The sequence below is a fragment of the Bifidobacterium myosotis genome, from assembly GCF_002259745.1.
Classification (GTDB): domain Bacteria; phylum Actinomycetota; class Actinomycetes; order Actinomycetales; family Bifidobacteriaceae; genus Bifidobacterium; species Bifidobacterium myosotis.
The window spans coordinates 1-57,671 of record NZ_MWWW01000004.1 but is presented as its reverse complement, the minus strand read 5'-3'; the positions used below and the strand labels follow the sequence as shown (position 1 = coordinate 57,671).

41 protein-coding genes and 1 pseudogene (1 of these 42 running past the window's edge) are annotated in these 57,671 nt (G+C 62.2%); 26 read left to right on the top strand and 16 right to left on the bottom strand.

The genetic code is table 11. From position 1 onward, the window contains the following. A protein-coding gene (locus tag BMYO_RS01855; RefSeq protein WP_233428009.1) for an acyl-CoA dehydratase activase-related protein crosses the window boundary here: on the top strand, positions 1-535 show its 3' portion. It extends 4,715 nt beyond the left edge of the window; the window shows 535 of its 5,250 coding nt (coding positions 4,716-5,250); its start codon lies off the left edge, out of view; the stop codon is at positions 533-535. Positions 536-1,065: 530 nt separating this feature from the next. Next, complete coding sequence (locus BMYO_RS01850; protein ID WP_094666894.1) at positions 1,066-2,343, top strand: glutamate-cysteine ligase family protein; 1,278 nt, start codon at positions 1,066-1,068, stop codon at positions 2,341-2,343. 244 nt (positions 2,344-2,587) lie between these two features. Here BMYO_RS01850 and BMYO_RS01845 read toward each other — a convergent pair whose 3' ends face one another. Beyond that, entirely contained in the window at positions 2,588-3,604 is a 1,017-nt protein-coding gene (locus tag BMYO_RS01845) for a MerR family transcriptional regulator (RefSeq protein WP_094666893.1), read from the bottom strand. 267 nt (positions 3,605-3,871) lie between these two features. Between BMYO_RS01845 and BMYO_RS01840 the strand changes: the two genes are divergently transcribed. The 6 genes from BMYO_RS01840 to BMYO_RS01815 all read left to right on the top strand — a co-directional run bounded on the left by BMYO_RS01840 (position 3,872) and on the right by BMYO_RS01815 (position 12,379). After that, positions 3,872-4,729, top strand: coding sequence for an SDR family NAD(P)-dependent oxidoreductase (locus tag BMYO_RS01840; protein WP_094666892.1), 858 nt, complete (start codon positions 3,872-3,874; stop codon positions 4,727-4,729). A 117-nt stretch (positions 4,730-4,846) separates the two neighbouring features. Beyond that, positions 4,847-6,136: an L-lactate MFS transporter gene (locus BMYO_RS01835; RefSeq protein ID WP_094666891.1), complete on the top strand. Its 1,290-nt coding sequence runs from the start codon at positions 4,847-4,849 to the stop codon at positions 6,134-6,136. A gap of 113 nt (positions 6,137-6,249) precedes the next feature. Next, positions 6,250-7,287, top strand: a complete 1,038-nt coding sequence (locus BMYO_RS01830) for a Gfo/Idh/MocA family protein (protein ID WP_094666890.1) — start codon at positions 6,250-6,252, stop codon at positions 7,285-7,287. Positions 7,288-7,456: 169 nt separating this feature from the next. After that, a complete protein-coding gene (locus tag BMYO_RS01825; RefSeq protein ID WP_094666889.1) occupies positions 7,457-8,089 on the top strand; it encodes a TetR/AcrR family transcriptional regulator in 633 nt (210 codons plus the stop codon). A gap of 294 nt (positions 8,090-8,383) precedes the next feature. Beyond that, a complete protein-coding gene (locus BMYO_RS01820; RefSeq protein ID WP_094666888.1) occupies positions 8,384-9,712 on the top strand; it encodes an MFS transporter in 1,329 nt (442 codons plus the stop codon). A 339-nt stretch (positions 9,713-10,051) separates the two neighbouring features. Continuing rightward, the gene (locus tag BMYO_RS01815; RefSeq protein ID WP_094666887.1) at positions 10,052-12,379 is read left to right on the top strand and encodes a beta-galactosidase; all 2,328 of its coding nucleotides are present in this window, start codon (positions 10,052-10,054) and stop codon (positions 12,377-12,379) included. Between the two features lie 240 nt (positions 12,380-12,619). Here the strand turns inward: BMYO_RS01815 and BMYO_RS01810 are convergent, their stop codons facing one another. Beyond that, complete coding sequence (locus tag BMYO_RS01810) at positions 12,620-13,249, bottom strand: TetR/AcrR family transcriptional regulator (protein WP_094666886.1); 630 nt, start codon at positions 13,247-13,249, stop codon at positions 12,620-12,622. A gap of 254 nt (positions 13,250-13,503) precedes the next feature. On the opposite strand from BMYO_RS01810, the gene BMYO_RS01805 reads away from it, so the two are divergent. From BMYO_RS01805 to BMYO_RS01795, 3 genes are all read left to right on the top strand, one after another. Further along, a complete protein-coding gene (locus BMYO_RS01805) occupies positions 13,504-14,778 on the top strand; it encodes an MFS transporter (protein ID WP_094666885.1) in 1,275 nt (424 codons plus the stop codon). 104 nt (positions 14,779-14,882) lie between these two features. Next, positions 14,883-16,439 carry an alpha-N-arabinofuranosidase gene (locus tag BMYO_RS01800; protein WP_094666884.1) on the top strand — a complete coding sequence of 519 codons (1,557 nt, stop codon included), beginning with the start codon at positions 14,883-14,885 and terminating at the stop codon, positions 16,437-16,439. Between the two features lie 328 nt (positions 16,440-16,767). After that, positions 16,768-18,114, top strand: coding sequence for a glycoside hydrolase family 30 protein (locus BMYO_RS01795; protein WP_094666883.1), 1,347 nt, complete (start codon positions 16,768-16,770; stop codon positions 18,112-18,114). 258 nt (positions 18,115-18,372) lie between these two features. On the opposite strand, the gene BMYO_RS01790 is transcribed toward BMYO_RS01795, so the two are convergent. Together BMYO_RS01790 and BMYO_RS01785 are read right to left on the bottom strand one after the other, a co-directional pair. After that, the gene (locus BMYO_RS01790) at positions 18,373-18,960 is read right to left on the bottom strand and encodes a hypothetical protein (RefSeq protein WP_094666882.1); all 588 of its coding nucleotides are present in this window, start codon (positions 18,958-18,960) and stop codon (positions 18,373-18,375) included. Between the two features lie 126 nt (positions 18,961-19,086). Beyond that, a complete protein-coding gene (locus BMYO_RS01785) occupies positions 19,087-20,730 on the bottom strand; it encodes an ATP-binding protein (RefSeq protein WP_094666881.1) in 1,644 nt (547 codons plus the stop codon). 250 nt (positions 20,731-20,980) lie between these two features. Here BMYO_RS01785 and BMYO_RS01780 point away from each other — a divergent pair, with 250 nt between their 5' ends. The 3 genes from BMYO_RS01780 (at position 20,981) to BMYO_RS01770 (ending at position 27,103) form a co-directional block, all read left to right on the top strand. Further along, complete coding sequence (locus BMYO_RS01780) at positions 20,981-23,656, top strand: glycoside hydrolase family 31 protein (RefSeq protein WP_094666880.1); 2,676 nt, start codon at positions 20,981-20,983, stop codon at positions 23,654-23,656. Between the two features lie 213 nt (positions 23,657-23,869). After that, positions 23,870-24,508: a TetR/AcrR family transcriptional regulator gene (locus tag BMYO_RS01775; protein WP_094666879.1), complete on the top strand. Its 639-nt coding sequence runs from the start codon at positions 23,870-23,872 to the stop codon at positions 24,506-24,508. A 237-nt stretch (positions 24,509-24,745) separates the two neighbouring features. Then, on the top strand, positions 24,746-27,103 hold the full coding sequence (locus BMYO_RS01770; protein ID WP_094667053.1) for a glycoside hydrolase family 3 N-terminal domain-containing protein: 2,358 nt from the start codon (positions 24,746-24,748) through the stop codon (positions 27,101-27,103). 352 nt (positions 27,104-27,455) lie between these two features. On the opposite strand, the gene BMYO_RS01765 is transcribed toward BMYO_RS01770, so the two are convergent. Next, on the bottom strand, positions 27,456-28,409 hold the full coding sequence (locus BMYO_RS01765) for a TDT family transporter (RefSeq protein ID WP_158216929.1): 954 nt from the start codon (positions 28,407-28,409) through the stop codon (positions 27,456-27,458). 154 nt (positions 28,410-28,563) lie between these two features. Between BMYO_RS01765 and BMYO_RS01760 the strand changes: the two genes are divergently transcribed. Further along, a complete protein-coding gene (locus tag BMYO_RS01760) occupies positions 28,564-29,208 on the top strand; it encodes a GDSL-type esterase/lipase family protein (protein ID WP_094666877.1) in 645 nt (214 codons plus the stop codon). A gap of 26 nt (positions 29,209-29,234) precedes the next feature. Here the strand turns inward: BMYO_RS01760 and BMYO_RS01755 are convergent, their stop codons facing one another. Then, complete coding sequence (locus BMYO_RS01755) at positions 29,235-29,852, bottom strand: TetR/AcrR family transcriptional regulator (protein WP_094666876.1); 618 nt, start codon at positions 29,850-29,852, stop codon at positions 29,235-29,237. A gap of 291 nt (positions 29,853-30,143) precedes the next feature. Between BMYO_RS01755 and BMYO_RS01750 the strand changes: the two genes are divergently transcribed. The 3 genes from BMYO_RS01750 (at position 30,144) to BMYO_RS01740 (ending at position 34,261) form a co-directional block, all read left to right on the top strand. Next, positions 30,144-31,403, top strand: coding sequence for an MFS transporter (locus BMYO_RS01750; protein ID WP_094666875.1), 1,260 nt, complete (start codon positions 30,144-30,146; stop codon positions 31,401-31,403). Positions 31,404-31,510: 107 nt separating this feature from the next. Further along, entirely contained in the window at positions 31,511-33,190 is a 1,680-nt protein-coding gene (locus tag BMYO_RS01745; RefSeq protein ID WP_094666874.1) for a CocE/NonD family hydrolase, read from the top strand. 144 nt (positions 33,191-33,334) lie between these two features. Then, positions 33,335-34,261, top strand: a complete 927-nt coding sequence (locus BMYO_RS01740) for an alpha/beta hydrolase (protein WP_094666873.1) — start codon at positions 33,335-33,337, stop codon at positions 34,259-34,261. A 324-nt stretch (positions 34,262-34,585) separates the two neighbouring features. Here BMYO_RS01740 and BMYO_RS01735 read toward each other — a convergent pair whose 3' ends face one another. Then, a complete protein-coding gene (locus tag BMYO_RS01735) occupies positions 34,586-35,185 on the bottom strand; it encodes a TetR/AcrR family transcriptional regulator (RefSeq protein ID WP_094666872.1) in 600 nt (199 codons plus the stop codon). Positions 35,186-35,570: 385 nt separating this feature from the next. Between BMYO_RS01735 and BMYO_RS01730 the strand changes: the two genes are divergently transcribed. The 4 genes from BMYO_RS01730 (at position 35,571) to BMYO_RS01710 (ending at position 42,713) form a co-directional block, all read left to right on the top strand. After that, a complete protein-coding gene (locus BMYO_RS01730; protein WP_143249089.1) occupies positions 35,571-37,853 on the top strand; it encodes an exo-alpha-(1->6)-L-arabinopyranosidase in 2,283 nt (760 codons plus the stop codon). Between the two features lie 240 nt (positions 37,854-38,093). Then, on the top strand, positions 38,094-38,663 hold the full coding sequence (locus BMYO_RS01720; RefSeq protein ID WP_169834014.1) for a MarR family winged helix-turn-helix transcriptional regulator: 570 nt from the start codon (positions 38,094-38,096) through the stop codon (positions 38,661-38,663). 136 nt (positions 38,664-38,799) lie between these two features. Further along, entirely contained in the window at positions 38,800-40,692 is a 1,893-nt protein-coding gene (locus BMYO_RS01715; RefSeq protein ID WP_233428065.1) for an ABC transporter ATP-binding protein, read from the top strand. Continuing rightward, positions 40,689-42,713 carry an ABC transporter ATP-binding protein gene (locus tag BMYO_RS01710; RefSeq protein ID WP_094666869.1) on the top strand — a complete coding sequence of 675 codons (2,025 nt, stop codon included), beginning with the start codon at positions 40,689-40,691 and terminating at the stop codon, positions 42,711-42,713. Before BMYO_RS01715 ends, BMYO_RS01710 begins: the two co-directional genes overlap by 4 nt. Before the next feature lie 456 nt (positions 42,714-43,169). Here the strand turns inward: BMYO_RS01710 and BMYO_RS01705 are convergent, their stop codons facing one another. Together BMYO_RS01705 and BMYO_RS01700 are read right to left on the bottom strand one after the other, a co-directional pair. Next, positions 43,170-43,748 carry a DnaB-like helicase C-terminal domain-containing protein gene (locus BMYO_RS01705; RefSeq protein WP_233428006.1) on the bottom strand — a complete coding sequence of 193 codons (579 nt, stop codon included), beginning with the start codon at positions 43,746-43,748 and terminating at the stop codon, positions 43,170-43,172. A gap of 172 nt (positions 43,749-43,920) precedes the next feature. Continuing rightward, positions 43,921-44,754, bottom strand: a complete 834-nt coding sequence (locus BMYO_RS01700) for an alpha/beta fold hydrolase (protein WP_158216928.1) — start codon at positions 44,752-44,754, stop codon at positions 43,921-43,923. A gap of 248 nt (positions 44,755-45,002) precedes the next feature. On the opposite strand from BMYO_RS01700, the gene BMYO_RS01695 reads away from it, so the two are divergent. Further along, on the top strand, positions 45,003-46,016 hold the full coding sequence (locus BMYO_RS01695; RefSeq protein ID WP_094667051.1) for an alpha/beta hydrolase: 1,014 nt from the start codon (positions 45,003-45,005) through the stop codon (positions 46,014-46,016). A 78-nt stretch (positions 46,017-46,094) separates the two neighbouring features. Here BMYO_RS01695 and BMYO_RS01690 read toward each other — a convergent pair whose 3' ends face one another. The 4 genes and pseudogenes from BMYO_RS01690 to BMYO_RS01675 form a co-directional block, all read right to left on the bottom strand. Beyond that, positions 46,095-48,590 carry a glycoside hydrolase family 31 protein gene (locus tag BMYO_RS01690; protein WP_233428005.1) on the bottom strand — a complete coding sequence of 832 codons (2,496 nt, stop codon included), beginning with the start codon at positions 48,588-48,590 and terminating at the stop codon, positions 46,095-46,097. A gap of 115 nt (positions 48,591-48,705) precedes the next feature. Further along, positions 48,706-49,530, bottom strand: a complete 825-nt coding sequence (locus BMYO_RS01685) for a carbohydrate ABC transporter permease (protein ID WP_094666865.1) — start codon at positions 49,528-49,530, stop codon at positions 48,706-48,708. Then, positions 49,527-50,411 (bottom strand): carbohydrate ABC transporter permease, encoded by an 885-nt coding sequence (locus BMYO_RS01680; protein ID WP_094666864.1) that lies wholly within the window; start codon positions 50,409-50,411, stop codon positions 49,527-49,529. The genes BMYO_RS01685 and BMYO_RS01680 overlap by 4 nt, the downstream gene beginning before the upstream one ends. A gap of 221 nt (positions 50,412-50,632) precedes the next feature. Beyond that, a pseudogene (locus BMYO_RS01675) lies at positions 50,633-51,940 on the bottom strand (extracellular solute-binding protein); the annotation flags it as partial. 281 nt (positions 51,941-52,221) lie between these two features. Between BMYO_RS01675 and BMYO_RS01670 the strand changes: the two are divergent. The 3 genes from BMYO_RS01670 to BMYO_RS01660 all read left to right on the top strand — a co-directional run bounded on the left by BMYO_RS01670 (position 52,222) and on the right by BMYO_RS01660 (position 55,170). Beyond that, positions 52,222-53,421 (top strand): IS110 family RNA-guided transposase, encoded by a 1,200-nt coding sequence (locus BMYO_RS01670; protein ID WP_094666862.1) that lies wholly within the window; start codon positions 52,222-52,224, stop codon positions 53,419-53,421. A gap of 484 nt (positions 53,422-53,905) precedes the next feature. Next, positions 53,906-54,940 carry a LacI family DNA-binding transcriptional regulator gene (locus BMYO_RS01665; RefSeq protein ID WP_094666861.1) on the top strand — a complete coding sequence of 345 codons (1,035 nt, stop codon included), beginning with the start codon at positions 53,906-53,908 and terminating at the stop codon, positions 54,938-54,940. 80 nt (positions 54,941-55,020) lie between these two features. Further along, positions 55,021-55,170: a hypothetical protein gene (locus BMYO_RS01660; RefSeq protein WP_233428004.1), complete on the top strand. Its 150-nt coding sequence runs from the start codon at positions 55,021-55,023 to the stop codon at positions 55,168-55,170. A 127-nt stretch (positions 55,171-55,297) separates the two neighbouring features. Here BMYO_RS01660 and BMYO_RS01655 read toward each other — a convergent pair whose 3' ends face one another. The 3 genes from BMYO_RS01655 to BMYO_RS11415 form a co-directional block, all read right to left on the bottom strand. Further along, on the bottom strand, positions 55,298-55,642 hold the full coding sequence (locus BMYO_RS01655; protein ID WP_094666860.1) for a type II toxin-antitoxin system PemK/MazF family toxin: 345 nt from the start codon (positions 55,640-55,642) through the stop codon (positions 55,298-55,300). Then, complete coding sequence (locus BMYO_RS01650; protein WP_158216927.1) at positions 55,639-55,908, bottom strand: AbrB/MazE/SpoVT family DNA-binding domain-containing protein; 270 nt, start codon at positions 55,906-55,908, stop codon at positions 55,639-55,641. The genes BMYO_RS01655 and BMYO_RS01650 overlap by 4 nt, the downstream gene beginning before the upstream one ends. Before the next feature lie 923 nt (positions 55,909-56,831). Further along, on the bottom strand, positions 56,832-57,404 hold the full coding sequence (locus BMYO_RS11415) for a transposase (RefSeq protein ID WP_158216926.1): 573 nt from the start codon (positions 57,402-57,404) through the stop codon (positions 56,832-56,834). Positions 57,405-57,671: the final 267 nt, after the last annotated feature.

The following is a 57,671-nucleotide window of genomic DNA, read 5'->3' as shown; positions in this document are numbered from 1 at the left end:
GGTGCCCGGCATCATGGAGTTCATGACCACCAAGCCGTACATCACCGACTGGAACGAGCACAACCTCGGCATGGGCGGCAACCAGTTCGCCTACGCCGTCATGCGGTGGGGCCTTGACCGTTACTTCGCGCCGATCAACGCGGCTCTGGACCTCTCGCACGGCAAGTTCCACCGCGACGAGCCGATGCCGGAGCTCGTCAAGAAGGCCGCGGAGGTCACCTCAATCGGTGTGCAGGCCGGCGAGGGCTGGCTGCTCACGGCCGAGATTCTCGAGCTCATCGAGCAGGGATGCCCGAACGTGATCTGCGCGCAGCCGTTCGCATGCCTGCCCAACCATGTGACCGGCCGTGGCATGTTCGGTAAGATTCGCCGTCTGCACCCGCAGGCCAACATCGTCTCCATCGACTACGATCCGGGCGCCTCCGAAGCCAACCAGCTCAACCGCATCAAGCTCATGATCGCGGCGGCCAAGAAGGCCCACAACGCCAAGTTCGCCGATGCCGGCGAACCGCAGGGTTTCACCGCCGCCGACTGATTCAGGCTCCGAGGTCTGTCCCGATGCTACCGGCTATAGTCGGCTGAGATTAGGTACTGCCGCTGTTGGATTGGTGGGTGGTGTCTCCCGACACACTCAAGGCCGTTCGGCCGAGCTTACGGTCGGGAGACACCACCCACCAATCCAACAGCTTCCTTATGAAGCGGTATCACCCCTTGACTCCCCTCTCTGGGGAAGCTGTCGCGCAGCGACTGAGGAGACGTACCCCTCCTTCCGGGGGCAAAGTTGTATTTATCATCAAGTTTGCCCCCCCGGAACGGACTATTGTCACCGTCCTGGGCGGCATCGCTCTTTCTGGCTTCCCTCTCTGAGGGGAGCTGTCGCGCAGCGACTGAGGGGAGTCGTCGCCGTCTCATCCGCGAGCGGTTGCCGCGCATGAACTCTCGGTGCGTCAGAGGGGACACCAAACCCACTCCCAACCCCGAGCGGAGCCTGCTATCGGTTTTTCGTATAGCGGATTCGTGGGCGTTCGGGCGCGGCCGTAAGCCTGCTCGCATACGATACCAATCATGGTTACCCCGAGAATTAGTTATGCGCACCTGCTGGCCAAGCCGAACCCCAAGCATGTGGACAGTCTGCTGAAGTTCTTCGAGAACGGCCGCTCCCAGCGCGGCACTGGCGGATTCGGCGTGGAGATCGAGCATCTGCCCGTGCACAACGGCACCGATACCGCCGTGAGCTACTACGAGCCGAATGGTATCGAGGCGTTGCTCAAGAGGCTCGCCCCCTACTACGACGAGGAGAAGGAGTACTGGGAGAACGGGCATCTGGTCGGATTGGGCCGCCCCGGCGTGGCCGTCTCACTCGAGCCCGGCGGCCAGGTGGAGACCTCGATTGGCATCCTCAAGCAGCCGAGCGACCTCGTGGCCCTGTACTCGAAGTTCCGCCGTGAGGCCGATCCGATCCTGAAGGACCTCGGCTTCCGTCTCGTCAACTACGGCTACCAGCCCAAGTCCAGCTTCGTGGACGTGCCCGTGAACCCCAAGGACCGCTATGACGCGATGACCGATTATCTGGGCCGCGTGGGCGAATTCGGACCGTGCATGATGCGTTGCTCCGCCTCCACCCAGGTGAGCATCGACTACGTGGACGAGCGCGACGCCATCGACAAGCTGCGCCTCGGCACGGTGATCGGCCCGATTCTGGCGTACTATTTCCGCAACACCCCGTACTTCGAGGGTGAGATCAACCCATACCCGCTGCTGCGCCAGCGCATGTGGGACTTCCTCGATTTCCAGCGCACCAACGTGATCCCCGGACTGTTCGACCCGCGCTTCGGCTGGGAGGACTACGCCATCGACGTGCTTTCCACGCCGCTTATGTTCGCCGACCTGACCCACACGCCCGAGGCGGTGGCCTCCGGCGCCAGCCCCAAGGAGCTGCATCGCCCGGCCTTCCGCGAGAATGCCGGCGAGGTGTACCCGGACCGCGAGCTCAATCCGTACGAGATCAACCACATCATCTCCACGCACTTCAACGACGTGCGCCTCAAGAACTTCATCGAGCTGCGCCATTGGGATTCGCTGCCCATCGAGCGCGCCGAGCGCCTGACGGAGATCATCTCCTCGCTGTTCTACATTCCCGAGAACCGCGACCGTCTCGAAAGCTACTTCGACGGCATTCGCGAGGAGGACGTGTTCGAGGCCAAGGCCAATATCCAGGCCCACGGCCGCGAGTCGTCGCCGTACGGTCAGCCGCTCGAGTTCTGGAAGGAGTTCCTCGGCCTCGAGGGTCTGCTTGCCGACATCCCCGGCGACCCGAACCATCCGGACGTGTTCCAGGAGTAAGACGGTCCCGGAAGCACAGATAACGCGGCGCTCCCGCCCGGAGCTTCCGGATATCGCCCGGGCTTGTCCGGAGCGGCGGCCCCGGCAATAGGGTGCGCTATCGAATCGGCCTGCGGAGTTGGTCAATCCAATCGCCGCAGGCCGATGGCTTATTTTGGGAGCCATGAGAGGCCGGTGTGAACCTGTAAACGCGCAGATTGCGCTGTATTGCGCTGTATTGCGTTGGATTGCGCACTCACCGGGCCTATGCCGTTCGACCCACGCCGCAGCGGTGACGGGTGTAGCGCACGCGGACCCGTCCGTCGGCGGTATGGCTGCCCCAGATCTCACAGACTGTGGCATGCGGCCATTTGTTCGGATCGTTGCGGGCGACCATCGCCAGCGCGTCATCGAAACAGGCCGTCAATGATTCGCGTTCGATGACCTGTCCCTCGGCGGGGCCTCCGGTGGGGTGGAAGACGGTCAATGAGGGGTCGAATCCGAAGTCGGGTGAATCGACGGAATCATCGCCGGCATGTGACGCGTCGTTGATTGGTACGGTGCGGTTGTCGGTTGGGCTGATGTCCTGATCTGGCGCCTTTCCGGTTCCCGCCGCGCCGGGTATTGCCATGTCAATCCCCGTTGCGTCAATCCCCGTCATAGCGCTTTCCGCCGCGTCGCTTCGTGGCTTCGCAATCCCCGGCTCGAACTGCTGATAGGCATAGGCCCGCCCTTCACGGCAATCGATGATGATGCCGCGCCGCAGCAGTCTCGGCAATCCCGCCTCGCGCACCGCCGTGCGCAGCAACGTCATCGCGCGCAGATACGGCTTGAGCACGAACGGCCCGCCGTAGTACGGCCACGGCCGGCCCACCATCCATGTGGGCGGCAGATCGGAGCGCACCACGCCGTCCGCCGGCGTGCGGGCCTTGCGCGTCATTTCGCCCAGATAGTCATTGAGACTGGTCTCCAACGTGCGCAGCCGTGCGATCTCCCGCGCCACACGATCGCGGCCGGTCTCCATCAACGCCCGCCAGTCGAGTGAGCCGTCGGTCTGGTGGAAAGCCTCGATGGAGTCCAGCGGCACACCCGCCTCAAGACATAACCGGATCACATCCATCTCCAGCAGCTGGTCCGGCGCGTAATAGCGGTATCCGGTGCGCGGGTCGGTTTCGATCGGCGCCAGAATGCCGTGTGCATCGTAGTAGCGCAGCGCCTTCGTACTCACGCCATCCAGTTTGGCCACCTCGCCGATGGTCAGCAGATCGTCGTCGTCCCGCATCGAAAACCTCCTTGATGGCCGTGCCATGCAAATCCCCGGTGGTCCCGTATCCTACGGTATCCCGTATCCCGTATTCCGTATCCCATATCCCGGCACTGCCGTCTTTGGCAGAATCGCCGGCGCGGCCGTCTCGGATTTGACCTTGCCCTCGGGGCAATGTTTAGCATCGCAGCTGTCGAAAACCGAACGTCATCACGGTTGATGACGAGGCAAATCGGGCGCACGGCGCGCGTGGACGCACGCCGGACATACCACAGGAGGTTCGTAATGACGGATGAACGAACGGATGGCGGCTGGCTGGGGATCGCCGGCGACGTATGCGTCGTGACCGGCGCGGTGGGCGGCATGGGCACGGCCATCGCAGCCGAACTCGCGCACGCCGGAGCCAGACTGGCGCTGGTGGACATCAGCGAGGAGCACACGGCGGCGTATGCGGCGCAGCTGGCGGCCGAGTACGGCGTGGACGCGCACGGCTACGGCTGTGACGTCTCGGATGCGGACGACGTGGAGATCCTCAAGAACAGGATCGTCGAGGATTTCGGCACGGTGGATGTACTCGTCAACACGGTCGGCATCCTGCGCTTCGCCCCGCTCGAGGACCTGCCGCTCGCCGACTGGAAGGACGTCATCAACGTGAACTTGACCGGCGCGTTCATCCTCTCGCAGGCGTTCGGCAAGGTGATGCTCGAGCACAAGTCCGGCCGCATCGTGCACATCTCCACGGTCGCGTCCCACTCGCCCGAAACCTTCTCCGGCGCGTATTCATGCGCCAAGGCGGGCCTTGGCATGCTCTCCAAGATGATCGCCGCCGAATGGGGGCCGTTCGGCATCCGCTCCAACTGCGTGTGCCCGTGCTTCGTGAAGACGCCGATGAGCGCCTCGTTCTACGCCGACCCGAAGGTGACCGAGGAGCGCGAACGGCTTATCGCCTCCCGCCGTATCGGCGAGGTGCAGGACATCGCCAATGCCGTAGCGTTCCTGGCGAGCCCGCGGTCCGACTTCGTCAACGGTGACGAAATCAGCGTGGACGGCGGATTCCATCTCATGATGGGTGATCTGACGCCCAAGCCGGGCGGCCGCCGACAGTTCGCCATCAACTCCCTCAAGCAGCGCGGTCTGCTGTAAGGCCACCGAATCCACGACGCCGGCGCAGCGATTCGCCATGATTCGCACGATTTTCCGCGATGCCGCGACGCCGGACGTCGTAATCCCATGACATCACAACCGCAGAAAGCAGCAACCATGACTTCCACCAAAACCACTACACGCGAGCCGAACCGATACGGCATCCTGACCGCGGCATTCGTGGTCATGTTCTTCGTGGCCTCGATCGCGCTGTTCAGCGTGTTCCTGAACCCGCTGTCCGAACAGCACGGCTGGAGCACCGCCGAGGTGAGCCTGTCCTACTCCATCTTCCAGACGGTCATGGCCGTCACCGGCATCTTCTCCGGGCGCATCTGCGACAAGTTCGGCCCGCGCACCGTGATGCTCGTCGGCGGCTTCGTGTTCGGTCTGGGCTGGTTCCTCACCGGCATGGCCGACAGCCTGCCGATGCTCTACATCTGCCACGGCCTGATCGCCGCCATCGGCAACGGTCTCGTGTACAACCCGGCCCTGACCACCGCGCAGCGCTGGTTCCCGGACATCCGAGGCAAGGCCTCCGGCATCCTGCTGGCCGCCGCCGCGATCGGCCCGGCCACGCTCGCCCCGGTGGCCAACGCCCTGTCCGGCGCGTTCGGGGTGTCCAATGCGCTGAAGATCCTCGGCGTGATTTTCTGGGTGACCATCACGTTGGGCGCGCTGTTCGTGCAGCCGGCGCCGGCCGACTACCGTCCGAAGGGTTGGAATCCGCCCGTCGTGGATAAGCCCGCGCCGGTTGCCGAGGCCACGAAGTCCGACGACGACGGCAGTTTCGACGTCAAGGCCATGCTCTCCTCGCCGCGTTTCTATGTGCTGCTCGCCGTCTACGCGATGGCCGCCTCCTCCGGCACGATGCTCGTGGGCGCCGTCTCCTCGATCTCTCAGGAGCACGTCGGTGCGGTGGGCACCATGACCGCCGCGGCGTTCGGCGCGATGGCCGTGTCCATCTCCACCATCTCCAACTTCCTCGGCCGCCTGACGTTCGGCGCGCTGTACGACAAGTTCGGCGCGTTCAAGTGCCTGTCCATCATGCTTGTGGTCACTGCGCTCGCCATGATCGCCATGTCCTTCGCATACAACGCCGTGTTCTTCGTGGCGTGCGTGATCGTGCTCGGCTTCGCGTTCGGCGCGCTGCTGGTGATCTACCCGCCGCTGACCGGCGAGACCTTCGGCACCAAGCATCTGGGCGTCAACTACGGCATCATGTTCCTCGGCTACGCGCTCGGCGCGTGGATCGGGCCTCGCCTCGCCACCGGACTGCATTCGGAGGCGTACGGCTACCGCATGGCGTTCTACGCGGCCGCCGGCATCACGCTCGCCGGACTGGTGATCGTACTGCTGCTCGCCGCCCGGGTCCGGAAGGCCGGCACGATGATGCCGGTCCGCAAGTAGACGGGTGCGCTCCCGCGCCGTGGGGAGATCATCGGAACACGTCAATCACGCATAATCACGCGTCAAATCACCCATCAATCACACATCCAAGAACGATCAAGGAGACTCCAATCATGACCGACCAACTTCGACTGGCCGTCATCGGCGCAGGCGCCATGGGCCGCGACCATATCCGTTACATCCAGGACGATCCGGACGCCCGGCTCGTGGCCATCGCCGATCCGATGCCCGCCGCCGAGCAGACGGCCAAGGACGCCGGCGTGCCGTGGTTCGCCGATTACCGAGAGATGCTCGACTGCACCGCGCTCGACGGCGTGGTGATCGCATCCCCGAACAACCTGCATGTGCCGATGGCCCGCGACACGGTGGCGCACGGCATCCCGACGCTTGTGGAGAAGCCGATCAGCGACGATCTGGATGACGCCCGCGCCTTCGCCGACGAGGCCCGCGCCTCCGGCGTGCCCGTGTTGGTGGGCCAGCACCGCCGGCACAACCCCAAGGTGCGCCGTGCCAAGGAGATCATCGAATCGGGCGCGTTGGGACGAATCGTCACCGTCGCCGTGCTGTACAACCTGTACAAGCCGGACACCTATTACGACATCCCGTGGCGCCGGGCCAAAGGCGCCGGCCCGATTCTGGTGAACATGGTGCATGACGTGGATCTCATGCGCTACCTCATCGGCGAACCGGTGGAGATCCAAGGCATGTCCGCCAATGCCGCGCGTGGCTTCGAGGTGGAGGACTCCGCCGTGGCCACCGTGCGGTTCGAGTCCGGAACGCTCGGCACCATCACCCTCTCCGATTCCGCGGCAAGCCCGTGGAACTGGGAATCCACCGCACGCGAGAACCCGTTCTTCGCCCCGTACGATACGGACGCCTACTACATCATGGGCACCAAGGCGTCGCTGTCGTTGCCGCGGCTGCACTTGTTCTCCCACGCGGGAGGCGTGAGCGACTGGACCAAGCCGTTCACCTGCGAGGTGCAGGGCGTGCGCGAAGGACTGCCGCACCGCCTGCAGCTCAGGCATTTCGAGCGGATGATCCGTGGTGAGGAGGCGCCGCTGGTCACGCCGGAGGACGCCATCAAGACCCTCGAGGTGCTTGCCGCCGTCAAGCAGGCCGCGGACGGCGGTGGCCTCGTGCGGCTGTAGCCGGTCGGCACCCGGTGCATGGACTTCCCCGTCCGCTGCGACGCGGTCGGGGAACAGGGGCGTGGGATGGGCCGTCCGAGCGAGGTTCTGCCGGGCGTAGCTGTTCGCCCTATCCAACACCCTGTATGAAAGCCAGTATATCGAGCGGTTATTCGATATACTGGCTTTCATGGTAGCAACGAAGCAGAGACGAGTGCGTAAGAGTCCGGAGGAGCGGCGCGCGGAGATCGCGCAGGCCGCAGTGCGTCTGGTAGGGGAGAAGGGCTACTACGGCACGTCCCTGAAGGATGTGGCCGACGCCGTGGGTATGAGCCAGCCCGGACTGCTCCATTACATCGGCAACAAGGAAGGCCTGCTGTCGATGCTCATCACCGATAACTATGACGTATTCGGTACGCCGGACGATTTCATGGCGTCCGGTCTGCCCGGCAGCGACCCCGACCGGCTGCTGTTCCCCGCCTATCTGCGTTATCTGGTGCGCTACAACGCGCAACGGCGCGAGCTGGTGGCGCTGTACATCGCGCTGGAGGCTGAGGCGCTGGGCCCCGACCATCCGTTGCACGAGTATTTCGACGGCCGCCCGCAGGAGGTCTGGGACCATTACTCCCGCTATCCATGGTGCATTCCGCCTCAGATGGGTTCGTGGGAGGATTCCATGAAACCGCTGGTGCGCCGGTGCATCGAGGCCATGGACGGCGTGCAGCTGCGCTGGATGCGCAATCCGCCGGTGGACCTGTATGACGAATGGCTGGCGTTCGAGGAGCTGCTCTTCCCCTCGCCGATGTGGGACAACTATCGGTGATCCGAGTGTGGGCCGGATTTGGGTCGTAGTCGATTCGAGGCCGGCCTCGGGCCTTGGCCGAGACTGATTCGGGGAACTGCGGCTAACTCCGGTCTAACAAATCGTAGATATCGTGATTGCGACACGCCGATGTGCCGTATGTGAGCGAAGAAACGTTGATTTTTCGCTGGTTTCTATAACGAATAACCGTTAGATAATGATTTGACAGAGAGGTGTGGGCGGGGGTATTGTCAAAGCTATCTAACGGACGTTAGGTATGTCAGGGAAGACAAATTAATAAGGTAAGGTTCAAAGATGAGTGATGCAATGACCGCCTCCGCCGAAGAGCGTTTTGCGGCATACAATGCGAACATCGCCGCGGCCGGCAAGGACCCGTCGCTGTCCCCCGAGACCGGCAGGCAGATGGACAAGGCCACGCTGTTCCGCTTCGGCGCTGGCTTCCTGGTCTTCGGTCTGCTGTGGATGAGCGGCCTGGCCATCGTGTCGGCCGTGCTGCTCACCAAGCACCTGCAGAACATCTTCGGCCCGGACGTGGAGGGCCTGACCGGCGTGATCAACGCCTGCACCGCCGTGGCCTCGCTGGTCTCCAACCTGCTGTTCGGCACCCTGTCCGATCGCTCCCGCTCCAAGTGGGGACGTCGCACGCCGTTCATCGTGCTGGGCGCGGTCCTCGGCGGCGTCACCCTGTTCCTCACCGGCATGGTGTCGAACGCCGTGGCCATCACCATCATCTACTGCCTGTGCATGTTCGGCCTCAACGCCATGATCGCGCCGCTGGTGGCCATGATCTCCGACCGCATCCCGATGAACGTGCGCGGCACGATGTCCGCCTTCTTCGGCGCCGGCCAGACCTGCGGCGCCCCGATCGGCACCCTCATCGGCTCCGCCTTCATCCTGAAGCCGTTCCCGGGCTTCATCCTCGCCGGCGTGCTCATGTTCCTCGGCGGCATCGTCGCCGTGCTCATCGTGCCGAAGGAATCCTCCGCCGACTTCCTGCCCAAGGACGAAGGCAAGGCCACCGATGTGCTCCGCAGCTTCATCCCGCCGAAGTTCTCCACCGCCCACGACTTCTACAAGGCATTCGCCGGCCGTCTGTGCATGCTGCTGAGCTACCAGATGATCACCGTCTACCAGCTGCTCATCTTCCAGAAGTACATCGGCCTCGACGATACGGCCGCCGGCGCCGCCATGGCCACCATGTCCGTGATCACCATGGTCGTCTCGCTGGGTGGTTCCGTGGTCGCCGGCCCGATTTCCGACGTTATCGGCCGCCGCAAGCTGCCCGTCATCGCCGCCTCCGTGCTGTTCGCTATCGGTATGGCCATGCCGTGGCTCATGCCGACCACCATGGGCATGTTCCTGTACGCCGGCATCGCCGGCCTCGGCTACGGTGTCTACTCCTCCGTGGACCAGGCCCTCAACGTGGACGTGCTGCCGAACAAGGAGGAGGCCGGCAAGGACCTTGGCGTGCTCAACCTCGCCACCACGCTCGGCCAGATGCTCGGCCCGGTGCTCATGTCCGTGATCACCGTGACCCTCGGCTACGCCGCCGCGTTCCCGATCTCCATCGTGTTCGCGCTGCTCGGCTGCGTGTTCATCATGATGATCAAGGGCGTCAAGTAAGCGATTCCTACGCACGCCGATTACGCGCCGGCCGGGCGGCTGCCAGCAGTCGTCCGCCAGCCATAGCCGTACAGTCGTACGCCACAGTCGTGCGGGCCGTCTTCCTCTTCTTCGCGGCCCGCGCGACACCTTCCTCTTCCTCCCCCTATCAGTTACGATGTGCCGGGCCGGTCCGATTCAGGCCAGTCCGGCATCATCGTTTCCAAAGCATTCGCTTCAGGCCGTCGCGTGACTTATCGACGGCCTGACAACGCCCCCGACATTCGACCTACGATAGGCGTATCCAACCAGCCCCCAACCAGCCTCCCCCAACCAGCCCATAGCGCAAAGGAGCCTTTGATGACCAAGACCAGCGTGGACCGCATCCTGTTCGGCGCGGCCTATTATGACGAATACATGCCTGCAGGCGCCGACCGCATCGAAACCGATATGCGGATGATGGATGCGGCCGGCATCAACGTGATCCGCATCGCCGAATCGACCTGGAGCACATGCGAGCCGCAGCCCGGCGTCTTCGACTTCACCCATGTGGACCACGCGCTGGACGCCGCCGCCCGTCACGGCATCGCGGTGATTGTGGGCACTCCCACCTACGCCGTGCCCGCCTGGCTCGTGCGCCTGCATCCGGACGTGCTCGCCGTGACGTCGAACGGCCCGGGCAAGTACGGCCCGCGCCAGATCATGGACATCGTCAACCCCGCCTACCGTTTCTACGGCGAGCGCGTGATCCGCCGGCTCATCGAGCATGTGGCCAGCCATCCGGCCGTCATCGGCTATCAGGTGGACAACGAGACCAAGTACTACGATTCCGTGAGCCCGGACATGCAGGCGCTGTTCGTCAAATACCTGCGCGAGAAGTTCCACGATGATCTGGACCAGCTCAACGCCCACTTCGGTCTCGACTACTGGTCCAACCGCGTGGACGCATGGGAGGACTTCCCGGACGTCACCAACTCCATCAACCAGTCGCTGCGTGGCGAGTTCGACCGGTTCCGCCGTGCGCAGGTCGCCGAATTCCTGGCCTGGCAGACGGGTATCGTGCGCGAATACGCCCGCGAGGACCAGTTCGTCACCCAGAACTTCGATTTCGAATGGCGCGGGTACTCGTACGGCATCCAGCCGGCCGTCGACCACTTCAAGGCGTCGGCCGCCGTGGACATCACCGGCGTGGACATCTACCATCCCACCGAGGACGACCTGACCGGCAAGGAGATCGCGTTCGGCGGCGACATGACCCGCTCCACCAAGAACGGCGCCAACTATCTGGTGCTCGAGACCGAGGCGCAGGGCCAGCACGGATGGGTGCCGTTCCCCGGTCAGCTGCGCCTGCAGGCCTACTCGCATCTGGCTTCCGGTGCGGATATGGTCGAATACTGGCACTGGCATTCCATCCACAACTCGTTCGAGACCTACTGGAAGGGCCTGCTCTCGCACGACATGGAGCCGAACCCCACCTACGAGGAGGCCGGCGTGTTCGGCCGCGAGGTGGCCCGACCGGAGGTCGGCGAGCGTCTCGTGCACCTCAGGAAGCGCAACAAGGTGGCCATCATGGTGTCCAACGAGGCGCTGTCCGCGCTTGACTGGTCGCGCGTGGAGACCGGTTTCCCGGATGGCGTCGGCGTGAACTACAACGACATCGTGCGCCGCGTGTACGACGCGCTGTTCGAGCTCAACGTGGAATGCGACTTCCTGCCCGTGGATGCGCCCGGCGAACGGCTTGCGCAGTACGCGATGATCGTGACGCCGGCGCTGTACTGCGCGCCGGAGGAGACCATCGCACGCCTGCGCGGCTTCGTGGCCGGTGGTGGCCATCTGGTCTCCACGATGCGCTCGTTCGTCACCGATGACGAGGTGACCGTCTGGCATGACCGCGCGCCGCACGGCCTGACCGACGTGTTCGGCATGACCTACAACCAGTTCACCCGCCCGAAGGGCCGCGTGGGTGTGGCGTTTGCGGACGATGCCGCGCTCGCTGGCACGCCGGACGCGCAGGCCGAGGCGCTGATCGAGCTGCTCAAGGTCGGAGTGCCGGGTGCTGGCGCTGATGTGGCTGGCGGTGCTGCGGGCAGTGTCGCGGGCGATGCCGGTGGCGTGGGCGTGGGCGCTGGCGCTGGCGACGCCGAAACGGCCGGGATTTCGGACGATTCTGGTGCGGTGGGGTCGTCCGGCGTTGGTGCGGCGGCCGTGACCGATTCCGGTGCCGGCCTTGCGGTTACATCTGATTCCGTCACTGAAGTGCTGGCCCGCTACGGCCATTACGCATGGGAATCCTATGCGGCCGTGACCCGCCACGCATTCGGCAAGGGCAGTGCCGAATGGATCGGCACGCTGCTCGACGCCGATACGATGCGTGCCGTGATGCGCGAGGCCGTCGAGCATGCTGGGGTCGAGGGTGCTGGATCGGCGCTCGCCGGCAAAGTTGTGGTCCGTCAGGGCGTGAACTCGGCGGGGGAGACGGTCACCTACCTGCTGAACTACTCCGCCGAGTCGGTCACCTTCGACAGCCCGGTCGCCGGTTCGGTGGTCGTCGCCCCGCAGGTCATTGGCCATGACGGGCTGATCGACGAGGCCGCCTCCGCCTCGCTGGCCGTCCGCCCCGGTCTGCCCGTCGCGGTGGGCGACGAGCTCACCATCCCGCGCTGGAACCTCATCGTCATCGTCGGCTGAGCGCGCGTGGTACGCGGCCATGCGGCGTGGCCCCCGCGGCGTCGTCCCACGGTGCAGCTCCACGGCATAGCCCACGCTGTAGGGATTGCCCCACCGTGTAGGGAAATCCCCATGATGTAGTAAACGGCCCACGCTGTAGGGATGCAAAACGGCGGAATTCCGCCAAAACACAAAAACCGCTCCCTACACCGTGGGCCATTTACTACATGGTGGGCGAGCATATAGTGTGCGAGCCGCACATTAGCGATACCCGTCCCAAGTGGGGGAGGGGAAGAGCGTGCGTTCGGCGCGCGCCCAGAGCTGGACCATATCTTCACCCGGATTGGTCATAGCCTGTACCTGTACGCCGTCCATGGCGAAGAATGCGGTGACGATGAGGTCATGCAGATGTTCGGGGTTGCGGTAATAGGGTGGCAGATTCCAGTCAATGGCCATCATATCCTTGAGAATCGTGGCGTGACGGTCCCTATAGAATTCATGTGCTGGATGATGCGGATTGGCCGATTCGATGGCCAGTTGCATGAACAGCGCCACCATTTCCGGGCGGCTGGCATTGGATTTCACTAGTTTGCGCAGATAGGCGGGCATGCTTACGTTATGGCCGTCGTTGGTATCGGGCAGGGGGGTGTAGGTGCCGGTGTCCGTGTCGTAGTATGTCTCGATGACCAGGGCGAGTACCTCTTCGCGGCTGGAGACATAGTGGTTCAGACCGGGCACGGTCATGTGCACCGCGTCGGCCAGTCTCTGCATGGAGAAGCCGTATGAGCCGTACTGCGCGATGATCGTCACGGCCGCTTGCGCGATTTGCTCACGTCGCTGTTCCGGGGTGAGCCTTGTCCTGCGACGAAGCGGATTGCTGATCGAAATCACGGGTCCCTCCTCATTCACGTCCTCACGAGGGTATCACCGGCGATTGTCCGTGAGCCCGTCGGATCGGAAGAGCACATGAGATGGCTGGAAACGTAAGGCTTTTATTCGACACGCCGAACACTATCTTATATTTTTAAGATATAAGATAGTGGATGTCGGGCAAGCGGCGCTTGCTTACCCGAACACAAGCCGAATCGCGCCCGCTGATGGGTGGGAAGAGGCTATAAAGAAGTGCAAGGAATAAGGAGATTCCCATGTCACAGGACAACAGCTCGGCGGCGGTTCAAGCCAAGCCCGCCTCCACCGTGCTTTCGAAGATTGACAAGACACGCTTCTGCGCGGCGTTCTTTATTTTTTCATTCTGCTGGATGCTCGCGCTCCAGATTGTTGCGGCTGTGCTATTGCCGCAGCGCCTATCCATCATCGCCCCTGAATCCAAGGATGCGATTTTCGGCGTGCTCAACTCCGCCACCGCGCTTGCGTCCCTGATCTCCAACCTTGTTGTCGGCAATATGTCCGACCGCACCCGCTCCGTTCTCGGCCGACGCACTCCGTGGATTGCGTCGGGTGGCCTGCTCGCCGGCGTCACGCTTTTCCTCATCGGCTTCCTGCCTGACGGCGTGAGCATCGGTGTCAGCTACTGTCTGGCTATGGTGGGCCTCAACATGATGATCGCACCGGTCGTCGCGTCCCTGTCCGACCGTGTGCCCGAAGACATGCGTGGCACGATGTCCGCCTTCATCTCTGCCGGCACTCTGTTCGGCTCCGCGCTGGGGCAGATCGTCGGCGCCCAGTTCATCACGATGATGATGCCCGGTTTCATCATTTCCGGCATTGTCATGGCCCTTTCCGGCATTCTGACCGTCGTGTTCTGGCCTCGCGAGGCCTCCAGCAAGGACATGCCCAAGCAGAAGGCCGATTTCAAGAGCATCCTCGTCAGCTTCAAGCCTCCGGTCAAGGGCGCCCGCGACTTCTGGCTTGCCTTTGTGGGCCGTTCGTTCCTGCTCTTCAGCTACTACATGATTCTCAACTACCAGTTGTACATCCTCAAGGATTACATCGGACTTGACGACAAGTCCGCGGGTTCCACCTTGTCCATCATGTCGCTGGTGCTCATGGTCGTCTCCCTGATTTCCGCCCTGTCCGCCGGCCCCATCTCCGACAAGATCGGTCGTCGCAAGGTGCCGGTCGTGGTCGCCAGTCTTCTGCTCGCTGTCGGCTACGCCCTGCCGTGGATTATGCACAGCCCGATGGGCATGATTCTTTTCTCCGCCATTGGCGGCTTCGGCTACGGAATGTACGGCTCCGTGGATCAGGCGCTCAACGTGGATGTGCTGCCCAACGAGGAGGAGGCCGGCAAGGACCTTGGCATCCTCAACATCGCCACCACGCTCGGCCAGATGGTTGGACCGATTGTCACGTCCTCCATCGTCGTGGCCACCAAGTCCTATGCATTGGTGTTCCCGGCCGCCATCGCGCTGGCTGTGGCCGGTTGCGTATTCATCATGCTGATCAAAAAGGTGAAGTAAACCCGACCCGTTACTCTAGGCCCCGCGACCCGGATTCGTATCAAATCAGCATCCGGCCGCGAGGCCTTCGCACTGAAGGGTTTGCAGGCAGAAAGGAAACGACCATGACCGTATTCATCAACCCGAATCAGGAAATCGGCCGCATCGACCCCAAGCTGCACGGCCAGTTCATCGAATTCCTCGGCGAATGCATCGACGAGGGCCTATGGGTGGGGGAAGACTCGCCCATTGAGAACGAATCCGGCTATCGCAAGGCCACGCTCGATGCGCTGCGTGCTCTCAAGCCACCGGTCATCCGTTGGCCCGGCGGTTGCTACGCCGACACCTACCATTGGCGTGACGGTGTAGGGGCGCGCGTCGGACGCAGGACCACATTCAACGAAAACTTTGCCACCTATGAGCTCGACAACCACGCTTTTGGCACTGATGAGTTTCTGCGTCTGTGTGAGATGCTTGGCGCCGAGCCGTGGATCAACATCAACATGCTCTCCGGCACCGTGGCCGAGATGAAAGACTGGATGGAATACTGCAACCGCGAGCAGCCCACCGATCTGGCACTTGAGCGCGCCGCCAACGGTCACGAGAAGCCTTACGGCGTCAAATATTGGGGCATCGGCAACGAGGTATGGGCGGGAGGCGGCATGATGACTCCGTCCACCTACCTTGACGAATATCGTCGTTTTGCCTCCGCCATGCCGTCGTTCACCACCGATGTATTCGCTCCTTCGCCGATGTATGCCATCGCATGCGGGCCGGACGGTAACAAGCCGCGTGAGCGCGTCAAATGGACCGAGGACTTCTTCCGGGGACTCGCAGAATACCGCCAGCCGCGCATCAACGGGTATGACTTGCATTTCTACAACTGGAACGTTGACGATGATGCGGACACGCCCACCGAATTCGACGAACATGGTTGGGACAAGGTCATCGCCGGATGCCTGGAGCTGGAGGACATCCTGCGTGACCAGTGGCGGCTGATGAATGACGGGCTGGCGCTCATCGCCGAACCGGAAACCGCAATGGATACGAAGCTGACACATGTGGACCTCATCATCGGAGAATGGGGCAACTGGCATAAGCCTGCCTTCTTCGCTCGTCCGGCCCTGAAGCAGCAGGTCACCATGCGCGATGCTGTTACCACCGCGCTGACGCTCGACCTGCTCCAGCGCAACTGTGACAAGGTCTCGATGGCCTGCAACGCGCAGACCATCAACGTGCTCAATTCGCTCATCCTGACCGAAGGGGATCAGACCATCCTTACACCGAATTACGACGTGTTCATGATGTATCAACCGCATCGTGGGGCCGTGGCGCTCGACGTGCCGCGTGCCGACGCTGATGACGATCATGTGTATGTGTTCGCCTCCAAGTCGGGCGACGGTAGCGAATTGTTCGTCAACCTGACCAACGCGCATATGGGGAGCGTGGCCGAAACGACGCTGGTGTTGCCCGCTGGTGCGCGCGTTGTGCGGATGCGTGAGCTGGCTTCGGCTGATCCGCATGATTGCAATACTGCCGACGCGCCTGATATGGTGCGTGCGCGGGACGTCGATATTGCGGACGAGGAGCGGGTGAAGGTTCGTCCGGGTACATCCACCTGCGAAATCGCGGTTCGGTTGGCCCCTGCCTCTGTCAACACGTTGCGTATTGTGCTCGATTGACATGCTAAGGATGGAGGTCGTCCTGTGGTTTCTCTGGAAGGGGAGCTGCGGGGCGGCCTTTTACGTTGACTAAACTATCTACCGAAAAGTAGATAGTGCGTTGCGTCTCGTTGCATGCGGGAGACACGCCGATACTGCGATTGCTGACTTTGTATTATCATTTTATCTAGTAACTACTAGATAAAAGTCCGGTAGCGAACAGTCAGTACAGACATAACTCAACGAAGAGTCGCAGGTCGGCGGAACCCGTGTGCGGGCATATGGCACGCGCGGTACCGCAGGCCGGCACACAACCAACTGGCATCTAGCCAACGAAGGAGTCCACACCATGACCACATGGATCGCCACCACCCAGGACGCCAAGCTCATCGACCGCACGGCCGAACTCGCCGCCACCGGCGCGACCGCAGCGCCGGACCTGCAGCTGGATGGTAATGAGTACCAGAAACTGCGCGGCTTCGGTGGCTGCTTCAACGAGCTCGGCTGGCTGCCGTTGCAGACCGTGACCGAAGCCGAACGCGACCAGATCATCAAGGAGCTGTTCAGCCCCGACGAGATGAACTTCACGTTCAACCGCGCGCCCGTGGGTGCCAACGACTTCGCCGACCACTGGTACAGCTACGACGAGGTCGAGGGCGACTACGACATGGAGCGCTTCTCCGTCGAACGCGACGAGGAGACCCTGATTCCGTACATCCACCGTGCGCAGGAATGGCAGCCGGATATGCGCCTGTTCTCGAGCCCCTGGTCCCCGCCGACCTGGATGAAGCGCCCGAAGGCCTACAACTACGGCCGTCTGATCCGCACGCCGGAGAACCTCAAGGCGTACGCGAAGTATCTGGTCAAGTATGTTCAGGCCTACGCCGAGCATGGCATCACCGTGAACCAGCTGCATGTGCAGAACGAGGTCTTCGCCGATCAGAAGTTCCCGAGCGCCCTGTGGGATTCCGATGCCCTGAAGGAGTTCATCCGCGACTACCTCGGACCGGCGTTCGATGAGGCCGGGCTCGACACCGACATCTGGCTGGGCACGCTCAACGGCCCGGAGGACATGAAGTGGACCGGCGGCGGCTACGGCATGGCGCTCAACAACTACAACCGTTTCGTGGACAACATCCTCTTCGATGACCGCGCCCGCCACTACATCAAGGGCATCGCCTACCAGTGGGCCGGACAGAACTGCATCGCCCGCACGCACGAATCGTGGCCGGAGATCGAGCTCATTCAGTCCGAGTCCGAGTGTGGCGACGGCCGGAACACATGGGAATACGCCGAATACGTGTTCCACCTCATCAACCACTACATTCGCAACGGCGCCACCGCCTACACCTACTGGAACATGATCCTCGACGATCAGGATTCCACTTGGGGCTGGTGGCAGAACTCGCTGTTCACCATCACCGCCGATACGCACGAGGTGCGCCGCAACCCCGAATACTACGTGATGCGCCACTTCTCCAAGTACGTGCGTCCGGGTGCCGTGCTGCTGGGCACCACCGGCCACTTCAACTCGATGGCCATCGCCTTCCGCAACCCGGACGGCACGGTGGTCGTGGTGGCGCAGAACGCCCTCGAAACCGAAATGCCGTTCGAGTTCGCCGACCCGTCCGACGCCTCTCGCGGCATCAAGGCCACGCTCGCCCCGCGTTCGTTCAACACCTTCGTGCTGGACTGACGCGTTGGGCTGAAGCGCCGGACATGCCGGGCCCGATGTGTCGGCCCGATGTGTCGGACCGAAGTATAAAGCGCTGTGATGGCGGTTTCCCGTTGCTCACAGCGCTTTTGGCTTGGGGTATCGGACTTCGTCGATCGATTGTTGGGTTTTGACGTAACGTCAAAGACAAGCCATCCAAAGATGCGTGTGGCGCTTATACTTTGAAGCCGGATTCAACCAAATCAGGAATACCCAGTCCAATGGGAACCCTGCAGGCGGTCAGGCGGACACCGTCAGCGCTTTCGAATCATCGTCGTAGGTGAGTCTTGGTTCCAGCCACGCCATGCGACGATTTCCTTCCTCCTGTTGTTTGACCGGTGCCGTGTTGCTTTCGCCGGCGAATCGGGCCCAACCATGGTTGATGATGAACGTGCATGTTCCCGTGTCCGTCCCCTGTCGGGCGGGGAGTGTGATGGTTCGGGTTACGTCCGGCGTGAACAGGAGATATTTGATGTCGCTTTTCACGGGGTCGCCGTCGCTGTCCGTGGTGTCCGGATGGGCGAGCGGCTGTGTATGCCAGTCGCCGGTGGGGACGGCCAGCAGGTCGGCAGGCCGTCCTTTCAACCGGTGATAGAGGTAGAGGATGGTCAGCGCGATCGAGGATATGGGGATCATGGCGAACAGCACCCAACCCCAGAACGTGAGCTCGCCACCATGAGTGCCCACGAACGGGGAGAGGAAGCCGACTATCGCCATGGCGAACGAGCCGACCGTGATCATGACGATCAGCCAGTGGCCGCGTCGCCGTAGCCAGATGATGCGTGCCAGTTTCGGGTCGCCTTCGATCCAGTTTGGTTCCGCTTCCATGTGTGACTCCCTTCTACTGATTCTCCCACCCCATTCAACCGGTTTCAGGTGAACGCAGGGTGGCGCGGCGGTTCGACTTCCTGGCTGGAATCGACGCCAACAATCATGGGAATACGCGGCACCTCATCACGCCGCGACATACCGGGTGTTTCGGGCAGTACCCGTGGGCATGATGCGGCCGGCATGTTCGAGTTTGCGCAGTGCGTATGCCGCTCGATTCTTGTTGACTCCAAGTCGTTGCTGGATTTCCAGCCGGGAAATGCCTTCGGGGGTGCTTCGGATTAACGCCAAAGTGAGCTCCTCCAGGGTGCTGGATGAATTGGATGCATTCGTTTGCGGCGTTGAGGGCGTTGCGGTATGGGATGCCGATGGGAGCAGCGATGGGATGGCTGTGCGGCCGTTGCGTGTCGCTTGCCTCGTTGCGTCGTCGGTCGGTGCTTCGGTGCCGGAACCGCCGTCGATGTGAGATGTGGTACTGGCGGCCGGTTCCAGGGTGAGAGTGCCCACTCCCTTTCCGGTTGGGTATCCGTTGAGGACGGCGATTTGAACGTTACCCTTCTCCTGAATGGCGGGACCGGAGGGGAAGGGATTTCTGGCGGTGAACCAATCGCTGATGTCGGGCCCATCGGTTGGATTGGCGTGAACCGGATTGCCCCCGTTTCCGGTGCCGTCCAATCGAGGAAGACTCAGGGTGAATGCGCTTGGCGTGATGCGGATAATGGGTGATTCGCTGTTGCCGGCATACTCTTCCATGATTTTGGGAATGCCGCTGCCGTAGCTTTCCATAAGTTCCAGCCGGTAGAACGTGTTTGCCAGCACTGTGTTACGAGGTTGGGAGATGCCGTTGGTGAGATCTGTGAGCGTGATGCCCTTCACCAGTCCGCCAAGCGATACGAAATCGATGCGGTCGGCATAGATGCTGACCAAGGTGGGTCCTGAATAATCGTAATCGCGATGTACCACGGCATTGAGCAGAGCCTCTCGCAGGGCCGCTGGTGGATAGGCATAGGTGTCATTGCGGTACAGGCCCACGATATCGGAACGTATCGGATTGTTGAGTTCCAGATAACGACATACATCGTCCAGCTGCTGCAGTAACGATCCCTGAAACTCCTGACGTGCAAGGAACCGCGCTTTCGAATTGCCTTGGTATACGGCGCATTTGATGGTATGTCGGCATTGGTCCGAAATCAGGGCCGCGGCGTTGGTGTACAGCCCATCTGAATTGATGAGCCCCAATGACCGTTGTTGGGGCTTGCCCCAAGGCACCTGTTGACGGGCGAATATCGCATCTGCCTCGTTGAATGTCAGGTCTTGGTCGATGCTTACGGATGCATCGAACGCCGTGACGTCGTCATCTCGAATCATCTGTCGAATGCGTTCTTCGCTGGCGGGTACGGCGGAAACGCCGTGGCGGATGAACACTCCGGTTGGGCGCATGCCCTTGCCGGTGAGATAGTAGGGGCGCTTGACGCCGCGCAGTACGGTGACGTGGACGATGTTGCGCATGACGCCAGCGCCATCCTCCATCGATTCACATTCGATGGAGGTGTATGCGGTCAGATCCGGTCTGATGGCATTGCGGATCATGTCGCCGATGCCGCCCATCACGGCATCGGGGTCATCCACGCCGACGGGGATGCCATCATCGTCGATGCCGATGTACAGGTCGCCGCCTTCGGAGTTCGCGAAAGCGACGATCTCTCGTTTCGCTGCATCGTTGAGCTGTCGTTTGAATTCAATCGTGGCGCTTTCATGCAGTCTGCCCATGGCGGTCCCCTCGTTAAGCCTTAATCGTCATCGATGAATTCATCGTAACTCATCGATGGGACTGGGGTTCGGTGTGGGGTGTTGCGCCGGGTGAGCGTCAATTGATGATGTTATCGTTGTCATGACGATGATCCGTCGCGCGTGCTTGGCGTGCGTTTCGCACCTGCCTGACGGGTGCTCGTAACGAGTGCTCGACCGGCGTGCATTCGGCGCGCGACGGACCCAAGGCACACCCGCAAAGGAGCACGGCATGACCTTCCCGCAACTGCGCACCAACCCCGTTATGAACCCCAAGGCGGTGATTCAGGGCGACCGCTGGCGCATCGGCGTCCTCACCGAATCGCTGATACGGCTCGAATGGCAGGATGACGGCCGTTTCGAGGACCGCGCCACCCAGATGGTGGTGGACCGCAACTGGCTCGGGGTCGGTGAGGGGGCAGACGGTATGGAACCGGACGGGGCCGCCCCACACTTTACGCAAACGGTCCGCAACGGCCTGCTCATCGTCGATACGCCGGCCCTGCGTCTGACCTACGACATGCAGCCCTTCAGTAAGGAGGGCCTCAGCATCGTGGTCAAAGGCGTGGCGAACTCGCAGATGAACACCTGGCATTACGGTGACGCGCAGCGCGGCAACCTTCGCGGCACCGCCCGCACGCTGGACGAGGTGAACGGCGAGACCGAACTGGGCCTCGGCGTCGTCTCCCGCGACGGCTGGGCCGTGCTGGACGACTCCGCCTCGAACGTCATCGTCGAAGGCGCCGAGGCTGCCGAGATCAAGGGCGAGGCGAACCCGTTCGGCACATGGGTCGTGCCGCGTGACAACGATGGCATCGATTTGTATTTCTTTGGCTATGGACACCGGTACATCGAAGCCGTGCGGGACTTCTACCGGCTCACCGGCCCGACCCCGTTGCTGCCGCGCTTCGCACTCGGCAACTGGTGGAGTCGCTACCATCGCTACACCGAAACCGAATACATGGAGCTTGTGAGCCGGTTCGAGAAGGAGGGCCTGCCGTTCACCACCGCCGTGATCGACATGGATTGGCATCTCGTGGACGACGTGGACCCCAAGTACGGCTCCGGCTGGACCGGATACACATGGAACCGCGCGTTCTTCCCCGATCCCGAGCGGTTCCAGCGCACCCTGCATGAGCATGGCCTCAGGACCACGCTCAACGTGCATCCGCGCGACGGCATCCGCGCCTACGAGGACGGGTACGGCGAGGCGGCACGGCATATGGGCATCGACCCTGCGAGCGGAGACCCGGTCGAGTTCGACCTGACCAGCCCGCACTTCATGGACGCCTACTTCCGCCTCCACCACCGGCTCGAGACCATGGGCACCGATTTCTGGTGGTTGGATTGGCAGCAGGGTGGGGTGACGCGGCAGAAGGGATTGGACCCATTGTGGATGCTCAACCACATGCACTATCTCGATTCGGGTCGTGATGGCCGTTGGCCGCTGACCTTCTCCCGGTACGCGGGTCCCGGCTCGCACCGTTATCCGGTGGGCTTCTCGGGGGACACGGTGGTCACCTGGGAGTCGCTGAAATTCCAGCCGTACTTCACCGCCACGGCGTCGAACATCGGCTACGGCTGGTGGAGCCACGACATCGGCGGTCACATGTTCGGCTACCGCGACGAGGAGCTTGAGGCGCGCTGGTACCAGCTCGGCGCCTTCAGCCCCATCAACCGCCTCCACTCCACCGATTCGCCGTTCAACGGCAAGGAGCCGTGGAACTTCCATCCCGAAACCGAGGCCGCGATGGATACGGCCCTGCGCCTGCGCCACGAGCTCATCCCGTACCTGTATTCGATGAACTGGCGCGCGGCCGTCGAGGGCCGTCCGCTGGTCGAGCCGATGTACTGGCAGGCGGCGGAGAACCGCACCGCATACGACGTGGAGCAGGAGTTCCGCTTCGGCACCGAGCTGGTCGTCGCGCCAATCGTCGCGCCGGCGGATCGCAGCGTGCAGATGGCCAAGGCCGACGTATGGCTGCCGCAGGGCACCTGGTTCGACTTCCTCACCGGCCGTCGCTATGAGTCCCGTCCGGCGGATGGCCGCAAGTTCGAGGTATGGCGCGGGCTGAACGGCATCCCCGTATTCGCCAAGGCCGGCGGCATCGTGCCGTTGCAGCGGTTGGATGAATCCAACGGTCCGATCAACACCGTGGGGAATCCGCGTCACCTCGAGGTGACGGTCTTCCCCGGCGCGTCCGGCGCGTTCGAGCTCAAGGAGGATGACGGCACGAACCAGGCCCGGCCGGACGAATCGGCCTTGGCGGTTACGTCGCTGACCCTGCAGTGGGGTGGGGGAGAGGCCGTCGCCGGCGGCGCGTCAGAGCAGTCCTCCGGTAGCTCGGATGTGGAGGGCGCGGCTGTGCAGAGTGCGGAGATACCGGACTCGGTGATGCGGGGTGCGGCGGATCGCAGCGGCGCGGCTAATTGTGTCAAGACCCGATTCATCATCGCGCCGGTCGCCGGCAATGCCGCGGCCGTACCCGAACGACGTACGTGGACCGTCACGTTCCGCGGCGTGGCGCCGAGCGCCGCATTGTCGGCGAGCGTCGGCGGCGAACCGGTCGAGGCGCAGACGGCCTACGATGCTGAATCGCTGAGCCTGTCGCTGACGGTAGCCGATGTGCCGGTGGAGGCGGAAGTCGTAATTGACGCCGACGGATTGCGCATCGCCGACGATCCGGCGCTTGCGGACGCCTTCGCGGTGCTCTACGACGCGCAGATCGACTATCTGACTAAGGAGCGGGCGTATGCGCTCATCCGCGAGAGCGGCGCCGGCGCGTTGGGCGCCTTGCACACGCTGGAAAGCGCCGCGAGCGACCACCCCGGCCATCGTTTCGACGATTCGCACATGCCACCGGCGGTGATTCAGGCGCTCGCCGAACCGTTGCTGCGCGCGATGTAGCGATGTGATGGTGTAGCGGTGCGGTGAAGTGGCGGTGTAGCGGGTCTGCATGGTGGCGCGCGCCGCGGCCCCGCGACATGGATGCACGCCACTTGGCCGATGCGCGACATGGACATGCGGCGTACGGACCACGTCGCCGATGTGCGACACATCCGGGTGCGGGCGGTGGTCCCGTGCCGCCATCGGAATGCGGTTGGTTTACACTGGTCAACTATGTCCACACCAACCGCATCCCAGCCCAAGCGCGTCCGCAAGTCCCCCGAGGAGCGGCGTCGTGAGATTCTCGACGCCGCGGTCCGTTTGATTTCCGAGCGCGGATACAACGGCATGTCCGTGCAGGATGTGGCGGACGTGGTGGGCGTCACCAAGCAGGGTGTGCTGCGGTACATCGGCAGCAAGGACAACCTGCTGGCGATGGTGTACCGCGAGAATTACAACATGTCCGGCAACATCGAGGACTTCATGGCCACGGGTCTGCCGGGTTCAGAGCCCGGCAACCTCAGACTGCCCGCATACCTGCGCTTTTTGGTGCGTCACAATTCCAAGCGGCCCAGGCTTGTCCAGATGTTCTCGATGCTCCAGGTCGAATCGTTCAATCCCGACCATCCGCTGCACGACGAGTTCGCGGGCCGTCCGGACTCCATCTGGGCGTATTACTCGCATTTCGATTGGCGTGTTCCCGAATCGTTCGGGGATTTCGAGGAAGTGCGTCCCACCGTGCGGCGCGCTCTGGAGATCATGGACGGCATACAGCTGCGATGGCTGCGTGAGCCGGCCATCGACCTCAATGACGAATGGATTTCGCTGGAGCCGGCCATCTTCCCCTCGCCGTTGTGGGACGGATACTGCTGAGGTCGTTTTTCTGATTTTCGATGTGCGCTGCGCTATACGCCGTGTGCTGTGCGACGCCTGCGCGGTTGCCGCCGACTGTGCGCGGGCTCTTGATTCCTATGGGTGCCGTTTGCTACGACGGGCCATGCCGTGACGCGACGCGATGCGCACGTCCGGCTTGCGTGTCGTTTTTTGAGGTGATAAATTACCAAATGGTAATTATAGTTGTTCGATTTCATCGAAGAAAGCGAAGACACCATGACCCAGGACACCGCGACCCCGCCCTACAAGAACCCGAATCTGCCTGACGCCGAGCGCATCGCCGACCTGCTCTCCCGCATGACCCTCGAGGAGAAGGTCGGCCAGATGATGCAGCTCGACGCGCGAGGCGGCGATTTGGAGGACCTCATCGTCAACAAGCACGTCGGTTCCATCCTGCATACCAGTCCCGCCGATCTGCCTCGCGCCGTCAAGATGGTCAACGAGCAGACCCGTTTGGGCATCCCGCTGGTCATCGGCGACGACTGCATCCACGGTTACTCGTTCTGGCCCGGCGCCACCATTTTCCCCTCCCAGCTGGGCATGGCCGTGAGCTGGGACCCGGCCAAGATCGAGGCCGCCGGCCGCGCCACCGCCGAGGAGGTCTCCTGCACCGGCGTGCATTGGACCTTCTCCCCGGTGCTGTGCATCGCACGCGACACCCGCTGGGGCCGCGTGGACGAGACCTTCGGCGAGGACCCGACGCTGATCGGTGAGCTCGCCTCCGCCATCGTGCGCGGCTATCAGGGCGGCGCCAAAGCCGGCGAGCCCCTGCCCAAGGACGCGATTCTGGCCTGCGCCAAGCACTTCGCCGGCTACTCCGAGACTCAGGGCGGTCGCGACGCCTCCGAGGCGGACCTCTCCCACCGCAAGCTGGAATCCTGGTTCCTGCCGCCGTTCGAGCGCGTGGCCAAGGAGGGCTGCGGCACGTTCATGCTCGGTTACGAATCCATCGACGGCGTGCCGGTCACGTTCAACAAGTGGCTGCTCACGGACAAGCTGCGCGGCGCGTGGAAATACAACGGCACGCTCATCACCGACTGGGACAACGTCGGCCGTTCCGTCTGGGAGCAGAAGGTCAAGCCCGATTACGTGCACGCCGCAGCGGACGCGGTCAAGGCCGGCAACGATCTGGTCATGACCACCCCGCAGTTCTACGAGGGCGCGATCGAGGCCGTCCGCACCGGTCTGCTGGACGAATCGTTGATCGACGAGGCCGTCTCCCGCATCCTCGCGCTCAAGTTCCGTCTCGGCCTGTTCGAGGACCCGCGGCTGCCCGACGAGGCCCGCATCAAGGCGATCATCGGCTCCGAGAAGCATCAGCGCATCAATCTGGAGCTCGCGCGTGAAGCCGTGGCCCTCCTGCGCAACGACGGTGGCCTGCCGTTCACCACCGGTGCTCAAGGTGGGAGCGCCAAGCGTATCGCCGTCGCCGGCCCGCTCGCCGACGACGCGCAGAACCAGCTCGGCGACTGGACCGGCAATTCCGGCCAGGTCTCTTGGATGCCCGACGGCCAGCCGCGCGAGATGATCACCACCGTGCTTGACGGCCTTCGCGCGCTCGCCGGCGACGACTGCGAAGTCACCTACGCCCGCGGCGCGAACGTTGTGGACCTTGTGACCGACCCGGCCGGCGAACTCTACCCGGACGGCCAGCCCCGCCCGAAGATCGGCGTGAGCGCCGCCGTCGATCAGACGCTGATCAATGAGGCTGTGGCCAACGCCCGCGAGGCCGACCTCATCGTGGCCGTGGTAGGCGACGTCGTCCAGCTGGTCGGCGAGACCTGCTCCACCGCCACACTCGAACTGCTCGGCGGCCAGAACGCGCTGCTCGACGCGCTCGCGGCGGTTTCGCGCGAGACTGGCAAGCCGATGGTCACCGTGCTCATCAGCTCCAAGCCGCAGGTGCTGCCCGCCTCCATCGTGGGCGAGAACGGCGTGTTCGCCAAGCGCGTGAGCGACCCGTCCACCGGAACCGGCTCCATCCTGTGGGCCGCGAACCCCGGCATGAAGGGTGGCCAGGCCATCGCCGAGATCATCCTTGGCCTCACCAACCCGTCCGGCCGCATCCCGGTCACCTTCCCGCGTCACGCCGGTCAGCTGCCGGTCTACTACAACCAGGTCCGCGGACAGCACGGCGACCGCTACGCCGATCTCACCCAGGACCCGGCGTTCGCGTTCGGTGAGGGTCTGGGCTACACGACGTTCGAGTACGGTGAACCCCGGATCGTCGGCGGCGCGACCGGCGAGGACGGCGCGTTCGCGGTGGGTGACACCGTGCACGCAGAGATCGACCTGACCAACACGGGCGACCGCGCTGGTACCGAGGTGGTGCAGGCCTACATCGGCGACATCGTCACCTCCTACAGCTGGACCGACCGCGAGCTCAAGGCCTTCCAACGCGTAGACCTCGAGCCCGGCGAGACCAAGACCGTGGCCTTCGACATCCCGGTGGCCGACTGCACCATCGTGGACCCGGACGCCAACCGCATCGTCGAGCCCGGCGAATTCGAACTGCTCATCGGCCACTCGTCCCGTCGCGAGGACCTGAAGCGCACCACGTTCACCGTGGCGTGACACCGCCGCTGCGCGTTCTCCGCGATATTCCCTGAGGCGGCCCTGCCCTTGCTTGTTCCGGCAAGGCGGGGCCGCCTTTTGCATATCCCGTCTGCCCTGATGAGTGTTCTGGGCATTTGACGACCATTTGGCATGCAGGAGCGGCTGGTTCTGGGCATATGACGACGATTCGGTATGCCGGGAGGGCTGTTCTGGGCATATGGCAGCCAATTATTCTGGGCATATCCATACCATGAAGCCGGTTCTGGGCCTATGCGGTACATGAGGAGAGGAAAATCGGTTCCTCATGTACCGCATATGCCCAGAATGCGTTGTGGGGGTTCGCATATATGCCGGATATGCCCAGAATGCGTTATAGGGATTCGTACACATGCCGGAATGCCGCCATAGCGACGACGATCATGACGCCGGCGAGCAAGGTTTCGCCGGCCTGCAGCCAATACGCCCACGACGGCACATGCCAACCGGCGTCCTTGAAGATCGTCAGTGCGTCATGCAGTGCGGTGGCGGTGATGACCAGCGGGAAGGTGAACGCCGCGTAGGCGGGGGATGCCGGGGTAGTCAGCATCCATGGCAGCAGTATCGCCACGAACGCGAACAACAGCTGGGAACAGGTGAGCAGCACCAGTGTGAACACGGGATCATGCCGCGTACTGGTGCTGAAATACGAGGCGACCAGAAGACTGATCGGTGCGCTGTAGATGGTCAGTGTAGGTTTGATGACCGTCGGCAAACCATGCCAAGCGATGCGGCTGGAAATCAATACCAACATGATGATGTCGATAGCGAAGCCGATTACATAAATAATGTGCCCCGCCCATGCGAGTCCGACGGTACCGGAGGTTACCGCAGCCACCAGAATGCCGACGAATCCGACCAGCCAAGCCGGGCATACGTCGGCCAGCGAGAATCCGCATAGCACGAATCGCCATGCCAGATACGCCATCAGCGTCACGATGCACAGCACTCCGAACCACCAGGTGACCTGCGCGCATAGCAGGCCGGGGGTGCCGAAGTGAACAAGATAGGTTCCCAAGACGATTAAGGCCATCGGCATGGTGGTGGCCAGCGGTGCAATCATCGGATTGCGATAGTCGCTGGTCAAGGCGGCGCGTACCGAAGCGTTACGGATGGCGATGCCATGCCTGGCCAACACGGGAGCTAGCAGTGTCAAACCCAGCACCGCGCAGGCGGCGTGCACCGGCCCCCACCATGAGTCCGGCAGCAGGGTGGATGCGAGATTGCCGAAGGAGAATATGGCCAGTGCCACCCCGGCTTGCGGAATCGGCGTTGCGGCCATACGCATGGGAGTTGATCCGACGAAGCTGGAATTGGTGGCCGTTGCTTGGCCGTCTCTTTGCCGCGGTCTGTTGCGAGAGGATTCCATGAGATGTATGCTAGTAAGCGATTACTAACTTTTCAATGATTCATACGGGTATGTGTCAAGCGAAGGAGTCGAAGTGGATATCCGGGAATACCTCGAAATTGAGAAAAGGCAGAAGATCGAGCAGTACCACCGGCTGAACCGATTTGCCAGGCGCGGAGCGGTGGTGTTCGCCGGCTCATCGCTCATGGAGCAGTTTCCGCTGAATGAGCTCATGGTTGATCGCGGCATCCATGAACCGATGTACAACCGAGGGGTCGGCGGTTTCACGACGATCGACTTCGCGGCCAATCTGAATGTACTGGTGCTCGACCTCAAACCAAGCCGCCTGATTATCAACATCGGCACGAACGATCTCAACGATGCCGACTTCGACCCCGAAGTGTTCCGCGACCGTTACGACGGCATCATCGCGCGCATACAGGATGCGCTGCCGTCGACCGATATTGTCATGCTCGCCTACTACCCGGTGAATGAAGCCATGTTGGCGCAGAACGGAGGCGCCGACTTCCGGCATCGCACCAACGCGCGCGTCGATGAGGCCAATGCCATCGTTCGATCGATCGCGCAGGCGCGCGGTGTTCGCTGTGCCGATGTTGCCGAGGCCCTGCGCGATGGGAGCGGCTCGTTGAAGGCCGACTACAGCAAGGAGGGCCTGCACTTCTATGCTGACGGCTACGAGGCCATCTTCGATGACCTCATGCGATTGGCGCTGGAGTGAGCGTCGGATTCACCGTCGCGATGTTCTCAGCGGTAGCCTTCCCAGTGGGGTAGGGGGAAGAGTATGTCCTCATATTCGGCCCAACTGGCGAGGTAATCAATGTTTGGTTCACCGAGCCAGCGCATCTGCAACCCCTCCATGGCCGATCCGATGCACATGGACAGCCGGCCGATTTTGTATGGGGTATCGTACTCGGGCGGCAGTTTCCAGGGGAGCGCCGATATTTTGGCGCGCATGCGCTCGCCTCGATGAGCGTAGTAGTCATGCGCCGGATGATTGGGGTCGATGGCCTCGGCGCGCAGCACAAGATAGAGCTGTGCGAGTTTGGGACGTTCCTGATTGTATCGGGCGATGATGCGGTAGTACTCGGGCATGAGCAGAGGTGTTTGTTCCCGCTGTTCGGCGGTGAGTGAAAGACGGCTGCTGATGTAGTTCTGATCCGCCTTGTTGGTCTCGTCGTACCGTTGCAGAACGAGCGTGAGCAGCCCGTTCTTGTTCTTCACGTATTTGAGGAGTCCGGCCTGGGTGATACCCACGCGGTCGGCGACCTCTTGGATGGTCATGCCATAGTAGCCGCGCTCGGCCACCACTTCGGTGGCCGCCGTGATGATTTCCCGAAGGCGCTCCTCTCCGCGGGTTCCCATGAATCTCCTCTCTGCCGCTCTCACCTCTGCCGCCCCACCCATCGTCGCGGGGCGGCAGAGGTGAGAGCGGTGTGCATACAACAGTCATTTGCTGTGTCGATTGTATCGACGGGGCGGCCATATGTTCGGCGTGTCCTCGTTTGACAAATAGGTTAGTAATTACTAACTTACATGATATAACAAAAGTAAGTAGTTACTTACCCAGCTGCTTGCCGATGGACCTCATATCTCCCAAAGCGGGGAGGAAGAGGTTTAGGGAAACAATCAATACGACTGGACATGGAGGTTCAGATGTCGACAAACAAATCATCCGCCCGTTCGTGGTGGATTTTCATTGGTTGCTGCGTGCTGTCGCTGGTCGGATTCGGCCTGATCGTCAACACGCCGGGATTGTACTTCACCACGCTCGGTGAGGTGCTGGGCGTCTCGCGCACTCAGATTGCACTGGCCTCATCCATCATGGCCTTTGCCGCCTTGCCGGCCATGCTGCTCGCCGGCAAGCTGATGAAGGTCGTCGACGCGCGCATCCTCATCAGTGTGTGCGTCACCGGTATGGCCGTCCTGTTCTTCATCCAATCGTTCTTCACCGCGGTCTGGCAGTTCTACGTATCATTCGCGTTGATGGGAATCCTGTATGTCATCCCGATCATCCTTGCCCCCAGTGTGCTGCTCGCCAATTGGTTCGAGTCCAAGCTTGGCACCGTGATGGGCATCGCGCTCGGTCTTTCCGGCATTGGCGGCACCATCTTCAATCCTGTCGTCTCTGCGTTCATCACCAACCTCGGCTGGCAGAACTCCTACCGGATCACGGCGCTTCTCCTCGTCGTCTGCATCCTGCCGTTCTCCCTGTTCGTGTTCAAGTTCCGTCCCGACGAGTCCAAGGGCGAATATGCTTACGGTCACATCGAAGGCGAGACTGAGGAAGCCTCCAAGGGGGCTGCCGAACTGCCGGGTCTGCCTGCTAAGCAGGCGTTCCGCAGCCCGACCTTCATCCTGTTCGCCGCTGTCTCCGTGTTGCTGCAGATCGTCGCGGCCGTGGTCCAGCACATCTCCGCCCACGAGATTTCTCAGGGTCTGTCCCTCGAGCAGGGCGCACTCGTCGTCTCCGGCATCATGTTCGGCGCGGCCATCGGCAAGGCCACCATCGGTATCCTGCTTGATCACATCAAGCCCGAGCTCGCCGTCGTCATCTACTCGCTGATTGGTCTGTCCGGTTGGGGTCTGATGGCCGTCGCTACCACGCCCACTCCGGCCATCGTCGCCGGATTCATGGCCGGAATCGGCCAAGGCGTCGTACTGGTCGCCCTGCCCTGGTTCATCCGTCAGTCCTTCGGTCAACGTGACTACAGCGAGATTCTCGCCATCGTCACCATGCTCGGCAGTGTTGCATCCGCCATCGCAATCACCGCCCATGGCGCCGTGTTCGATGCCACCGGCTCCTATGTGCCGTCCCTGTTCGGCAACGTGGCCCTGTACGTCGTGGCCGCCATCTGCGTGATCGTCGGCTTCCGCATGCGTCCGTTCAAGGGTGATGCCAAGCAGCTCGCCTGACAATCGAACAAGCCAATCAACATACCCACATATCTCACAAGCGCATTACAACACTTCAATACACGACTCGTCCAATATGCGACGGATGCATATATAAGGAGTACATCATGAGCGATGTAGACGATTTCCTGGCCCGCTACCTCGACAACATCACCAGGCAGTACGAATCCTCTCCGTTCAAACCCGAATATGAGGTCGGCGAACGCGAGACCACGAAGGTCACCTGCCGCGACGGCGTGGAGCTCACCGTCGATATCTTCAAGCCCGCCACGTCCGGCCCTTGGCCCACCATCGTGGTCCGCTGCCCCTACCCGCAGCAGGCCGAACTGTGGAAGCTGCACGGCGAGCAACTCAACCGGCGCGGATATGCGCTGGTATGCGAGTGGTGCCGAGGTACCTACACCTCCGGCGGCAAGTGGGAGCCGAACGTCAACGAGCGCAATGACGGCGCCGACCTGCTCGCCTGGTGTGAGGAGCAGGACTGGATCGACGTGATCGGGCTGTGGGGCACCTCCTACCTGTCCCTGACCTGCTGGACCGTGGCCGACATCACCACGCCGAAGGTCGCATCCATCTGCGCCAACCACTACGGCACCGACCGATTCTCCTCCGCTTACCAGAAGGGCTCCTTCCGCTGCGACGTGCTCACCGCATGGGCCATGCAGAACGCCGGCCATCCCGTGACCGCCGACTATCTCGAATCCTCGCGTCATCTTCCCCAAATGACCGTCGATGAGGATATGTGGGGCGGCCGGCTTGACTGGTACCGCGACTGGATTAGTCACCCCAAGGGCGACGATCCGTACTGGGATGAAGGCTTCTGGGGTCTGCTCAAGCAGATTCCGAGCCATGTGAAGGTGCCCATGTTCATCCACGAAGGCTGGTTCGACCACCACCTCGGCAGCGCCCTGACTGGCTACGCCTCGCTCAACGAGGAGATCAAGGAGCACTCCTGGCTGCGCATCGGCTGCTGGAACCATTACTTCCTCAACCCGTTGGAGGGACTCGAGCCCGAAAACCTGGACGCCACCGAGGTGCCCGCCGCACTCGAATGGTTCGACCTGACCCTCAAGCAGAAGAAGACCCCTGAGCGCAAGGTCGAATACTACGAGATCGGCAGCGACACATGGCAGACCGCCGAATCCTGGCCGCTGCCCGCCAGCGAAGTCGAGGAACAGCGCCTGTATCTGACGGCCGGCGCGGGCATCGCCGATGCCGCTCCGGAGGAGCCGTCCGAAGTCTCCTATGACTACGACCCCGCAAACCCGGTCCCGACCCGCGGCGGCGAGGCGTTGCTGACCACCATGAACGAGATCGGCGCTCGCATCCAGCCCGAACCCGGATTCCGTGATGACGTCATCACCTTCGAATCCGCGCCCCTCGAGTGTGACCTGCACATCCAGGGCAAGATCAGCGTGGAGCTGTACATCTCCTCCAGCGCCCCGGACACCGCGTTCACCGCCAAGCTCATGTGCGTGGACCCGGACGGCACCGCACGCAACTACCGCACGTCCATCACCACCATCGCGTTGGACACGCCTAATGCCGCTTCCTACACCCCCGGGGAGGTCCGCCGCGTGACCATCGACATGTGGGACATCTGCTGGATGATTCCGGCCGGTTCCCGCATCCGCTGCGACATCGCCTCCTCCGACTTCCCGCAGTACTCCATCCACACCAACCATGCAGGCCTGTGGAGCGAGCAGACCGAAACGCAGGTGGCGCATCAGACCATCCACATGGGAGGGGCGACCCCGTCCGCGATCGTGCTGCCGGTGCGCGGCTGAGGCAACGGCTGGTAAGGAATCGGATATCGTCGTTCGTTGGCAGCCCTGCCGATGGACGACGATGCCTATGAACTCGGCCCCGACACCAGTCGGGGCCTTCATCGTATACAAATACAGAAGTGATTTCATGCAAAGGAGCCAATCATGATCAGTCAGGAAGCGCGTGACCTGTTCGCCGCGAACGTCAGCGCCATGGCGGCCGGCGACGCGCCGCACCTCGCCGCCCAGGTGCTGCCGGAGGACGTCGAGCGCATCAAGGACATCTCCTATGTGGATGATGGCGATACGAACCATCTGCTTGATATCTATAGGCCGGCCCAGGCTGGCGCGTCGGGCGCCGCCAAACTGCCGGTTATCGTCGACTTCCATGGCGGTGGCCTGTACTACGGCAACAAAGAGAACAATGAATGCCGCGACATGCTGCTCGCCCGCGAAGGATTCGCCGTGGTGAACGCAAACTACCGTCTTGTGCCTCAGGTCAGTTTCCCCGACCAGCTGAACGACGCCATGGCGGTGCTTGATTGGATTCGGGACTGCGGGTCGGCGTACGGGCTCGACACTGGGCGTGTATGTGTGACCGGCGACTCGGCGGGCGGCGCGCTGGCTTTGTACCTGACCGCGGCCAACGGCTCCGCGCAGCTCGCCGGCGCACTGGGACTGCGGTCCTCCGGCCTCGATGTGAAGGCGCTGGTCGTCACCTCCGGCATGTTCCGCCTCGCGGGCGGCGTGCACGCCACTGCGCTGGGCTACTACATGGAGGGCTATCTGCAGACGCCGGCCGACCACATCAAGATCGACCGCTACCTCGATCTCGACAAGCTGGTGGTGGACGGCGGCGTGCCGCCCACCTACATGATTACCAGCGTGGAGGATTTCATCGCCGACAACACCTACGAGCTGGCGCGCATCCTGCACGCTCGCCATAGGGACCATGCGATGAGCGTGTGGCCCAAGGGCGGTGAGCGTGTGCTGGGCCACGTCTTCAACATCGTGCAGGCCGGCGATCCCGAGGCTACCGAGGCGCATCAGGTGATTCGTGACATCGCCGGCTATTGCAGGCACTATGTGTAAATAGCGGGTACTGGTTGGCCCAGTGGTGTTCGGTTCAGTCGATTGATTGTTCGGGACGTCTTCAACTAGGTGTTCTGGGCATATGACGACGATTCGGTATGCCGGGACGGCTGTTCTGGGCATATGACGACCGTTTATTCTGGGCATATCCATACCATGAAGCCGGTTCTGGGCATATGCGGTACATGAGGAGAGGGAAATCCGTTCCTCATGTACCGCATATACCCAGAATGCGTTGTAGGGATTCGTATATATGCCGGATATGCCCAGAACAGGGGCCGCTACTGGAGCAGGCGCCGGCGGAAACAGAACCCAGCCTGTGCTCTACCGATACCCCTCCCACAGCGGCAACGGCATGAGCGCGTCCTCGCAGTCGGCCCACATGGCGGCAAGGTCCCGGCCGGGGGAGCGCAGCCAGCGCAGCTGGAGGCCGTCCATCATCGAGAAGCCGGCCTGCAGAAGATGCTCCACGTTCACGCCATCCGGTACGCGCCAGTTGATGTTGAGCGCGTTGGCCACGGTGTCGTGCTCGCGGCGGGCGAAATAGTCGTGCGCCGGATGCGCGGGGTCGAGCGCCTCGGCGCTCAGGGTGGAGAACATGTGCACCAGCGCCGGACGGGCGGCGTTCACCGCCACCACCTTGCGCCACATCTCGGCGATGAGCGGGCGCTCCTCGGTGACCATCGCGGCCATGATGTCCACGGTCTGCTGGTCGTAGGTTTCGGTGAGCGCGAGGTCCAGCAGCCCCTCCTTGCTGCCCACGTAATGCAGCACGCCGGCCTTGGTGAGCCCGACTTCGGTGGCGATGCGCTGCAGCGAGGTGCCGTAGTAGCCGAGCCTGCCGAAGGATTCGACGGTCGCCTCGATGATGGCGTTGCGGCGGTCGTCCGCCGACGCGGCGGGGGAGGGGGTGGGGTCGTTCATGCGTTTCTCTTCTCCGCTCCCGAGGCCGGGAGCTGGTAACTGGTGCGGTTGCGGATCACAGGTTGCAGCCGAGGGCGATAGGGCTTGCGCGGCGCTTTCTGCACAGTGCATCGCTGCATCGTATCAAGCAAGATTATCCGCTACCTTACGGTTGGTTGGTAAGGATTCCAAATGATTTCGGCGTGTTGTGCTTCCGGTTTTGATAATCTACCTACCAACCGGTTGGTCGATAAAAAGTCGGCCGCGGGATTCACGGAAGAAACCCCGGCCGGTGCGTGACGCCGAACACGCGTCGCGCATAATCCAACGAACCGACGTGACCGCACATCGGACCCGCGTACCCATCGCGACGACCCAAGGAAAATGACTCAAGGAAAGAGGCATCATGAGCGAAACCAGCACGACCCCGTCCTACCCATCCGTCAGCGATCTCACCCTCGAGGAAAAGGCGTCCCTGACCTCCGGCGGCGACGCCTGGCACCTGCAGGGCGTCGAGCACAAGGGCATCCCCGGCTACATGATCACCGACGGCCCCCACGGCCTGAGGAAATCCCTGGCCTCCAACACCAGCGAAACCGACCTCAACGACTCCGTGCCGGCCACCTGCTTCCCGCCGGCCGCGGGCCTATCCAGCTCGTGGAACCCGGCGCTCATCCGCGAGGTCGGCGAGGCGATGGGCGAGGAATGCGTGCAGGAGAAGGTCGCCGTGATCCTTGGGCCCGGCGTCAACATCAAGCGCAACCCGCTGGGCGGCCGTTGCTTCGAGTACTGGTCCGAGGACCCGTATCTGGCCGGTCATGAGGCGGTCGGCATCGTCGAGGGTGTGCAGTCCAAGGGCGTGGGCACTTCGCTCAAGCATTTCGCCGCCAACAATCAGGAGACCGACCGCCTGCGCGTGGACGCCCGCATTTCCCAGCGCGCCCTGCGCGAGATTTACCTGCCGGCCTTCGAGCACATCGTCAAGACCGCCCAGCCGTGGACCATCATGTGCTCCTACAACAAGATCAACGGCGTCCATTCCGCCCAGAACCATTGGCTGCTCACCGACGTGCTGCGCGGCGAGTGGGGATTCAAGGGCATCGTCATGTCCGACTGGGGCGCCGACCACGACCGTGTGGCCTCGCTCAACGCCGGGCTCAACCTCGAAATGCCGCCGAGCTACACCGACGAGCAGATCGTCTACGCCGCGCGCGACGGCCGTATCGACCCCGCGCAGCTCGACCGCATGGCCCAGGGCATGATTGACCTGACCAACAAGGCCCGCGCCGCGATGAGCGTTGAGAATTACCGCTTCGACGTGGAGGCTCACGACGAGGTGGCGCATCAGGCCGCCGTCGAATCGATGGTGCTGCTTAAGAACGAGCACGCGATCCTGCCTCTCGCTCCGGCCGCCGACGGGCGGGCTGACGGCGCCGCTGCGATCGCTGTCATCGGCGAATTCGCCCGCACCCCGCGCTATCAGGGCGGCGGCTCCTCCCACATCACCCCCACCAAGATGACCTCGTTCCTCGATACGCTCGCGGCGCGCGGCATCAAGGCCGACTTCGCCCCCGGCTTCACGCTCGACCTCGCTCCCGCCGACCCGGCGCTCGAGACCGAGGCCGTCGAGGCCGCACGCCGCGCCGAAACCGTGCTCATGTTCCTGGGACTGCCGGAAGAGGCCGAATCCGAGGGCTTCGACCGTGAGAACATCGACATGCCCGCCAAGCAGATCGAGCTGCTGCGTCAAGTGGCCGCAGTGAACCCGAACGTGGTCGTGGTGCTGTCCAATGGCTCCGTCGTCTCCGTGGCGCCGTGGGCCAAGTACGCCAAGGGCATTCTCGAGGCGTGGCTGCTCGGCCAGGCCGGCGGGCCGGCGCTCGCCGACGTGATCTTCGGCAAGGTGAGCCCGTCCGGCAAGCTCGCCCAGTCCATCCCGATGGACATCAACGACGACCCGAGCATGCTCAACTGGCCCGGCGAGGAGGGCCATGTGGACTACGGCGAGGGCGTGTTCGTGGGTTATCGCTACTACGACACCTACGGCAAGGCCGTGGACTACCCGTTCGGCTACGGCCTGAGCTACGCGACGTTCGAAATCGGCGGCGTGGCCGTGGCCAAGACCGGTGCCAACACCGCATCCGTGACCGCGACCGTGACCAACACGTCCGACGTGCCCGCCGCCGAAACCGTGCAGGTGTACGTCGCGCCCGGCAAATCCGACGTGGCCCGCCCGGTCCATGAGCTCAAGGGCTTCGAGAAGGTGTTCCTTGGAGCCGGCGAATCCAAGACCGTGACCATCGAGTTGGACGAGCGTGCGTTCGCCTACTGGTCCGAGAAGTACGGCGATTGGCATGTGGAGACCGGCGAGTACACGGTCGAGGTGGGCACGTCCAGCCGTGACATCGCCGCGACCGCGACCGTGGCGTTGGAGGGTGATGGCAAGTCCATGCCGCTGACCGAATGGTCGTCCTTCGGTGAATGGTCCGCCGATCCGGTTGGTGCCAAGGTGGTCGAGGCGGTGGACGCCGCCGGCGAGCGCGGCGAGCTGCCCAAGCTGCCGGACAACGCCATGATGCGCCTGTTCCTCAACTCCATGCCAATCAACTCGCTGCCCACGCTGCTGGGTGCGGCCGGCAAGGATCTCACCGCCTTCATGCTCGAGGAGTACGCCAAGCTGACGAAGTAGGTCACGCGCTCGCTCGTGTGCATGCCGAGGGGAGTCCGATGGGTTTCGGGCTCCCCTCAGCCGTATGCGGTGGCTTGTGGCTGATTTCTTCTGTGCTGGGGCTGTTTGCCTTGGGATGGCAGTTTTCGCGACACGCCGATTGTTGTATATGGAACTGTTGTATATGGGACGTAATACCATGCTTCGTTGCAGATAGGGTGCATATAGGGTGCATAAGCAACAGTCGCGAATGGAGGGGTTGTGGACCGTCGTATCCTCAGCTTCGATTTGCGGGCGCTCGTCAAAGCGGTGAACCGGTATCTTGGCGAGACGATGCCGGAATCGGCTCGCATCGCCACCGGCGGGAACGCACATATCATCATGTTCCTTGCCCGCAACCGGGATAGGGACATCTACCAGCACACCATCGAGCAGAAGTTCTGCATCAGCCGGTCCACGGCCTCGCGCGTGCTGGCGTTGATGGAGAAGAAAGGGCTTATCGTGCGCGAATCGGTCGCCCACGACGCCCGGCTCAAGAAAATCGTGCTCACCGAGAAGGCGGATGCCATCGTTGCCGACCTTACGGCGAATGGCGAGCGAGTGGAGCGTCTGCTGTCGAGGGGATTCACCCCGACGGAGACCGAGCAGCTCATGCAATATGTGAAGCGTCTGCGGGACAACGTGGACGCGGCGCAACGGGAGTTTGAGCGTGAATCCGAGCGCGATCCCGAGCGTGAATCCGAGCGGCTCCGCTATGCCTCCGAGCCATCCGATTGTGATGTGGAGCACAACATGAAGAACGATACGAAGGAGGAGATGAATGAGCGATAAGACAATCGATGCGACTCCCGATACGCCCAATGGCGCAGGTGCCAGCGCCGCCGCGACCGAGGCGGCGATCGAGAAGTCCCGCAAGGCCGTCGAACCGGCCAAGCCGAAGCACATCCTGCGCACGCTGGCCGGGTCCATGCGCGAATACACCAAGGAGAGCCTGCTCGCCCCGGTATTCGTGCTGGTCGAAAGCATCCTGGAGATCGTCATCCCTACGGTCATGGCCTCGCTCATCGACCAGGGCATCAGCGGCGGTTCCATGCCAGCCATCGTCAAGTTCGGCCTGATTCTGCTGATCTGCTCGCTGGTCTCCCTGAGCTGTGGCTTCTTCGCCGGCAAGTACGCCGCCATCGCGGCCGCCGGCTTCGCCAAGAACCTGCGCCACGACCAGTTCGAGCAGGTGCAGCGCTTCAGCTTCACCAACATCGACCGGTTCTCCACCGGTTCGATCATCACACGCCTGACCACCGATGTGACAAACCTGCAGATGGCGTACGGCATGATGATCCGCATGGGTGTGCGCGCCCCGATCATGGTGATCGTGGCGTGGATCTTCTCGTTCCGCATCAGCTCGAGCATCTCCATGGTGTTCCTTGCCTGCATCCCGATCATGGCCATCGGCCTGTGCGGTCTCGCGGTGCTGGTGCATCCGGTGTTCGAGCGCGTGTTCCACACCTACGACACGCTCAACAATGTGGTGGACGAGAACCTGCAGGGCATCCGCGTGGTGAAGTCCTACAACCGAGAATCCTTCGAGATCAACAAGTTCGACCGCATCTCCAAGCGCATCTTCAAGGACTTCCGTCTGGCCGAGCGCATCATGAGCTTCAACAGTCCGATCATGATGTTCTGCGTCTACGCCTCGATGATCCTCATCTCCTGGCTGGGCGCCCAGCAGATCGTCGCCTCCGGCAACAACGCCGCCGTGGGACTGACCACCGGCGACCTGACCGCCCTGGTCACCTATGCCATGCAGATCCTCATGGCCATGATGATGCTGTCGATGATCTTCGTCATGATCATCATCTCCCAGGCCTCCGCCGAGCGTATCTGCCAGGTGCTGCAGGAGCAGAGCACCGTGAGCGACCCGGCGGCTCCGGTGACGACCGTGGCGGACGGGTCCATCGAGTTCGACGACGTCACCTTCCGCTACTCCGACAGCTCCGAGAAGCCCGTACTCGACAGCATCAACCTCACGATCCCCTCCGGCGCGACCATCGGCATCGTGGGCGGCACTGGCTCGGCCAAGTCCTCGCTCGTCCAGCTCATCCCAAGGCTGTACGACGTCTCCGCAGGTTCGCTCAAGGTGGGCGGCCGCGACGTGCGCGACTACGACCTCGAGGTGCTGCGCGACCAGGTGGCCATGGTGCTGCAGAAGAACGTGCTGTTCTCCGGCACCATCGCGGAGAACCTGCGCTGGGGCGACCCGAACGCCACCGACGAGCAGATTCGCCACGCATGCCAGCTCGCGCAGGCCGACGGCTTCATCCAGGAGTTCCCGGACAAGTACGACACGTACATCGAACAGGGCGGCACCAACGTCTCCGGCGGCCAGCGACAGCGCCTGTGCATCGCCCGCGCGCTGCTCAAGAAGCCGAAGATCCTGATTCTGGACGATTCCACGAGCGCCGTGGACACCAAGACCGACCGACTGATCCGCGAGGCGTTCCACCACGAAATCCCGGACACCACCAAGATCATCATCGCCCAGCGCGTGGCCTCCGTGCAGGAGTCCGACATGATCCTCGTGATGGACGAGGGCCGCATCATGGCCCGCGGCACCCACGAGGAGCTGCTCGCGACCTGCGACGAATACCGGTCCATCTACGAATCCCAGACCCGCAACACCGCGGCCGGGCAGGCCGAGCTCGAGGCGCGGGCCGATGCCGGGAAGGCGGTTGAGTCCGTCGGGCATAGTGAAGCCGGCCGTACTGAGCAGCGTGCCGAGCAGCGTAACGAGCAGAGCACTGGGCAGAGCGCTGAGCAGCGCGCTGAGCAGCGCACCGACCAGAAAGGAGAGACGCGATGAGCGACCAGCAGAAGCAGCAGAACTTCCGTAACCGCAAGCCGGCGATGGGCAAGGCCGCGCCCGGCACCACCAAGCGCATCTTCGGATACATCCTGCAGTACCGGTTGCGCGTGGTCCTCATTGTGGCGTGCATCCTCATCGGCGCCGCCGCCCAAGCCGGTTCCGCGCTGTTCCTCCAGTCCCTGATCGACTCCTATATCCTGCCGATGGTCGGCCAGACGAACCCCGACTGGGGTCCGCTGCTGCGCGCGGTCACCCTGATGGGATGCCTGTACGTGTCTGGCATCGTCGCGAGCTGGCTGTGGGTGTGGCTGGTCGTCACCGTCGAGCAGGGCACGCTCAAGAAGATCCGCGACGACATGTTCGCCCACCAGCAGCACCTGCCGATCCGCTACTTCGACACCAACGAGCATGGCGACATCATGAGCCGCTACACCAACGACACCGACACCCTGCGTCAGGCGATCTCGCAGTCGTTCCCGCAGATGTTCGCCTCCTTGGTCTCCGCGCTCGCGGCCATCGTCTCGATGCTGTGGCTGTCCGTGCCGATCACCCTGTTCGTGCTGCTGTTCACCGTGCTGCTGTTCTTCATCGTGCGCGCGGTCGTCTCCCGCGCCGGACGGTACTTCGTCAAGCAGCAGCAGTGGCTCGGCGACGTGAACGGCTTCGTGGAGGAGTCGGTGAACGGCCAGAAGGTCATCAAGGTGTTCAATCACGAGGACACCACGCAGAAGACCTTCGACGAGAAGAACCGTGAGCTGTTCGAGGCGTCGGCCGAAGCGAACACTTGGGGCAACGTCACCATGCCGATCGTGGGCAACATGGGCTACGTGCTCTACATTCTGCTCGCCATCGTGGGCGGCGCCATGGCGCTCGCCGGTGTGGGCAACTTCGGCCTGTCCGGTGCAGGCCCGCTCACGCTGGGCACGCTGATTTCGCTGTTGACCCTCTCCCGTTCGTTCATCAACCCGCTGGGCCAGGTGTCGATGCAGCTCAACATGGTGATGATGGCTCTGGCCGGCGCCTCCCGCATCTTCGCGCTGATGGACGAGCCGGTCGAGACCGACGGCGGTACCGTGACGCTGGTGAACGTCGAGCTCGACGAGGACGGCCGCACGATGCGCGAGGTCGATCACGAGACCGGCCACTGGGCGTGGAAGCGCGAGGCCGGCGACGACGGCACCCGGTCCCTCAAGGCTGCCGAGAAGCTGCGCGGGTCCGCGCGCGAGGTGGCCATCAAGGCCAGGGAGCAGGCCGTCACTTCGCCGGACGGACGACTGACGCTGCTGCGCGGTGATGTGCGCTTCACCAATGTGACGTTCGGCTACAATCCGGACAAGCCGGTGCTGCACGACATCACATGGTTCGCCAAGCCCGGTCAGAAGGTGGCGCTGGTGGGTGCCACCGGTGCCGGCAAGACCACGGTCACGAACCTCATCAACCGGTTCTATGACATCCAGGAAGGCCAGATCCTGTACGACGGCATCTCCGTGGCGAACATCCGCAAGCCCGATCTGCGCCGTTCGCTGGGCGTGGTGTTGCAGGACGTGAACCTGTTCACCGGTACTGTGATGGACAACATCCGGTACGGTCGTCTGAACGCCACCGACGAGGAGTGCATCGAGGCGGCGCGTCTGGTCAATGCGGACGGCTTCATCCGCATGCTGCCGCAGGGGTATCAGACGGTGCTGGAGGGTGACGGCTCCGGGCTTTCGCAGGGTCAGCGCCAGCTGATCTCCATTGCGCGTGCCGCCGTGGCCGATCCGCCGGCGCTGATTCTCGACGAGGCCACCTCCTCGATCGATACCCGTACCGAGGAGGTCGTGCAGGCCGGCATGGATGCGCTGATGAAGGGGCGCACGGTCTTCGTGATCGCGCACCGCCTGTCCACCGTGCGCAACTCCGATGTGATCATGGTGCTCGACCACGGCCGCATCATCGAACGCGGCTCGCACGACGAGCTCATCGCCCTCAAGGGCGAGTACTACCAGCTGTACACCGGCGCGGTGGAGCTGGAGTAGCGGGGCTGGAGTAGTCGTGCTGGGTGATGCCTGGTTGCTCTCCATCGGCTTGGCGCTTGGCTGCGTGGTGTTGGCCGAGTGGCGCTTGGCTGAGTGGTGTTGGCTGAGTGGTGTTGGCTGAGTGGTGTTGGCTGAGTGGTGTTGGCTGAGTGGTGTTGGCTGAGTGGTGTTGGCTGAGTGACGTTGCTGATGGAGACGGACCGGTGTCGGTCGTGTGAGGTACCGGTTGCGGCACCGATTACGGACTGGTTGCGGTACCGTTTGCGGACTGGTTTGTGCGCGGTCCGGGTCATCTTGCGGGGTTTGTGCTGGGTGACTGTGGCGCAAACTGTGGCGCGCGCCCAGTAGCGGGCCGGTAACGGGACGAAACGTAAGTTTCAAACGAAGTAATGTTACGTTTCGTCCCATTTTGACACCCCGAAACGGGACGAAACGTAACATGGCCTCGTCGCTGACTTACTTTTCGTCCCGTTTTTCGTATGTCGGGGCGGCTGGCAGGGGAGTCTCGTTCAGGCGGTTCCACCGTTCGTCCGTCACGCCGTCCAGGTATCTGCCGTGATTCAGCGTCGTCATCGGGATGTCCGTCCCGGCGGAGACGACGTGCTGCGCCAGCTCAGCGGAGCTCATCGTCGAACTGAACACGACCGTTGCCATATGATGCCGCAATGCGGCGGCCCGTGCGAAATCCAGTCCGAGCACCGACTCGCCCATGCCCGGCCGTCCCGCGATGAGGACAAGCTGTCCGGGCCACAGGCCTTGGATGGCCGAGTCGATGTCACGGGATCCGGTGGGGACGCTGTCCTGCTTTCCCTGCTGGATCTCGTCGATCCGCTCGAGCAGATCGTGCACCAGCGAGCCGATGGTTTCGCATCCGGAAACATTGGAGGGCGCCGGCCGTCCCGTGCCGCCGGAGGCGGGGTTCGTATCGTGCTGCGGATTCCCGGCGGCATCCCGCCGCATGCCGGTTTCGGAATCCATACTGGTCCCGGTATCGGCGCAAGGATGGTTCTGCGGGGTCTCGTTGATGTTCGTCATGGCTGCAGCATAGGGACGCGGTTTCCCTGCCGGTACATTTCTACCGGAATTGAAAGAGCGGGGATCGCTCCCGTGGCAGAAGGCGTATTCATGCCATGTCCGCGGCCTGCCTGACAAGAACATCCGCCGGCCTCCGCGATGGGGACGGGCGGGGCCGGCGGACTGCGATGGGTCACTTGTCGAGCGAGTCGAGGAACTGGTCAAGCCTTGTGTTGAATTCGTCGGGATACTCGTAGGCCATGAGGTGTCCGCCCATCACGTAGGTGGGGGTTTCGGGGCATTGCTTGTTGTACCAGGATTCGGCAATGTCGGCCCAGTGCTCGGCGATGTACATGAGGGTCGGGATCCTCCTGGCGGCCTCCTTGGCGATGTCGAGGTAGTTGCTGAAGATCGCGTTGCAGAACAGTTCGTGGACGATCCAGTAGGGCGTACGCCGGCCCATGTCGAGCAGGTATTCGAGTTCGTCGGGTTCGGGCGTGTGCTGGAGCATGACCTGGGTGAGGTACTCGTACCAGAACGCGGAGGCGCCTTGAGGGTTGGTGAGCACGGTGGACGCGGCCTCGGACAGTTCCGGGATCGTGCCCTCGGTCCAGGCAGTGGGGTCGGGGTTCATGGGCAGTGGGCTCATGTCGATGGTGACTGCGCCCCTGACGCTGTCGATGCCGTTCTGTTTGAGGTAGGACCAGACCTCGAGGTTGCCGGTGGACCATCCGACCAGCACGATGTTCTTCAGGCCGAGTCCCTGGGTGAGTTTGATGAGGTCCGTGCCGTGGGTGACGTAGTCGTTGCCGTGCACGGTTTTGGTGGACAGGCCCTGCCCGCGCGGGTCCACGGCAATCACGCGGTGGGTCTTGGAGAAGTGCTCGATCTGGTGGGTGAAGATCTCGCCGGAGTAGGACAGCCCGGGGATGAACACGATGGCGTCGCCCTCGCCCCTGTCCAGGTAGTGCAGTTCGATGTCCGTGTCGACGGTGAAGTACTTGCTTTCCGTTCTGTCCTTGGCCATGCGCCGGCCCCCTTCTGTTGTTGCGGGCATCCCTTGCCCGCATGACTAAATCTAGTGGGTGAAGGTTACGGGCATGTGGGGGAGTGGGGGCGGTTCGGGTTCCTGTTGGATGGTGGTCGGTGTGAGGTGGTCCTGGGTTCGGGCGTTGGAATCGGCCGATGATGGCGTCGTGCGGATGCGGCTGGTTTCCGGTAGACTGTCGTGTTGTGGCAGGCTCGATGATGAGTCGAATGCTGGAGGGGATTGGTATGGAAGTTTCTGTTGCCGGTGATGATGTTGAACTGTTCCGTTCGTGGACTCCCGTTGATGAGGATTTGGACGGGTTGGACCGTGCGGCGCGGGAGATGATCCTGCGGTTCCGTCTCGGCTGTTGTCGGACGGATCGCAACCGCATTCCCTATTACGGTCCGGCCGGGGACGTCGATGAGTTCAGGGATATCCCGTATATCGAGGATGGTATGCGCGCTCATCTGCTTGACGCGTATATCCCGCATGAGGCCGTCGTCAGGGCTGGGCGCAGCCTGCCCGTGTACATCGATGTGCATGGTGGTGGGTTCGTCTATGGATACAAGGAGTTGAACCGGAATTTCTGTCTTGCGTTGGCCCGGCGTGGGTTCGCCGTGGTATCGGTCGGCTATCGTGTGTTTCCCCAGGCTGATTTTCTGGGCCAGTTGCAGGATGTGAACGCTGCGGTCAATTGGTTGTCCGCGCATGCCGGGGATTATCCCATCGATATGGGCCGTGTCGGTATCACGGGTGATTCGGCCGGTGCGTGTCTTGCCTTGTTCACGTTGGCGATCCAGGGCGATGCGGGGCTGATTGACCGTGACGGGTATGGGTTCGGTCCTACGGGGCTGCGGTATGGTTTCCTGGTGTCGGGGAAGTATGATCTGGGCGTGTATGCGGGTGGAGGTTCTGGCGTCGAGACGGCTGAACCGGACATGGTGCGGGTGATTTCCGGTGACTTGTTCGGGTCCTTTCTGGATGCCGCCGATTGGGATCTGGCGTTGTCGCTGAGAGGACTGGCCCGGTGTGGGATGCCTCCGCTGTTCTTGGCCACGAGCTCGGATGATTTCCTCCAGTGCGAGACCTTGGCGTTGGCGGCCGAACTGGCCCGTGTGCCGGTGGATTTCGAGCTCCATGACCCGCGTCCCGCCAAGGGGGAATCACTGGGGCATGTGTTCCCCGTGGGCATGCCGTGGCTGCCGGAAAGTGGCATTGTGCTGGACCAGGCGCGCGACTTCACCTACGAGGTCATGTAGACGGGATATGGTTCAGAACGGTTTGGCGAGTGGTGTTGTCCCGTGACCGTTGGCGATGGTCACGGGACAACACCGGCTTCAGGAGCGTAGGAGGATTTCCTGGATGGCTGCGGATACGGCGTCCGGCATTTCGGTCACCCAGAAGTCTTTGTCGTAGCGTGGGCCTCGGTTCATGGTGCGGATGGCGCTGATGGCGTCGACTCCAAGCTCATGCACGGCGTTCAGTGCGAGCTCCTTGGTGCGGTACAGCATCTGGGCGTGCAGCAGCAGGTCTGTCACATCCTGCTCGACCGGATTGGCTGCGATTGCCGGCCCATCGTCTATCACGATGGACAGCATGGATGTCGATGGGACATCCGGGACCGTGACTGTCAGGCTCAACCTGCCTTCATCATATGCAACGAGTCCAGCCGAATCGACTGGGTGATCGTCCACGGTGACATGGACGGCGGTTGCGTTGGATGGCGCCACGCCACGGAACACCACCGACCACTCGCGTGTGGATGGTAGTGCGTCGATGGCGCCGGATGCCGGTTCTATCGAGAATCGGCATCCGTTTCCCCACTGCAATATCATCCTCGTGTCAGCGGTTGGTGCAGCCGGCGTTCCGTCGTCCTCATGCATGGTGAATGTGCCATTCGCGCCGGGGAATACCAGCACACGCAAAGCCGATGGATTCATAGTTGAGTTGATGTTCTCGCCATCCGGCAGTTTCTGCAAAGGTATGATGGCTCCGGCCTTGGCGAACACGGGGATGCGGTCGATTGCTCTCCATGCTTCGAGGCGTCGACCGTTGGCGGCGGATGACGTGTAGCGCCGGCCGTCGAAGAAGTCGAACCAAGTGCCCTGTGGAAGCCAGACATCCGCCCGGCCTCTCATGGCTGCCTTGTCGTTCGGAGTGACCACAGGGGAGACGATGAGTTCGGTGCCAAAGCGGAACTCATCCGGCACCTCGTATGCGTCGGGGTTTTCCGGCGCCTGCCAGTACATCGGTTCGATCAGCGGACGGCCCTCGACGGCCGCGCGCCAGTTCATCGAATACAGGTACGGGATGAACTCGTGGCGCAGACGCAATGAGTCCACCATCGTATCCGAGATCGTGTGGCTGAAGTTCCACGGCTCCTTGCCGCTGAAGGGTGAGCTGCTGGAGTGGAGGCGGTTGATGGGGCTGAACGTGCCGAGCTGATACCAACGGGCCTCGAGCTCCTCGTCGCGGTAGCCGAACATGTGGCCGCCGATGTCGTGGCTCCACCAGCCGTATCCGATGTTCGAGGCTGTGGCGGTGAAGTACGGCTGGAACTTCAGCGACTCCCAGGTGACCACCGTGTCCCCTGAGAAGCCCACCGGGTAGCGGTGCGAGCCGGGGCCCGCGTACCGGGAGAAGGTCAATGGCCAACGGCCGTCGCGCCCGGAGTCGAGGTAGTGCATGTGGTTGAGCATCCACAACGGATCCAATCCCTTCTGCCGCGTCACCCCACCCTGCTGCCAATCCAACCACCAGAAATCCACTCCTTCGTCTTCCATGTCATGGTGCATGGCGAAGTATGCTTCCATGAAAACTGGATTCGTGAGGTCGAACTCCACGGACTCCTTCGTCTTCGGGTCGATGCCCACTTTTTCTGCGATTTCAGGGTAGGCCTCCTCGTAGGCGCGGATGCCGTCGCGCGGATGCACGTTGAGCGTGGTCCTGAGGCCGCGCTCATGCAAATTGGTCAGGAACTCCGAAGGATTGGGGAATAGCTTCCGGTTCCATGTGTATCCGGTCCAGCCGGAGCCGTACTTGGGGTCCACATCGTCCACGAGATGCCAGTCCATGTCGATCACGGCTGTCGTGAAAGGAATCCCCTCGTTCTTGAATCTGTCCATCAATGCAAGATACTCGTCCTGCGTGTAACGGTAGTAGCGGCTCCACCAGTTGCCGAGCGCGAAGCGCGGCAGCAGCGGGGTCGGACCGGTGAGCCGGTAGAAATCCCGTACGGCCTCGATGTACCGGTGACCATAGCCGAAGAAATACAGGTCGGTTTCGGTATGGGTGCGTGGGACGACCCAACTTCCGAACGGATTGGGCTTGCCGTTCACCTCCTCGCCTGTCGTTATGACATTCGATGCGGAGTCGTCGATGATCGCCCATCCGTCCCGTGATATCACGCCTTCGCCGAGCGGGATTTCACCATCCGCTTCATCGAGCGTGCGTGCCGTTCCTTTGAGGTTTCCCTTCTGCTCGTCCCCGTAATGCCAGGTGTTGAACTGCGAGTTGGAAACTCCCTTTACGACGACGCTGAGGCCTTCTTTGCTGAAGGGAAGCTTGTCGTACGTGATGTACAGGGCCGCGGTGTCGATAATCACCCGGCCGTCACGTTCCGTGACCGTGAAACGGGGCGCTGCCCCGAAATCCCGGTTGAAGACGGTTTGTGTGGGATGGTCCTCGAAGATCCCGCTGTCCGACCATTCGAAGCGGACCAGAGAGTCCGTGATGATTCCGATGCGCCAGTGATCGCCGCTGATAAGCGAATCCGATTTCATGGTTGGATTCGCGGTGATGCGGAAGTCGTTTGGATTGGGTGATTGAGACATGTTTCCCCCGAGTTTGAATCTGGATGAGGAGAAATAACGTTGCGATGCCGATAGGGGTTTCGTCCCGTACCGGGATGGTTGAGGGTTCCCGGTATGGGACGAAACCCCTATCGTATTACTTGCCGGAGCCGGTCGCGATGCCGGCGATGAACTGCTTCTGGAAGATCATGTAGACGATGATCACGGGGATGATGGCCAGTGAGGTGGCCGCGAACAGGCCGCCGTAGTCGGTGCCGTATTGGCCGTTGAAGGCCTTCAGGCCGACGGCCAGCAGCTGCTTGTTCTCATCGGTGATCATGAGGAACGGCCACAGGTAGTCCTCCCAGTTCCACAGGAACGTGAAGATCGCCAATGCCGCGATGGTGTTGTGGCTCATTGGCAGGATGATGCTGTGGAAGATCTTGGCGTCGGAGGCGCCATCGAGCTTTGCCGCTTCGATAAGCTCGTCGGAGATGCCGCCGATGGACTGGCGGAACAGGAAGATGCCGAAGGCGCTGATGAGGCCGGGCAGCACCAGCGAGGAGTAGGTGTCCTGCAGGCCCCAGTTGGTGAACATCTCGTACTGGGGGATGATGGTCACGGCCCAGGGGATCATCATCGTGCTCATCACGATGCCGAACAGTAGGTTCCGGCCGCGGAAGCGCATCTTGGAGAACACGAAGCCGAGCACGGCGCTTGTGTAGATCGCGATGACTGTCTTGACCGTCGCCACGAACAGCGAGTTGGCGAACAGGCGCAGGAAGTTGAACTTCTCCTGGATGTTGATGTAGTTCTCGACGGTCGTCGGGGCGGGGAACAGGCCGCCTGTGACCTTGACGATCTCACTGTTCGGGGCGAACGAGGAGATGAGCATCCAGATGAACGGGACGATGGTGATGAAGGCTATGACGAACAGGAATATTGTCAGGATGATTCCCGCGATGTTGTGCTTTTTTTTCATGACAGCTCCGAATCTCCCGAAACCTTGAACATGACGAGTGTGAGGATGCCGGTGAACAGGAACAGCACGACGGCCTGGGCCGAGGCGACGCCGAAGTTGTACTTCTGGAACGCCTGGTCGAAGATCAGGTAGCTGATCGTGTACGTCGAGGTTCCCGGGCCGCCTTCGGTCATGACGAGGATCTGCACGTATGCCTGCAGGTAACTGATCAGCGAGGTGATGACGATGAACAGCGTGGTGGATTTCAGCAACGGCAGTGTGATCTTGAAGAAGATTTGCACGGAGTTCGCGCCGTCGATTGCTGCGGCCTCGTACACGTCACGTGGCAGGTTCATGATGCCGGCGAGATAGAGGACGGTCGCGTAGCCGAAATCCTTCCAGATGGTCATGATGATGATTGCGGGCATGGCCCATTTGGTGTCGTGCAGCCAGTTGATATTCAGCCCCGTGACTTTGTCGATCATGCCGAACTGGGGGTCGAACATCCACATCCAGACGAAGGAGACCGCCACGAGCGGCGTGATGGTCGGCATGTAGAACAGGCCGCGCAATGTGTCCTTCTGCTTGACGATCTTGGCGCTCAGCAGCAGTGCCAGTCCCAGGCCGAGGACGATACGGAAAACCGTCGATACCCCGGCGAACACCACCGTGTTCAGCATGGACGTCCAGAACAGCTTGTCGGTGAGGATCTGTGCGAAGTTCGCAAACCCCACCCACTCGTAGGTGCCAATCAGCGGATTCCAGTCGTGGAGGCTTCCTGCGAACGCCTTGTAGATTGGATAGGCGAGGAAAATGGCGAAATACACTACCAGGAAGGTGACTGCGATGTTGCGCAGTGAGAAGATGCTGCCGAGCGTCGATCCGATTTTCTTGTTCTTCATTGGATCTCACCTCGGACCAATGGTGTGGTGACTGGTTTCATGCCATGACTCCTGTTTGATCGGATTACGTTGTCCGAATGATTGCGGAACCGGTCTTTCGCTCCGACGTGAAGACCGGGATTAGGGGAAACGACCGTGGCGGGGAGGAAAGGGATGTGGAAACCCGCCACGGTCCGGATGGTTAGGCCATCAAGGGCGAGGGCCTAGGTCTATCGGCTGGGTTACTTATGCTCGTCGAAGAACTCGTACTTGCTTTCCCTCGACTTGAAGTCGGAGCTCTTCATATCAGTGTCCATTTGGCTCTGGGCCTCCTTGAGAGCCTGATCAACGTTCATGCCGTTCTGGAACACGTTCTGGAACGCGGTCTTGCCGCTGGTCTCCACCGTGGCGGGCGCCGGGCCGGGCCAGATCAGGCGATCGACGCGAGGCTGGATGGCGGCCATGACCGGCTGTGCGAGGATGTCCTCATCCTTCTGGAGGCTCACCTTCGCGGGGAACGAGTTGAGCTCCTTGACTGCCTCGCGAATGTATTCGTCGTTTGCGAGGATGAACTTGATGAAGTCCTGGGCGACGGCCTGCTGTTCCTTGCTCTGGCGTCCGTTGACGCCCGGTGTGGACTCGCCGTTGTAGCGGTCGTAGGCGAACGGGGTGTCGGTGGAGAAGGTCGGGGTCGGGAAGATTCCGTACTCGATATCCGGGTACTTCTCCTTCAGGGTGCCCTCCATGTGGCCCCATGCGTAGATCATCGCGGTCTGACCGTTTCCGAAGCTCTGGGTGTAGTCGTTGCCGAAGTCAATGGATCCGACCTTGTACTTGTTGTACAGGTCCTGGAGGAACTCCATGTTCTCCTTGGTGGTGGCGTTGTCGTAGTTCGCCTTGGTGCCGTCCTCGCTGAACAGCAGTTCGTCCTTCTGGTAGTTGAGACCCTGGTAGATGGCGGAGTAGGCGTCACCGTTGAAGTTGAAGCCCGCCTGGGTCATCTTGCCGCCATCGGTCTTGGTGAGCTTCTGCGCGACCTTGATGAATTCGTCCCATGTGGCCGGGATGTCCGCGTCAGTCAGTCCGGCCTCCGCCCAGAGCTTCTTGTTGTAGTACATGTTGCCGGTGTTGATCACGGAGTCGATGTACTTGACCTTGCCGTTGTCGTCCTCATGGACGGATGCGGTGCTGTAGTCGGCCTCGAGGTCGGCGGTGTCGATGTCGTAATCCGCGGCGTAGGGGCGGATCAGCGAATCATAGGAGTTGTGGATGTTGAAGATCGCAGGGCCGTTCTTGCCCTTGAGCGCCAACGGCAGCTTGGTCCAGTAATCGTCCCAGCTGACGTTCACCGTTTTGATCTTCACGTTCGGGTAGATCTCCTCGTACTTCTCGATCATCGCGTAGACGGGGTCGGTGCCCTTGCTGCCCCAGCTCCAGTATTCGAGATTGATCGGCTTGCCGTCGTTGACGAGATGGTTCGGGTCGTACTTGATGGTCTGTCCCATCACCTCGAGACCCTTGTCCGCTTTCGTGTCGGTGGTGCCGGACGCGGTGCCAGCCCATTACCATGTTTGGTAGGTCCCGAATGGTCGGGGCCGGGTCGTCGGTTCCGGTATGACTTTCCTGCCCTGTCGTTGATGATCCGGGGGGTGTTGTCGCCGGGAGCGGGGACGTTCGCAGACCGCTGATAGGAACCAGGCCGGCCGCATGGACGCTTCGGGGCGCATGGCGCAGGTCTCCCTGTAATGTGGGTGCGGCGCGGGCGTCCGGATCCCCTTTTCCCGAGGGTTCCACGGCGGCCGAGGAAGACCTCGTGACGGGAGGGACGACGATGACACCGGACGACATCGACGTGTGGGTCGGGCTGGACGTGGGCAAAAGCGCGCACCACGCGCACGCCCTCGACCATGACGGGAACACCCTGTACGACAAGCCGCTCAGACAGGACGAGAAGGCCATCCGCACGATGCTGGAGAAGCTCTCCGAACACGGGCGCGTGCTCCTGGTCGTCGACCAGCCCAACACCATCGGCTCCCTGCCCCTGGCCGTGGCCCGGAGCATGGGCATACCGGTCGCCTACCTGCCCGGCGCGGCCATGCGCAGGACCGCGCAACTGCTGCCCGGCGCCGCGAAGACCGACCGGAGGGACGCGTACGTGATCGCGTGGGCCGCGCTCAAACTCCCCGAAAGCCTCAGGGACGCGGGCCCGGACGACGAGACCCTCGCCGCCCTGAAGATCCTCGCGGGCCACGACGAGGACCTCGCCCACGAATCCACCCGCCACATCAACCGCCTGCGCAGCCTGCTCCTGCAGACCCACCCAGCGTTCGAACGCGTCCTGAAGGGCGAACGCGCCACCCGCGACGCGACCCTCGCGCTGCTCGAACACTACGGCGGCCCCATGGGCATGAACAGGGCCGGCATCGAACAGGTCAGGCAATGGGCCAAGGACAAGGGGCTGCGCGCCGGACGCATCATCGACGACATGTTCAGGGCCATCGGCGAACAGACCGTCACCGTGCCCGGCACCGCCATGGCCGAAACCATCATCCCCTCGATCGCCCGCGACATCAAAACCATCAAGGACCGACGACGCGACATCGCCGCGCAGGTCGAACGCCTGCTGGACGGCCACCCTCTTCTCACGGTCCTGACGTCGATGCCCGGGATAGGCGTCAGGACCGCAAGCAACATCCTCCTCGGCATCGGCGGCGACGCCGCCCGCTTCAAATCCGCCGCCCACCTGGCCGCGTACGCCGGCATCGCCCCCGTCACCAGCCAATCCGGCACCAGCATCAAAGGCGAACGGCCAGCCCGCGGCGGCAACAAACGCCTCAAGAACGCGCTATGGCAATCCGCGTTCGTCGCCTCCACCAAACACCCGTCATCCATCGCCTACTACAAACGCAAACGCGAACAAGGCAAACACCACAACGCCGCCATCATCTGCCTCGCCAGACGCCGCTGCGACGTGATCTACAGCATGCTCAAGAACGGCACCCTCTACCAGGAACAAACCCTCGCCGCCTGAAACCAACCAACACCAGCCACGGCAACCAACAGCCAAGGCCAAGGCGAAGCACGCCCATCACAACCAACCCGGACACGACACAACAACCCCCGCAAAGTTGACAAAAACATAGGAACACCCCCCCACACGCTGCGAGGGAAAGAATGCTCACGGTTGCAGCAGCTGCGGCGAACGCTTTCCTGATATTCATTTTTCTCCTTACTTCGTTGTAAATCCTTGCGGATAAGAACAGGATAACAATGGCGAATCGAGTTGGCAAGCTTGCCGTCGATGGCATGTAAACCGTTGCAAATGCAACCCGTTACATTTCAACAAATGTGAGCGTAAACAGTAGTGATTCATACGGCGTGTCGCAAATGTAAACCGTTGCATAGGATTTGCAAGAGAAAAAGCAATCGCCATATAATATGCCCATCGCAGGCTAAAGTCTCAAAGAGGAACACCGGCACTGCATTGGACGAATCCGACGGAAAGGGGAGCGGGCATGAAAGCCAGCATCGACGATGTCGCAAAAAGGGCCGGGGTGTCCACGGCGACGGTGTCCCGGGCCTTCTCCCGCCCCGACATGGTGTCCGAAAAGACCCGCACCAGAGTCATGGAAGCGGCGGAACAGCTTGATTTCTCCGTATCGCGCACTGCCGGCATCCTCAAATCCGGGCGGTCCTACCGTGTGGCGCTGCTGGTCGGCAGCGGCAAGATCGAATGGTTCACCGCAAGAATTATCGAAGGCCTCAACGAAATACTCCGTGAGGCAGGGTACGATCTGGTCATCTACCCCATAGGGGATACGGACGCGCGGAAGAGCTTCTTCTCTGACCTGCCAGTACGCGGCAACGTCGACGCCGTGGTCGTCTCCTCATTCGCCATCAGCCATCCGGAGATCGAACGGCTCACCACCACGCGCGTTCCCCTGATCGGTCTCAATATCACCTCGGATGATTTCGACGCCTCGGTCAGAATCGACGACAGGGCCGGCATCAAGCTGATCGTCCGCCATCTGGCCGCCCTCGGGCACCGCAACATCCTGTACATGTACGAGCAGTTCACATCGACACTGGGATTCAGCTCGTTCAACCGCATCTATGGATTCACCGATGCGGTGAACGAAATCGAGGGATTGCGTGGCCGTACGGTCGCCGTTTCACCGGGGGACAGCATAGTCAACGTTGCGATGTCCGAACTGTTCGCCTCGGATGACCCTCCCACGGCCATCTGCTTCCATCAGGATTCGCAAGCCATACCGTTACTGTTCAAGTTGCGCCGTTATGGGGTCTCCGTCCCGGACGACGTGTCGATTACGGGCTATGACAACAGCACCTTCGCCGAAGACGCCGGATTGACGACTGTACGGCAGAAACCATATGACATGGCCGTGGAAGCGGCAAGGAAAACCCTGGCGCTCATCGAAGGACGGCCCATCAAAGTCGACCACGAGATTTTCCCCGTGCAGCTTATTGTGCGTGATTCCACCTCGGGCCCCCGTCCTGCGGGCCTTAGCAAGATCGGGGTCTGCGACTGATTGGGAATCATCGCCTTGGTCTGAGGAGATTGGTCTGTGGCAAATACGACCTCCTCAGACCAAGTATCCTTCGACGGGACATGCTGCTGAACTGCATATGGGGCTCCTTCAAACCCACCTTCGGTCTGATCGGCTGGGACGAGGACACCTTCGAACGCAAGCCCCGCCCCTCGCTCAACTGGCTCGGCGCCATCTCCCGAACCGGCACCGCATTCCACCCGCTACGATAGGCGTCATCGCGATATCCCACGCCAGTCAAGAGAATATGGCCGACCGCGTGATGAGGCGATTCCCGATATCGCCTCATCACGCGGTCGGCCATATTGGTTGTCTCTTCCAAAAAAAAGGGGAGGGGAGTCAGGCGATGCAGGCGAGTATCATGCCGGTGATCCGGTCCATCTCGTCGCCGGGGACCCAGCCCACGGTTTCTGCGTTGCGGGCCTTCAGGTCGAGCGCTTTGAGCTGCGCGACCTCCACGAATCCCTCGATGGTCCCGTTCATGGAGATGGGGTGGATCGGCAGATGCAGCGGGTACCCGTTGTCCTGCGACGTGATGGCGCATGCGAGCGTCAGATTGCAGGTGCGGCTGAACTGCTCGTTGCCCACGACGAGCAGATAGCGTCGCTTGCGCTGCTCGTGCCCCGCGGCCGGGTCGAGGTCAGCCACGACGATGTCGCCGCGACGGTATCCGCTGCCGGTCATAGCTCCTCCCGTCCCGCCGGCGCGGCGAATCCGTCCTCGGTGGCCTGGGGAGCCTGATATCCGGCGAACAGTGCGTCGAGGTCGGGCAGGGTGTAGCGGCCGATTCTTCTGGCGGCTCCGGTGGCCGGGCGGATGATGATTGCGCCGTCGCGCGTCTCCAGACTCACCGTCGTGCCCTCGTGTATGCCGGTGGCCTCCCTGATCTCGCGGGGGATGCGGATGCCCTCGCTGTTGCCCCATCTGGCGACCGTCGCGGTTGCTTCCATGACCGGACTTCCTTTTGTATATCCATAAGGATATACATTTCTGATTCGTCGGCCAATACGTGCGCCCAGAAGGCTGGTTTTCTTCATCGGGTCAGCCATTGCGGCCTTCCCCGCCGCGCATCCTACGGGGTGCAAGGGTCCCTGTCTTCACCGCACGATCGCCGTTCGCCGTCGCGGGCGGCATCCACGTCTTATAAAACAGGGAATTCAAGTATCGTAAAATCGTGAATCGGTAAGTTGTAAAACAGGGAACGATGATCTCGCGGCATCCCCAATCCGGGGGATTCCAACCTCACCATGCGCGTACGAGCTGACCTGTGGGTAGTCCCCTGCTCAGACGTGGACGTCCGTTGCGTCGTCGGTCATCTCCTGACGTTCGGGATTCGACGGTGGTGACGACTGCGTCATGCTCGCCGTGGGCTGACCTCTACCGGTGTGCCTCTCCGGACCGGTCCGCTCCGGTGTCGCCGTGCCGGTTGAGCAGCGTGCGTTCCGCCCTGAGCAGGGTATCGCGCAGCGCCTGCGGTTCCAGCATGGTGATGCGCACGCGCCGCTGTTGGTGTATTGCAAAGTTTGGTTCGGTCGGCGGCCGCCATGTCCCTCTTCGGGGTGTAGGCCGCGACCAACTTGTGGCATACCGGCGTGTATTTGCGTCTGCCGGAACTCATTCCCCACCTTGGTGAAGTCCACGAGGGCGTACGAATCGTATTCGTTGCGAGTGAACTCCTCGGCGAAGGTGGATTTGTCCACGCGCCGGTCCTCTAAGTCAGCATGACGGTCTGTCCCTCGCTTGACTGCTTCCATTCGACCAGCCTGTCGTATGCCTTGCGACGTAGCATCGTTTCTCCCTATGATTGCATGTTTCTCGGGGATAATCACACCATGGGATTGCATATTTATGAGGCTTCTGCTGTTTTCGTGGGTTAGGGGTTGGGTTTCGGTAGTCGGATGTCGAGGCCGCCGCATCGGAGCATGACCAGGGCGATGAGGTTGTTCACGTGGTGGAAGCCGTAGGCCATGCGGATGGTGACCTTGATCCGGTTGTTGAACGCCTCGAGCCTGGCGTTGGAGTAGCCGAGCTCGATCGTCCTGAGGATGTCGGGCCGCCGTCTGCGGATTTTTTGGGAGAGTTCGACGATCTCGGGGATGCGGCTGTGGGACGCCCAGAACACCCAGTGCCTGAGCTCCGCCGTGGCCTGTCCGAGCGGGTGCTTGAGCAGGTTCCTCAGCAGTTCCTTGAGCCGCCATGCGCGGTAGAGCTGGCCCTTGGGGTCCGTGTTCCCCAATGCGGCGAGGGATTCGTCCTGCCGGTCGGTCAATCGGTCCGGGTTCTTCAACACGGCGTATTTGACGCCGCGCATGCGCTTCGCCCCCTCCTCGTCGCCGTCGCGTCTCGCGTCGTTCCAGAGGCGTTTGCGGACCCCGTCGAGCGCGTCGGTCATCCAGCTGACGATATGGAACCCGTCGAGCACGCGCTCCGCCTTGTTTTGTTTCAATGTTTGTTCGACAGGTTTGGCAGTGTTTTTCCGCAGTGTAGGCTGATGGTTTTCCTCAGGTTTGGCAGTACTTGGTAGTGGGACGTCGGTTCGCCTGTCTGTATATTCCCGAGTTGCAATTCGTTTTGGTTTCGGCCGGTTGCCGCTGGCCGAAGGCTCGGGAAGGAAAGGAACATGGCGATACCGATGCCCATGGTGCAGGATATCAGGAGACTTGATCGGCAGGGATTGTCCCGCGCGCAGATAGCGCGGCGGCTGCATGTCGAT

Bases quoted from the DNA above. Each gene is read 5' to 3' on its own strand.
- BMYO_RS01850 (WP_094666894.1), top strand. From the start codon at position 1,066: ATGGTTACCCCGAGAATTAGTTATGCGCACCTGCTGGCCAAGCCGAAC.
- BMYO_RS01845 (WP_094666893.1), bottom strand. From the start codon at position 3,604: ATGCGGGACGACGACGATCTGCTGACCATCGGCGAGGTGGCCAAACTG.
- BMYO_RS01840 (WP_094666892.1), top strand. From the start codon at position 3,872: ATGACGGATGAACGAACGGATGGCGGCTGGCTGGGGATCGCCGGCGAC.
- BMYO_RS01835 (WP_094666891.1), top strand. From the start codon at position 4,847: ATGACTTCCACCAAAACCACTACACGCGAGCCGAACCGATACGGCATC.
- BMYO_RS01830 (WP_094666890.1), top strand. From the start codon at position 6,250: ATGACCGACCAACTTCGACTGGCCGTCATCGGCGCAGGCGCCATGGGC.
- BMYO_RS01825 (WP_094666889.1), top strand. From the start codon at position 7,457: ATGGTAGCAACGAAGCAGAGACGAGTGCGTAAGAGTCCGGAGGAGCGG.
- BMYO_RS01820 (WP_094666888.1), top strand. From the start codon at position 8,384: ATGAGTGATGCAATGACCGCCTCCGCCGAAGAGCGTTTTGCGGCATAC.
- BMYO_RS01815 (WP_094666887.1), top strand. From the start codon at position 10,052: ATGACCAAGACCAGCGTGGACCGCATCCTGTTCGGCGCGGCCTATTAT.
- BMYO_RS01805 (WP_094666885.1), top strand. From the start codon at position 13,504: ATGTCACAGGACAACAGCTCGGCGGCGGTTCAAGCCAAGCCCGCCTCC.
- BMYO_RS01800 (WP_094666884.1), top strand. From the start codon at position 14,883: ATGACCGTATTCATCAACCCGAATCAGGAAATCGGCCGCATCGACCCC.
- BMYO_RS01795 (WP_094666883.1), top strand. From the start codon at position 16,768: ATGACCACATGGATCGCCACCACCCAGGACGCCAAGCTCATCGACCGC.
- BMYO_RS01790 (WP_094666882.1), bottom strand. From the start codon at position 18,960: ATGGAAGCGGAACCAAACTGGATCGAAGGCGACCCGAAACTGGCACGC.
- BMYO_RS01785 (WP_094666881.1), bottom strand. From the start codon at position 20,730: ATGGGCAGACTGCATGAAAGCGCCACGATTGAATTCAAACGACAGCTC.
- BMYO_RS01780 (WP_094666880.1), top strand. From the start codon at position 20,981: ATGACCTTCCCGCAACTGCGCACCAACCCCGTTATGAACCCCAAGGCG.
- BMYO_RS01775 (WP_094666879.1), top strand. From the start codon at position 23,870: ATGTCCACACCAACCGCATCCCAGCCCAAGCGCGTCCGCAAGTCCCCC.
- BMYO_RS01770 (WP_094667053.1), top strand. From the start codon at position 24,746: ATGACCCAGGACACCGCGACCCCGCCCTACAAGAACCCGAATCTGCCT.
- BMYO_RS01765 (WP_158216929.1), bottom strand. From the start codon at position 28,409: ATGCGTATGGCCGCAACGCCGATTCCGCAAGCCGGGGTGGCACTGGCC.
- BMYO_RS01755 (WP_094666876.1), bottom strand. From the start codon at position 29,852: ATGGGAACCCGCGGAGAGGAGCGCCTTCGGGAAATCATCACGGCGGCC.
- BMYO_RS01750 (WP_094666875.1), top strand. From the start codon at position 30,144: ATGTCGACAAACAAATCATCCGCCCGTTCGTGGTGGATTTTCATTGGT.
- BMYO_RS01745 (WP_094666874.1), top strand. From the start codon at position 31,511: ATGAGCGATGTAGACGATTTCCTGGCCCGCTACCTCGACAACATCACC.
- BMYO_RS01740 (WP_094666873.1), top strand. From the start codon at position 33,335: ATGATCAGTCAGGAAGCGCGTGACCTGTTCGCCGCGAACGTCAGCGCC.
- BMYO_RS01735 (WP_094666872.1), bottom strand. From the start codon at position 35,185: ATGAACGACCCCACCCCCTCCCCCGCCGCGTCGGCGGACGACCGCCGC.
- BMYO_RS01730 (WP_143249089.1), top strand. From the start codon at position 35,571: ATGAGCGAAACCAGCACGACCCCGTCCTACCCATCCGTCAGCGATCTC.
- BMYO_RS01715 (WP_233428065.1), top strand. From the start codon at position 38,800: ATGCGCGAATACACCAAGGAGAGCCTGCTCGCCCCGGTATTCGTGCTG.
- BMYO_RS01710 (WP_094666869.1), top strand. From the start codon at position 40,689: ATGAGCGACCAGCAGAAGCAGCAGAACTTCCGTAACCGCAAGCCGGCG.
- BMYO_RS01705 (WP_233428006.1), bottom strand. From the start codon at position 43,748: ATGACGAACATCAACGAGACCCCGCAGAACCATCCTTGCGCCGATACC.
- BMYO_RS01700 (WP_158216928.1), bottom strand. From the start codon at position 44,754: ATGGCCAAGGACAGAACGGAAAGCAAGTACTTCACCGTCGACACGGAC.
- BMYO_RS01695 (WP_094667051.1), top strand. From the start codon at position 45,003: ATGGAAGTTTCTGTTGCCGGTGATGATGTTGAACTGTTCCGTTCGTGG.
- BMYO_RS01690 (WP_233428005.1), bottom strand. From the start codon at position 48,590: ATGTCTCAATCACCCAATCCAAACGACTTCCGCATCACCGCGAATCCA.
- BMYO_RS01685 (WP_094666865.1), bottom strand. From the start codon at position 49,530: ATGAAAAAAAAGCACAACATCGCGGGAATCATCCTGACAATATTCCTG.
- BMYO_RS01680 (WP_094666864.1), bottom strand. From the start codon at position 50,411: ATGAAGAACAAGAAAATCGGATCGACGCTCGGCAGCATCTTCTCACTG.
- BMYO_RS01670 (WP_094666862.1), top strand. From the start codon at position 52,222: ATGACACCGGACGACATCGACGTGTGGGTCGGGCTGGACGTGGGCAAA.
- BMYO_RS01665 (WP_094666861.1), top strand. From the start codon at position 53,906: ATGAAAGCCAGCATCGACGATGTCGCAAAAAGGGCCGGGGTGTCCACG.
- BMYO_RS01660 (WP_233428004.1), top strand. From the start codon at position 55,021: ATGCTGCTGAACTGCATATGGGGCTCCTTCAAACCCACCTTCGGTCTG.
- BMYO_RS01655 (WP_094666860.1), bottom strand. From the start codon at position 55,642: ATGACCGGCAGCGGATACCGTCGCGGCGACATCGTCGTGGCTGACCTC.
- BMYO_RS01650 (WP_158216927.1), bottom strand. From the start codon at position 55,908: ATGGAAGCAACCGCGACGGTCGCCAGATGGGGCAACAGCGAGGGCATC.